This is a genomic window from Salana multivorans, assembly GCF_003751805.1.
Lineage (GTDB): Bacteria > Actinomycetota > Actinomycetes > Actinomycetales > Beutenbergiaceae > Salana > Salana multivorans.
This window is the reverse complement of the sequence record NZ_RKHQ01000001.1, coordinates 1-53,355: the sequence shown is the minus strand read 5'-3', so window position 1 is coordinate 53,355 and position 53,355 is coordinate 1. Positions and strand designations below refer to the sequence as shown.

78 protein-coding genes, 3 tRNA genes and 1 pseudogene (1 of these 82 only partly in view) are annotated in these 53,355 nt (G+C 68.3%); 34 read left to right on the top strand and 48 right to left on the bottom strand.

What is annotated here, in order from left to right; genetic code table 11:
* The 31 genes from EDD28_RS00410 to EDD28_RS00255 all read right to left on the bottom strand — a co-directional run.
* Positions 1-301: the 5' portion of a hypothetical protein gene (locus tag EDD28_RS00410; RefSeq protein ID WP_123737844.1), read on the bottom strand. Its footprint begins 245 nt before the window's first position; only the first 301 of its 546 coding nucleotides appear in the window; its start codon is at positions 299-301; its stop codon lies off the left edge, out of view.
* An 80-nt stretch (positions 302-381) separates the two neighbouring features.
* Positions 382-1,302 (bottom strand): PD-(D/E)XK nuclease family protein, encoded by a 921-nt coding sequence (locus EDD28_RS00405; protein WP_123737843.1) that lies wholly within the window; start codon positions 1,300-1,302, stop codon positions 382-384.
* Positions 1,286-1,513 (bottom strand): hypothetical protein, encoded by a 228-nt coding sequence (locus EDD28_RS17105; protein ID WP_148059497.1) that lies wholly within the window; start codon positions 1,511-1,513, stop codon positions 1,286-1,288. The genes EDD28_RS00405 and EDD28_RS17105 overlap by 17 nt, the downstream gene beginning before the upstream one ends.
* Before the next feature lie 205 nt (positions 1,514-1,718).
* A complete protein-coding gene (locus tag EDD28_RS00395) occupies positions 1,719-2,192 on the bottom strand; it encodes a hypothetical protein (protein WP_123737841.1) in 474 nt (157 codons plus the stop codon).
* Positions 2,193-2,483: 291 nt separating this feature from the next.
* Positions 2,484-2,774, bottom strand: coding sequence for a hypothetical protein (locus EDD28_RS00385; protein ID WP_123737839.1), 291 nt, complete (start codon positions 2,772-2,774; stop codon positions 2,484-2,486).
* Between the two features lie 212 nt (positions 2,775-2,986).
* Positions 2,987-3,274 (bottom strand): hypothetical protein, encoded by a 288-nt coding sequence (locus EDD28_RS00380; RefSeq protein ID WP_123737838.1) that lies wholly within the window; start codon positions 3,272-3,274, stop codon positions 2,987-2,989.
* Positions 3,271-4,170 carry a peptidoglycan recognition protein family protein gene (locus EDD28_RS00375; protein WP_123737837.1) on the bottom strand — a complete coding sequence of 300 codons (900 nt, stop codon included), beginning with the start codon at positions 4,168-4,170 and terminating at the stop codon, positions 3,271-3,273. The genes EDD28_RS00380 and EDD28_RS00375 overlap by 4 nt, the downstream gene beginning before the upstream one ends.
* A gap of 59 nt (positions 4,171-4,229) precedes the next feature.
* A complete protein-coding gene (locus EDD28_RS00370) occupies positions 4,230-4,685 on the bottom strand; it encodes a hypothetical protein (protein WP_123737836.1) in 456 nt (151 codons plus the stop codon).
* Positions 4,682-4,906, bottom strand: a complete 225-nt coding sequence (locus EDD28_RS00365; RefSeq protein WP_123737835.1) for a hypothetical protein — start codon at positions 4,904-4,906, stop codon at positions 4,682-4,684. Before EDD28_RS00365 ends, EDD28_RS00370 begins: the two co-directional genes overlap by 4 nt.
* A gap of 6 nt (positions 4,907-4,912) precedes the next feature.
* On the bottom strand, positions 4,913-5,704 hold the full coding sequence (locus tag EDD28_RS00360; protein ID WP_123737834.1) for a hypothetical protein: 792 nt from the start codon (positions 5,702-5,704) through the stop codon (positions 4,913-4,915).
* Positions 5,701-6,759 (bottom strand): hypothetical protein, encoded by a 1,059-nt coding sequence (locus EDD28_RS00355; protein ID WP_123737833.1) that lies wholly within the window; start codon positions 6,757-6,759, stop codon positions 5,701-5,703. Before EDD28_RS00355 ends, EDD28_RS00360 begins: the two co-directional genes overlap by 4 nt.
* Positions 6,756-9,368 carry a fibronectin type III domain-containing protein gene (locus EDD28_RS00350; RefSeq protein WP_123737832.1) on the bottom strand — a complete coding sequence of 871 codons (2,613 nt, stop codon included), beginning with the start codon at positions 9,366-9,368 and terminating at the stop codon, positions 6,756-6,758. Before EDD28_RS00350 ends, EDD28_RS00355 begins: the two co-directional genes overlap by 4 nt.
* An 81-nt stretch (positions 9,369-9,449) precedes the next feature.
* A complete protein-coding gene (locus EDD28_RS00345; RefSeq protein ID WP_148059496.1) occupies positions 9,450-13,538 on the bottom strand; it encodes a phage tail protein in 4,089 nt (1,362 codons plus the stop codon).
* 8 nt (positions 13,539-13,546) lie between these two features.
* On the bottom strand, positions 13,547-13,816 hold the full coding sequence (locus tag EDD28_RS00335) for a hypothetical protein (RefSeq protein ID WP_211339077.1): 270 nt from the start codon (positions 13,814-13,816) through the stop codon (positions 13,547-13,549).
* A gap of 149 nt (positions 13,817-13,965) precedes the next feature.
* Positions 13,966-14,349 carry a phage tail assembly protein gene (locus EDD28_RS00330; RefSeq protein WP_123737828.1) on the bottom strand — a complete coding sequence of 128 codons (384 nt, stop codon included), beginning with the start codon at positions 14,347-14,349 and terminating at the stop codon, positions 13,966-13,968.
* Positions 14,350-14,460: 111 nt separating this feature from the next.
* Positions 14,461-15,027 (bottom strand): phage tail tube protein, encoded by a 567-nt coding sequence (locus EDD28_RS00325; protein ID WP_148059495.1) that lies wholly within the window; start codon positions 15,025-15,027, stop codon positions 14,461-14,463.
* Between the two features lie 84 nt (positions 15,028-15,111).
* On the bottom strand, positions 15,112-15,603 hold the full coding sequence (locus tag EDD28_RS00320) for a hypothetical protein (RefSeq protein WP_123737826.1): 492 nt from the start codon (positions 15,601-15,603) through the stop codon (positions 15,112-15,114).
* Positions 15,576-16,025 (bottom strand): hypothetical protein, encoded by a 450-nt coding sequence (locus tag EDD28_RS00315; protein ID WP_123737825.1) that lies wholly within the window; start codon positions 16,023-16,025, stop codon positions 15,576-15,578. Before EDD28_RS00315 ends, EDD28_RS00320 begins: the two co-directional genes overlap by 28 nt.
* The gene (locus tag EDD28_RS17100) at positions 16,018-16,389 is read right to left on the bottom strand and encodes a phage head-tail adapter protein (RefSeq protein WP_148059494.1); all 372 of its coding nucleotides are present in this window, start codon (positions 16,387-16,389) and stop codon (positions 16,018-16,020) included. The genes EDD28_RS00315 and EDD28_RS17100 overlap by 8 nt, the downstream gene beginning before the upstream one ends.
* Positions 16,386-16,853 carry a hypothetical protein gene (locus EDD28_RS00305; protein ID WP_123737823.1) on the bottom strand — a complete coding sequence of 156 codons (468 nt, stop codon included), beginning with the start codon at positions 16,851-16,853 and terminating at the stop codon, positions 16,386-16,388. Before EDD28_RS00305 ends, EDD28_RS17100 begins: the two co-directional genes overlap by 4 nt.
* Positions 16,854-16,912: 59 nt before the next feature.
* The gene (locus EDD28_RS00300) at positions 16,913-17,986 is read right to left on the bottom strand and encodes a hypothetical protein (RefSeq protein WP_211339076.1); all 1,074 of its coding nucleotides are present in this window, start codon (positions 17,984-17,986) and stop codon (positions 16,913-16,915) included.
* 108 nt (positions 17,987-18,094) lie between these two features.
* A complete protein-coding gene (locus EDD28_RS00295) occupies positions 18,095-18,613 on the bottom strand; it encodes a hypothetical protein (protein ID WP_123737822.1) in 519 nt (172 codons plus the stop codon).
* An 84-nt stretch (positions 18,614-18,697) separates the two neighbouring features.
* A tRNA-Lys gene (locus EDD28_RS00290) sits at positions 18,698-18,772 on the bottom strand.
* A gap of 113 nt (positions 18,773-18,885) precedes the next feature.
* Positions 18,886-18,954, bottom strand: a tRNA-Ala gene (locus EDD28_RS00285).
* A gap of 51 nt (positions 18,955-19,005) precedes the next feature.
* A tRNA-Asn gene (locus EDD28_RS00280) sits at positions 19,006-19,077 on the bottom strand.
* 81 nt (positions 19,078-19,158) lie between these two features.
* On the bottom strand, positions 19,159-20,298 hold the full coding sequence (locus EDD28_RS00275) for a VG15 protein (protein ID WP_123737821.1): 1,140 nt from the start codon (positions 20,296-20,298) through the stop codon (positions 19,159-19,161).
* The gene (locus EDD28_RS00270) at positions 20,295-21,800 is read right to left on the bottom strand and encodes a phage portal protein (protein WP_211339075.1); all 1,506 of its coding nucleotides are present in this window, start codon (positions 21,798-21,800) and stop codon (positions 20,295-20,297) included. The genes EDD28_RS00275 and EDD28_RS00270 overlap by 4 nt, the downstream gene beginning before the upstream one ends.
* Before the next feature lie 15 nt (positions 21,801-21,815).
* Positions 21,816-23,519 carry a terminase gene (locus EDD28_RS00265; protein WP_211339074.1) on the bottom strand — a complete coding sequence of 568 codons (1,704 nt, stop codon included), beginning with the start codon at positions 23,517-23,519 and terminating at the stop codon, positions 21,816-21,818.
* Positions 23,520-23,529: 10 nt separating this feature from the next.
* A complete protein-coding gene (locus EDD28_RS00260; protein ID WP_123737820.1) occupies positions 23,530-24,063 on the bottom strand; it encodes a hypothetical protein in 534 nt (177 codons plus the stop codon).
* Positions 24,064-24,079: 16 nt separating this feature from the next.
* Positions 24,080-24,241, bottom strand: a complete 162-nt coding sequence (locus tag EDD28_RS17215) for a hypothetical protein (RefSeq protein ID WP_170169302.1) — start codon at positions 24,239-24,241, stop codon at positions 24,080-24,082.
* A complete protein-coding gene (locus tag EDD28_RS00255; protein WP_123737819.1) occupies positions 24,238-24,801 on the bottom strand; it encodes a phage terminase small subunit in 564 nt (187 codons plus the stop codon). The genes EDD28_RS17215 and EDD28_RS00255 overlap by 4 nt, the downstream gene beginning before the upstream one ends.
* Positions 24,802-25,986: 1,185 nt before the next feature.
* Between EDD28_RS00255 and EDD28_RS00245 the strand changes: the two genes are divergently transcribed.
* The 33 genes from EDD28_RS00245 (at position 25,987) to EDD28_RS00095 (ending at position 43,660) form a co-directional block, all read left to right on the top strand.
* Entirely contained in the window at positions 25,987-26,583 is a 597-nt protein-coding gene (locus EDD28_RS00245) for a hypothetical protein (protein ID WP_123737817.1), read from the top strand.
* A gap of 254 nt (positions 26,584-26,837) precedes the next feature.
* On the top strand, positions 26,838-27,221 hold the full coding sequence (locus tag EDD28_RS00240) for a hypothetical protein (RefSeq protein ID WP_123737816.1): 384 nt from the start codon (positions 26,838-26,840) through the stop codon (positions 27,219-27,221).
* Positions 27,221-27,808: a hypothetical protein gene (locus EDD28_RS00235; protein WP_148059493.1), complete on the top strand. Its 588-nt coding sequence runs from the start codon at positions 27,221-27,223 to the stop codon at positions 27,806-27,808. Before EDD28_RS00240 ends, EDD28_RS00235 begins: the two co-directional genes overlap by 1 nt.
* On the top strand, positions 27,808-28,062 hold the full coding sequence (locus EDD28_RS00230; RefSeq protein WP_123737814.1) for a hypothetical protein: 255 nt from the start codon (positions 27,808-27,810) through the stop codon (positions 28,060-28,062). The genes EDD28_RS00235 and EDD28_RS00230 overlap by 1 nt, the downstream gene beginning before the upstream one ends.
* Before the next feature lie 148 nt (positions 28,063-28,210).
* On the top strand, positions 28,211-28,369 hold the full coding sequence (locus EDD28_RS17210; RefSeq protein WP_170169301.1) for a hypothetical protein: 159 nt from the start codon (positions 28,211-28,213) through the stop codon (positions 28,367-28,369).
* 80 nt (positions 28,370-28,449) lie between these two features.
* On the top strand, positions 28,450-28,974 hold the full coding sequence (locus EDD28_RS00225; RefSeq protein WP_123737813.1) for a hypothetical protein: 525 nt from the start codon (positions 28,450-28,452) through the stop codon (positions 28,972-28,974).
* A gap of 278 nt (positions 28,975-29,252) precedes the next feature.
* Positions 29,253-29,591 (top strand): hypothetical protein, encoded by a 339-nt coding sequence (locus EDD28_RS00215; protein ID WP_123737811.1) that lies wholly within the window; start codon positions 29,253-29,255, stop codon positions 29,589-29,591.
* A 25-nt stretch (positions 29,592-29,616) separates the two neighbouring features.
* Positions 29,617-29,979, top strand: a complete 363-nt coding sequence (locus EDD28_RS00210; protein WP_123737810.1) for a hypothetical protein — start codon at positions 29,617-29,619, stop codon at positions 29,977-29,979.
* Entirely contained in the window at positions 29,976-31,094 is a 1,119-nt protein-coding gene (locus tag EDD28_RS17760; protein ID WP_245967849.1) for a DUF7666 domain-containing protein, read from the top strand. Before EDD28_RS00210 ends, EDD28_RS17760 begins: the two co-directional genes overlap by 4 nt.
* Entirely contained in the window at positions 31,091-31,477 is a 387-nt protein-coding gene (locus EDD28_RS00200; protein ID WP_123737809.1) for a hypothetical protein, read from the top strand. The genes EDD28_RS17760 and EDD28_RS00200 overlap by 4 nt, the downstream gene beginning before the upstream one ends.
* 13 nt (positions 31,478-31,490) lie before the next feature.
* Positions 31,491-31,883 carry a hypothetical protein gene (locus EDD28_RS00195; RefSeq protein ID WP_148059492.1) on the top strand — a complete coding sequence of 131 codons (393 nt, stop codon included), beginning with the start codon at positions 31,491-31,493 and terminating at the stop codon, positions 31,881-31,883.
* Complete coding sequence (locus tag EDD28_RS00190) at positions 31,883-32,410, top strand: hypothetical protein (protein ID WP_123737807.1); 528 nt, start codon at positions 31,883-31,885, stop codon at positions 32,408-32,410. The genes EDD28_RS00195 and EDD28_RS00190 overlap by 1 nt, the downstream gene beginning before the upstream one ends.
* 91 nt (positions 32,411-32,501) lie before the next feature.
* Positions 32,502-32,720, top strand: coding sequence for a hypothetical protein (locus tag EDD28_RS00185; protein ID WP_123737806.1), 219 nt, complete (start codon positions 32,502-32,504; stop codon positions 32,718-32,720).
* Positions 32,717-32,851 carry a hypothetical protein gene (locus tag EDD28_RS18020; RefSeq protein WP_281272539.1) on the top strand — a complete coding sequence of 45 codons (135 nt, stop codon included), beginning with the start codon at positions 32,717-32,719 and terminating at the stop codon, positions 32,849-32,851. Before EDD28_RS00185 ends, EDD28_RS18020 begins: the two co-directional genes overlap by 4 nt.
* Positions 32,844-33,164, top strand: coding sequence for a hypothetical protein (locus EDD28_RS00180; RefSeq protein WP_148059491.1), 321 nt, complete (start codon positions 32,844-32,846; stop codon positions 33,162-33,164). The genes EDD28_RS18020 and EDD28_RS00180 overlap by 8 nt, the downstream gene beginning before the upstream one ends.
* Positions 33,164-33,634 (top strand): MmcB family DNA repair protein, encoded by a 471-nt coding sequence (locus tag EDD28_RS00175; RefSeq protein WP_123737804.1) that lies wholly within the window; start codon positions 33,164-33,166, stop codon positions 33,632-33,634. Before EDD28_RS00180 ends, EDD28_RS00175 begins: the two co-directional genes overlap by 1 nt.
* A gap of 374 nt (positions 33,635-34,008) precedes the next feature.
* Positions 34,009-34,296, top strand: coding sequence for a hypothetical protein (locus EDD28_RS00165; protein WP_123737802.1), 288 nt, complete (start codon positions 34,009-34,011; stop codon positions 34,294-34,296).
* On the top strand, positions 34,289-34,822 hold the full coding sequence (locus EDD28_RS00160) for a hypothetical protein (RefSeq protein ID WP_123737801.1): 534 nt from the start codon (positions 34,289-34,291) through the stop codon (positions 34,820-34,822). The genes EDD28_RS00165 and EDD28_RS00160 overlap by 8 nt, the downstream gene beginning before the upstream one ends.
* Positions 34,823-35,025: 203 nt before the next feature.
* Positions 35,026-35,178 (top strand): hypothetical protein, encoded by a 153-nt coding sequence (locus EDD28_RS17205; RefSeq protein WP_170169300.1) that lies wholly within the window; start codon positions 35,026-35,028, stop codon positions 35,176-35,178.
* Between the two features lie 94 nt (positions 35,179-35,272).
* Entirely contained in the window at positions 35,273-35,890 is a 618-nt protein-coding gene (locus EDD28_RS00155) for a deoxynucleotide monophosphate kinase family protein (RefSeq protein WP_123737800.1), read from the top strand.
* Positions 35,887-36,375, top strand: a complete 489-nt coding sequence (locus tag EDD28_RS00150; protein ID WP_123737799.1) for a hypothetical protein — start codon at positions 35,887-35,889, stop codon at positions 36,373-36,375. The genes EDD28_RS00155 and EDD28_RS00150 overlap by 4 nt, the downstream gene beginning before the upstream one ends.
* Complete coding sequence (locus EDD28_RS00145; RefSeq protein ID WP_123737798.1) at positions 36,375-36,629, top strand: hypothetical protein; 255 nt, start codon at positions 36,375-36,377, stop codon at positions 36,627-36,629. The genes EDD28_RS00150 and EDD28_RS00145 overlap by 1 nt, the downstream gene beginning before the upstream one ends.
* Before the next feature lie 22 nt (positions 36,630-36,651).
* Positions 36,652-36,909 (top strand): hypothetical protein, encoded by a 258-nt coding sequence (locus tag EDD28_RS00140; RefSeq protein ID WP_211339073.1) that lies wholly within the window; start codon positions 36,652-36,654, stop codon positions 36,907-36,909.
* Positions 36,910-36,935: 26 nt separating this feature from the next.
* On the top strand, positions 36,936-37,148 hold the full coding sequence (locus EDD28_RS17595) for a hypothetical protein (protein WP_211339072.1): 213 nt from the start codon (positions 36,936-36,938) through the stop codon (positions 37,146-37,148).
* A complete protein-coding gene (locus EDD28_RS00135) occupies positions 37,145-38,245 on the top strand; it encodes an RNA ligase (RefSeq protein ID WP_170169299.1) in 1,101 nt (366 codons plus the stop codon). Before EDD28_RS17595 ends, EDD28_RS00135 begins: the two co-directional genes overlap by 4 nt.
* Positions 38,242-39,180: a phosphatase domain-containing protein gene (locus EDD28_RS00130; RefSeq protein ID WP_170169298.1), complete on the top strand. Its 939-nt coding sequence runs from the start codon at positions 38,242-38,244 to the stop codon at positions 39,178-39,180. The genes EDD28_RS00135 and EDD28_RS00130 overlap by 4 nt, the downstream gene beginning before the upstream one ends.
* Complete coding sequence (locus tag EDD28_RS00125) at positions 39,180-39,497, top strand: hypothetical protein (RefSeq protein ID WP_123737795.1); 318 nt, start codon at positions 39,180-39,182, stop codon at positions 39,495-39,497. The genes EDD28_RS00130 and EDD28_RS00125 overlap by 1 nt, the downstream gene beginning before the upstream one ends.
* On the top strand, positions 39,494-40,180 hold the full coding sequence (locus tag EDD28_RS00120; protein ID WP_123737794.1) for a hypothetical protein: 687 nt from the start codon (positions 39,494-39,496) through the stop codon (positions 40,178-40,180). Before EDD28_RS00125 ends, EDD28_RS00120 begins: the two co-directional genes overlap by 4 nt.
* Complete coding sequence (locus tag EDD28_RS17200) at positions 40,177-40,362, top strand: hypothetical protein (protein ID WP_170169297.1); 186 nt, start codon at positions 40,177-40,179, stop codon at positions 40,360-40,362. The genes EDD28_RS00120 and EDD28_RS17200 overlap by 4 nt, the downstream gene beginning before the upstream one ends.
* Positions 40,363-40,373: 11 nt before the next feature.
* A complete protein-coding gene (locus EDD28_RS00115; RefSeq protein ID WP_170169296.1) occupies positions 40,374-41,309 on the top strand; it encodes an SPFH domain-containing protein in 936 nt (311 codons plus the stop codon).
* Positions 41,306-41,509, top strand: a complete 204-nt coding sequence (locus EDD28_RS00110) for a hypothetical protein (protein ID WP_123737792.1) — start codon at positions 41,306-41,308, stop codon at positions 41,507-41,509. The genes EDD28_RS00115 and EDD28_RS00110 overlap by 4 nt, the downstream gene beginning before the upstream one ends.
* A 171-nt stretch (positions 41,510-41,680) precedes the next feature.
* On the top strand, positions 41,681-42,139 hold the full coding sequence (locus EDD28_RS00100; RefSeq protein WP_123737790.1) for a hypothetical protein: 459 nt from the start codon (positions 41,681-41,683) through the stop codon (positions 42,137-42,139).
* 111 nt (positions 42,140-42,250) lie between these two features.
* The gene (locus tag EDD28_RS00095; RefSeq protein ID WP_123737789.1) at positions 42,251-43,660 is read left to right on the top strand and encodes a recombinase family protein; all 1,410 of its coding nucleotides are present in this window, start codon (positions 42,251-42,253) and stop codon (positions 43,658-43,660) included.
* A gap of 39 nt (positions 43,661-43,699) precedes the next feature.
* Here EDD28_RS00095 and EDD28_RS00090 read toward each other — a convergent pair whose 3' ends face one another.
* The 17 genes and pseudogenes from EDD28_RS00090 to EDD28_RS00005 all read right to left on the bottom strand — a co-directional run bounded on the left by EDD28_RS00090 (position 43,700) and on the right by EDD28_RS00005 (position 52,911).
* Positions 43,700-43,978, bottom strand: a complete 279-nt coding sequence (locus EDD28_RS00090) for a hypothetical protein (RefSeq protein WP_123737788.1) — start codon at positions 43,976-43,978, stop codon at positions 43,700-43,702.
* On the bottom strand, positions 43,965-44,345 hold the full coding sequence (locus tag EDD28_RS00085) for a hypothetical protein (RefSeq protein WP_123737787.1): 381 nt from the start codon (positions 44,343-44,345) through the stop codon (positions 43,965-43,967). Before EDD28_RS00085 ends, EDD28_RS00090 begins: the two co-directional genes overlap by 14 nt.
* On the bottom strand, positions 44,345-44,647 hold the full coding sequence (locus tag EDD28_RS00080) for a hypothetical protein (protein WP_123737786.1): 303 nt from the start codon (positions 44,645-44,647) through the stop codon (positions 44,345-44,347). The genes EDD28_RS00085 and EDD28_RS00080 overlap by 1 nt, the downstream gene beginning before the upstream one ends.
* On the bottom strand, positions 44,644-44,988 hold the full coding sequence (locus EDD28_RS00075) for a DUF7574 domain-containing protein (RefSeq protein WP_123737785.1): 345 nt from the start codon (positions 44,986-44,988) through the stop codon (positions 44,644-44,646). Before EDD28_RS00075 ends, EDD28_RS00080 begins: the two co-directional genes overlap by 4 nt.
* Before the next feature lie 86 nt (positions 44,989-45,074).
* Positions 45,075-46,253 carry a metallophosphoesterase family protein gene (locus EDD28_RS00070; protein WP_148059490.1) on the bottom strand — a complete coding sequence of 393 codons (1,179 nt, stop codon included), beginning with the start codon at positions 46,251-46,253 and terminating at the stop codon, positions 45,075-45,077.
* 358 nt (positions 46,254-46,611) lie between these two features.
* Entirely contained in the window at positions 46,612-46,908 is a 297-nt protein-coding gene (locus EDD28_RS00060) for a hypothetical protein (protein WP_123737782.1), read from the bottom strand.
* The gene (locus EDD28_RS00055) at positions 46,895-47,158 is read right to left on the bottom strand and encodes a glutaredoxin family protein (protein WP_123737781.1); all 264 of its coding nucleotides are present in this window, start codon (positions 47,156-47,158) and stop codon (positions 46,895-46,897) included. The genes EDD28_RS00060 and EDD28_RS00055 overlap by 14 nt, the downstream gene beginning before the upstream one ends.
* Positions 47,155-47,475 (bottom strand): hypothetical protein, encoded by a 321-nt coding sequence (locus EDD28_RS00050; RefSeq protein WP_123737780.1) that lies wholly within the window; start codon positions 47,473-47,475, stop codon positions 47,155-47,157. The genes EDD28_RS00055 and EDD28_RS00050 overlap by 4 nt, the downstream gene beginning before the upstream one ends.
* A gap of 221 nt (positions 47,476-47,696) precedes the next feature.
* Entirely contained in the window at positions 47,697-47,903 is a 207-nt protein-coding gene (locus EDD28_RS17590) for a hypothetical protein (protein WP_211339071.1), read from the bottom strand.
* Positions 47,904-48,185: 282 nt separating this feature from the next.
* Entirely contained in the window at positions 48,186-48,884 is a 699-nt protein-coding gene (locus EDD28_RS18165) for a CHC2 zinc finger domain-containing protein (protein WP_425469972.1), read from the bottom strand.
* Between the two features lie 206 nt (positions 48,885-49,090).
* On the bottom strand, positions 49,091-49,486 hold the full coding sequence (locus tag EDD28_RS00035; RefSeq protein ID WP_123737849.1) for a hypothetical protein: 396 nt from the start codon (positions 49,484-49,486) through the stop codon (positions 49,091-49,093).
* A 173-nt stretch (positions 49,487-49,659) separates the two neighbouring features.
* Positions 49,660-50,106 (bottom strand): annotated as a pseudogene (locus EDD28_RS18160) (RNA ligase family protein); the annotation flags it as partial.
* Positions 50,103-50,303 carry a hypothetical protein gene (locus EDD28_RS00025; RefSeq protein WP_211339070.1) on the bottom strand — a complete coding sequence of 67 codons (201 nt, stop codon included), beginning with the start codon at positions 50,301-50,303 and terminating at the stop codon, positions 50,103-50,105. The pseudogene EDD28_RS18160 and the gene EDD28_RS00025, both read right to left, overlap by 4 nt.
* A 67-nt stretch (positions 50,304-50,370) precedes the next feature.
* Positions 50,371-50,655 (bottom strand): hypothetical protein, encoded by a 285-nt coding sequence (locus EDD28_RS00020; protein ID WP_148059489.1) that lies wholly within the window; start codon positions 50,653-50,655, stop codon positions 50,371-50,373.
* Between the two features lie 38 nt (positions 50,656-50,693).
* Positions 50,694-51,215, bottom strand: a complete 522-nt coding sequence (locus EDD28_RS00015) for a hypothetical protein (protein WP_211339069.1) — start codon at positions 51,213-51,215, stop codon at positions 50,694-50,696.
* A 650-nt stretch (positions 51,216-51,865) separates the two neighbouring features.
* On the bottom strand, positions 51,866-52,330 hold the full coding sequence (locus EDD28_RS00010; RefSeq protein WP_123737774.1) for a hypothetical protein: 465 nt from the start codon (positions 52,328-52,330) through the stop codon (positions 51,866-51,868).
* A 161-nt stretch (positions 52,331-52,491) separates the two neighbouring features.
* Complete coding sequence (locus tag EDD28_RS00005; RefSeq protein WP_123737773.1) at positions 52,492-52,911, bottom strand: hypothetical protein; 420 nt, start codon at positions 52,909-52,911, stop codon at positions 52,492-52,494.
* A 49-nt stretch (positions 52,912-52,960) separates the two neighbouring features.
* Here EDD28_RS00005 and EDD28_RS17585 point away from each other — a divergent pair.
* Positions 52,961-53,355, top strand: a 395-nt coding sequence (locus tag EDD28_RS17585) for a hypothetical protein (RefSeq protein WP_211339068.1), incomplete at its 3' end; no start/stop codon positions are given.

Below are 53,355 nucleotides of genomic sequence, written 5' to 3'. Positions count from 1 at the left end.
CGTCCGCAGCGGGCTTCGCGGGCTCGTCCCACGGCGCGACCGGGCCGTCGGCCGGCACGGCGCCCAGGACCACGTTCAGGTTGCGGGCGACCTGGAGAGCCTTGTTCGCGTAGATCACGAGTTCGTAGAGCTTGAGCTCCTTGTGCTGCTCCTCGGCCAGGCCGAACATGTCGGCGATCTTCTGTCGCACCTCGCTGGCGTCGTTGCCATGAATGACGATCCAGGTGTCCGAGAAGTCCTTGCCGCCCTTGAGCGTGACGACGATCTCGGACCCATCGGGGGTGATGTCCACGTCGGACACTAGCCCTCCTCTCCTGCCGCCCCTGGGGCGGCCCTCTATGAAGTTGTGATTGACACGCTACACGGTACGTTATCCAAACGTCAAGCGCAAGCGAGCACCATCTCGCGCTTGGGCTCCCGGTAGGGGACCTCCTCCGCGCGGGCGCCGCCCTGGAGGCGGCAGAAGTCGCGAACCGAGCACCCGCCGCAGAGGTTGCTCGGGTTGGCGAGGTAGACGCCGGCGTCGATACCGTCGCGCGCCATGCCGAAGCGGGCGTCGAAGTAGTCCGGCGTGTACCGGACCAGCGACTCCCACTGGATCTTCGGGGCGGGAGCCTCCGGGTCACGAGGGTCAGGAAGGAACTCCTGGGCCATCCAGTAGGCGCCCTGGGTCGCCTTGGCGTCGAACATCTGACGGATAGCCTCGCTGTAGACGCCGAGCTGCTCGGTCGTCATCGGCCGGTTGCCGCCCTTGAGGTCCACGATCCGGAGGAAGCCCCCCGCATACTCGCGCACCATGTCGATGTAGCCGCGGACGGGGACACCCGCGATCTCGATGTCGAACAGGAGCTCGATGGCGGGCTCGCCCGTCGGGGCGATCCACACCTTGCCCGGGTCCTCGTCGAGCCAGCGGGCAAGCCCGCTGACCATCTGCGGGCCGTAGTGCAGCCACCAGTCGCGGTTCTTCTTGTTGGGTCCGCCGCCGGGCGTGAGCCCGCCCTTCACGACTCGACCCGACGCGATGATCTGGTCCTCCGTGATGCCATTGCGCTGGAGAACCTTCTCCAGCTCGGCGCCGAAGGCGTCCTCGAACGACGGCTGCTCCACGTCGATCCCCAGACTGCGAAGCGCCATCGCCTCGCCGATCACGTGGAAGGCAGACCCTCCGATCGTGGACCAGTAGGTTCCGCCGCGGACGCCGTAGAGGCGCTCTAGGCGGAACTGCTCCCCGCAGTTCGCGTAGGTGCTCAGCGCGCTGTAGGACAGCCTTGTCGGGTGTCGGGCCTCAAGCAATGATGGCAAGGGCCACCTCCTCCTCTGCCGCCTCGATGGCGACCTCGTGGTTGATGTACTCGTAGAACAGCTCGTTGTCGACGGGGGCCAGGTGGATGCGCGTCAGTCCCGACTCCAGCATCCGGGGGAGCATCACGTCCTGGGGCACGGGGGCGAGGCCGATGAACTGCGCCTCAGTGAGTCGCGTCAGCATGTCGGCGAGGCCGCGGGGGTGGGACAAGTCCGCGTCGACGTGTCCGTAGCCCTCCCCGTCAAGCACAAGCTCCGCTTGCCATGCGAGTCCGATCGTCACAGCGCTGGACCCCCTCTCTGGCGACCCGTGTCGCCCTACCGGGTGCGGACCTCGCACCTCGCTGATGATTGAAGCATCGTCCCCCGACATCTTGGCTAACTCGAACATTCGTACGATCGTCAGCGGTGCCGCCTCACGGCGAGACGCCCTCCCGTCGCGCCGTTACGACCTTCGGCCATCGGACGATGTCGTCGTCCTCGGGGCGGCGGGGCACGTAGAAGAAGCCCTGCTCTGTCGCCGGCTCGTATCGCACGACGCGGTCTGCCTCGCGAAGTCGCGACTCCCACTCCCGCACCTGCTGAGCCAGCGCCTCCGGGACGCTCTCGTCGCCCGAGCGGACCCGGTCGAGGCCGCGGAGCATGTTGACGGGGGTGAGGTGGCGATGGCGGGGGTCCAGCTTCCAGGGGATGAGCGAGAGATGGCGGCCCACCCTGGTGGGCAGGCCCAGCTTGGAGCGCCACTTCGCCCACATCTGGATGGACGTCTCGATGTTGTACTTTGCGCGGTAGAGGTCCACCATGCCCTGGTAGGTTGCCCCTTCACGTAGGAGTCGCTCAACCTCCGCGACGTCCTGCACCTTCTCGCGCTTCTGCCTCTGGCGTCCCATGTCTCCCTCTCCACTCTCGACAGCGGCGACTATAGAGGTGTACTGTGTAATGTGTCAATGCTGAGAGAGGAAGAACATGAGCGCACCACCCGAGGTTGAGACGTGCAGTGTCCTGGGGTGTGAGGAGACCGAAGGTCTGGAGGTGCGCGCCACCCCAACTCCCTACGGGCGCATGGAGGCCCTGCTGTGCGCGCGGCACCGGCCAGCCCCCGCCGGGGCGCCGCGCCGCAGGTTCGAGGACTGGTTCGCCACCGATGAGGAAGTGGATCGCCTAGTCCAAGAGGCCGACAACTAGCCCCGCCCCGCTGGCCTCGATCCGGGCGGCATCGGGACGCGGGTACGGACGTCGTCGCGCGCGAGCCAGGTCCGCCTCTTGTGCTCGCGGTCGCCCCACTCGACGAGAATCGCCTCGCGAGCGACGGCAAGTACGAGCGCGGGGCGGACCTCGCCGCGGTGGGGCGTCCACCAGAGGCGGACGACGACGAGCCGGGGACGGCCGGGCAGCTCCTCGGTCACGCGCGTCTTGAGGGGCGGGCGGACGGCGTTGAGCGGCGAGCGCGGCAGGTGCGCCTCCCGTGGCATGGTGCCTCCTCGTCCAGAGCTGGTGCCGATGGGGTCGATGATGCATCTGAGGTCTGACGTTCTCGCCCACCCGCGGCACCCTCACGTGTGCGGGACGAGTCCGCGCAGATCACCGCGACGGGGCCCCTTGGCTCCACCCTGCGTACGCGCGGGATACGACGAAAGACCCCCACCCGAGCCGCAAAGGTCCAGGTGGGGGTCTTGTCGTTGGGTCAGGCGTCGCCGACCTCAAGGGCCGACGCCGGGGCGTCGGCGAGCCAGGGGGCGTACTTCCGAAGGAACACGTTGACCTGGGGGAGAGCCATCACCCGGGTGATGGCTGCGGTCACGGCGAGGAAGCCAGCGACGGCGGGGCCGGTGATGCCGGCGGCGCCGATGACGAGCGGAGCGATGACCGCCGCTGCGATGGCGACCTCGAACACCGTGCGGACCACGGCCCGCCAGGGGTACTTGCCCTGGGTCGAGGTCGCCGCGTGGCGAGGGGAGTTGGGGTTGGTCACAGGTACGTCCTCTGCTGGTTGAGGTAGGTCTGGAAGGCCTTCACCGTCAGGGGCCCGAGCCGGCCGTCGATACGGCCGGCGTAGAGACCCTTCCTGGCGAGGAAGCGCTGGAGCGCCTTCACGGTCATGGAGCCGACGACGCCATCGATGAGGCCGGTGTAGTAGCCGAGGTTCGTGAGCCACGACTGGAGGGCCTTGCGGGTGAGTACCCCGTTGTCGCCGTCGATCCAGCCCGAGTAGCGGTCGATCGAAGCCATGAGGATCTGGAACGCCTCGGTTGTGAGGGCACCCCAGTTGCCGTCGACACGGAGGACCGCGTAGGTCTTCTTCGCGACCTCACCCGCGCTCACCTTCTCCTCGACGGTGACCGTCGGAGGCGGCGTGGGAAGGGGCTTGGTGATGGGCTCGGTGGTTCCCGTGCGGCACAGGTCGAGGAACTGGGCCCAGGAGTACGGCGCACGGCCGTCGCGCATCAGGTCGGGGCAGTCCTTCCCGGACCAGCGGTTGTGCTGCACGACGGACGAGAGCGGGACGCCCTCCTCGGCCATGATCTTCCGCACCAGCTCGGCGGCGTTCCGCTGCGCCAGGCGCAGGTCGCCGTCGGCGTTGATGCAGATCTCCACCGCGATCGAGCTCTGGTTGCCGTGGCCGACGCCGTCACCCGCGTGCTGGCAGCGATCGGTGTGGAGGTAGGACTGCACCGCCTCGTCGGAGTCGACGGTCCAGTGCCAGGACGCCTGACGGCTGTTGCCGTTGGCCTGGAGGTTGCCATGAGCGGTGGCGTCGGCGCCCTTGTTGGTGTTGCCGGTCTCGTGGATGGTGATGTAGGTGCGAGGGTTGACGCCGCGGTTCACCTTGCGGTGCGCGGCGGGAACGAGCTGCTTGCGGATCAGCATTCGGTCTCCCGGAATGACGAAGAGCCCCAGTCATCACGACTGGGGCTCTTCTCTGTTGTTCAGAAGGTGGAGGCTGCGTGGCGCGCCGGCCGAGGCGGGGGCGGAGGAGGCTGACCCTCGTTGATCCAGACCTCCAGTAGGCCGACGTGACGCTCAAGGGTCTTGACGTACTCGTCGGCGATTCGGAGCGTGATGCGGAGCTCGGCGATCTGCGTCGTGGCTGCCAGGTGCTCGGTTCGCGCCTCGCGGAGCTGTTGCGTGGCCTCCGCGAGCTCCTTCCGGGCCGCCGCGAGCTCAGCGGACTGCGCCTCCGTGAGGGCCTTCCACTCGTCGAGATCGACCCTGCGCTCCTCGACGTCGACCTTCGACGCCTCGACGGTGACGCGCTCGCCCTCGACGCGGACCGTGTCGCGCGAGGTGCGTCGACCGACCCAGTAGCCGACGAGGCCGACGACGATCGCACCGAGGGCTGTGATGCCGTCGATCACGATGGCCCAGACGTTGGGGTCGGTCATGCGTCGGGTCCCTCGTGGTTCTCGGGCTCGGCGGCGCCGGCCTCGAAGACGGCCTCCAGGAGTCGTCCGCGGATGGGTGCGAGGGCGACTTCGGCCGCAGTCCTTTCGAGGTCGGCCGTCGCGACCTGCTGCCTGGCTGCCGTGAGGGCGGCCTCAGCCCGGATGGCGCGCCGCTCAGCAGCGATGACCTCTTCGAGGAGGTCGGTGAGGTTCTTGTTCATTGGTTCCTATCCGGTGCTGGCGGTCGGAGTCATCTGGACCGCGAGCCAGTGGAAGTTGGTCGTGACGGCGTTGCTACGGCGCATGTAGGCGGTGAAGCCGCCCGAGGTCTGGCCGGAATGCCCCCAGCCGGAGATGGCCTCGGGCGCGCCGGTGTGCGGCGTCATCGTGATGACCGGGACCTCCGTGAAGCGTCCGGCGGGGAAGGTCACCGCAGTGCTGGTGGTGGTCCCGGAGCCGCCCGCGATGGCGACCATGCCGGCGGCCATCGCGAAGGGGAGGGGCCGGGCCGCGGCCGGGGCGGAGGACCCGGCGTAGGTCTGCATCGTGACCTGCCCGCGACCGTCGATGTAGAGCCGGGACGTGATGACGCCATCGGCCCGGAGCTGGATGCCGACCTCGCCGAGCTTGTCGGCCGTCGCGGCGGACACGTACATGTGGGCTTCGCGGTCCTGGCCGGCGTATCGCCGGCGGAGGGCAAGGCTTGGCTCGCCCTCACTTCCGGCGCCCAGCGTGCCGATCGCGACCCGCCGCCCAGCCTCTCCGTCCACGAGCTCCCAGGGCACCATCGCGCCCTGGCCGCCGTGGACGATGATTCGGGCGCTGGTGATCTGCACCCACACCTTCTGCCCGACCGCCAGCGGGCCGGCAAGGTTCTGGGCCCTCGCGAGGAGGGGGGCGGTCTCGCCCTCCAGCCGGACGTGGAGGGGGTTGGTCGAGGTGACGTAGGCCCACCCCCAGTAGTCCGACGACGACTGGGGGTGGGCGGCCATGAGGTCGAGGAAGGGGTTCTGGCTCATATGCGGATCGCCTCCCTCCACTCAGCCTCGACGAGGTCGGTGCTGCCGCAGGTCATGACCTGGCGACGGATCGTTGCGGTGGTGTCGGTGCCCTGCGAGACGAAGCGGACGCGGGCGTGCGGCAGGCACTCGGGTCGGAACGCGTGCTGCACGAGCAGCGCGGCCGTCGGGCTGAGGAAGCCCTGGAGGCGGCGGGCCGCGATGGCGTCGATGGTCGTCTGGTCGGGTGCCTCGACGGCGGTGTCGCGTTCGGTGATCCACCGGTTCCCGCGCCCCTGGTAGGAGAAGGGGGAGTTGGGGTTCTCGTTCGTGGCGACGCCGACGAGGGCCGGCTCTTCGTCGGTCCCGGGGGAGACGGCGATGAACTTGTTCGGCACGGTGGAGAGGTCGGCCTCGCGCTGCCAGGTCGGCAGGTGGATGGAGGTCTCGCCCTCGCGGAACTCGTAGGCGATGGGCCGGTCGGCCGGTGCGATCCAGGGGGCGATGATGTAGCGCCCCTGCCGGTCGCAGTGGATCGACATGTAGTTGATGCTCTGGAGGAGGTCGTTGATGATCTCCCGCCTGGACGTGGCCGGCGGCCAGACCATCCCCTCGCGGAGCGTCTTCGGGGAGGGGGTGACGGCCATCGCGGTCTCGCCGGTCGAGGCGATGAGTGCCTTGACGGCGTCGACGACGTTGGCGCCGGCCGCCAGCGAGTAGGCGGTGTCGACCTTGTCCCGCTCCAGGACGGCGACCTTCCCGACCAGGCCGATGGTGACCTCGACCCCGGTGGGGCGCTGGTACTCGGTGGGCCAGGTGGTCATCAGGGTCCCGATGAGGAACTCCTGGTCCTCAACGGTCTTGTAGATGCGCACCCGGTCGTCGATCCAGTCGATCGGGAAACCGCTGTCGACGGCGCGGATCTTGAGCTGTCCGACGTGCTGGTTCTCGGCGTCGATGTTCTCCTCGACGCGGGCCGAGAGAAGCCCGCGCAGGTCACCGCGCAGCTCCTCTCGGCCGTTCAGAACCTCGACCCGGAAGTCGGCGATGTGGGACCGGTTCAGGGCGTCCGTCATGCGCTCACCTCCGTGGCGGTCAGGGTCATCGAGTACGTGCCGTCAGCGAGACGGCGACCGGTCAGGTCGCCCAGGGATGCGTAGAAGCGGCGCCCCTGGCAGTCGCGGACCAGGTGTGGGCCGGGCAGCTCGACCAGCCGCTCCCACTCCTCGCGGCTTGCGGAGCGTCCGCCGTCGGACTCCCACTCAGGCAGTACGCGCCAGGTCAGGGTGAGCGTGCGCTCCAGCCCCGGGCCGGCGTGCTCCACCGGCAGACTTCGCCCGGCAAACCAGTAGAGAGTCCGGTCGCGACGACCCCGACTGAACGACAGCTCGGGGTTGTAGAGGGCTCGGCAGGTGATGCCGTACCCGGGCCCGCCGGAGACGTAGGTGGCGCACTCGGCGTGGCCGCGGTGGTCGATGGCGGGCACGTCCAGGGGGACGGGCTCAGACTCGGACGAGGCGAGCAGGGCCGTGAGCGCGACGGCCCGGTAGCGGATCTCGCCGGCGGCCGGGGCCGTCGGGTCGGTCACCGCGCCCTGGGGTGGCAGGGTGTCGGCGATGAGAGTCCAGACCCCGCCGTCGATCGAGCGCCACAGCTCGTTGTGCGTCGGTGTCGCCTGGCCGGAGGTCGGCGTCGGGTTGTGGACCGACACCTGCGCGACGCCGTTGATGACGTCCCATAGCGCCTGGACCTGCGGCTCGGGCGGCGTCGGGTACTCGACCCAGAAGAGGGCCCCAGTCCAGTCGCTCCACTGGGCGGCCGAAGAGCGGACCCGCACGTCGACCGACCAGCTCGATCCGTTGGGCAGAATCGTCGGGAGCGTGACCGAGGAGGTCGCACCGGTCACCGGGGTCGTCACGTACTGGCCGGAGCTCATGTCGTACAGGCGCACCTCGGCGCCCGCCTGCGCGAGCCCGTTGGCCTGGTAGTAGGCCCACGCGACCGTGAGCCTCGCCCCGGGCCAGGCTCCGAGGGGTGGGGAGGAGATCGTGGCCGTCGGCGGCGCCGAGAGGGCGACGACGAACGTGTCGGACCAGTCCGAACCGGTCGCGCTCGCGCCCCAGGTGCAGACCTGGAACTCGACCGACGTGCCGTTGGAGAACAGGCCCGCCGTCAGCGTCCGCGAGCTCGTGGATGACGTGGTCTTCGCGAGCGTGGTCCAGGTCGAGGTCCCGACGGCGCGGTAGCGCATCTGGTACGCCGACTGTGGGGTCGTGTCGATCGAGTTGTGGACCCACTCGATCGTGAGCGCCTTCGTCGCATCCTGCGCTGCCTGTGGGCCGACGATCATCGGCTGGCCCGGCTTGGTGATGAGCTGGACGACGTTCGACTGCACCCAGGCCGAGGGCAGGTCCGCGCCGCCGACACCGCCGCTCGCGGTCGTCGCGCGAGCGCGGACCCGGTAGAGGTGGGGCAGGCTCGCGTTGGGCGAGGCGTGCGTCCACTGGCGCTCCGTCAGAGCCAGGCCGGTAGCGAGCGAGGCCCAGGTCGTGCCACCGTTGGTGGACTCCTGGACGTCCAGGACGCACCAGCCGGCCGGGTAGGCGGTGCCCCAGGCGCCGGACCAGGACACGACGATGCTCCCGGCACCGTCCTTCGCCGCCGCGACAGCGGTCGGCGCCAGCGGAGTGGTCGAGACATCCGAGGCGCCGGTCGAGGCTCGCGCGTAGTCGGAGCCATCGGTCGGCGCTGCGGAGTTCCGGCCGCGGACGCGGTAGTCGTAGCGGGTGCCAGCACTGAGTGTCTTGTCCGACCAAGATGTCGTCGTGCCGGCGAGCCCCAGTGCAACCGTGACCCACGAGCCCCCGTACGCGCGGCGCTGGACGTCGATCGCGGAGTAGGGACGCTCGGCGGTTGGGTTGTTCGTCCACGAGAGGTTCGCCTGCGTGTCCGAGACGTAGGTGGCGATCAGGTTCGTTGGCTTGTTCGCTGGCAGTGGAGGGGTGGTGAACTTGGTGCCGCTCGACCAGCCAGACCAGAGGCCGGCCGAGTTGCGGACCCGGCCCCTGACCCAGTAGTCACGGTTCCCGCTCCAGTCGGCGATGGTCTGCGTGCCCGAGGTGTACTCGGAGGAGCTCCACAGGCCGGTGCTGAACGACGAGTCCCACGCGGTCTGGAACTGCCACCGGTCGATGCCAGCCCCACCGTTGTTCGACGTGGCACCCGAAGTGATCTTGACGCTCGCCGTCGACACGTTCGAGACCGACGGTGCGGCAGGCGCAGCCGGGGTCTCGTACGGCCTAGGCGAGTCGCCCCAGGTGCCCGACACGGAGAACGTCGTCGAGCCCCACGGGGCGAGGCCGGTGATCGAGAAGCTGAAGTTGCCCGACGGGCCAGTCCCGAAACCGCGCGAGAAGTCGCGCGTCTCGTCATAGATCGCCGTCGTGCCACCCGAGCCGCCGTGGGACACGTTCCGCGACCCGCCCGCCCCCGGGAACCCGTCGGCCCAGCCGGAGACCGAGTTCGAGGAGTCCGAGACGGAGTAGTTCGAGGTGAAGTAGGTGTAGATCCGAACCCTGGACGTCCAGGGGTTCGGGTTCGTGATGTTGACGTACGTGTGGAGGCGGCCGACGTTGCCGCCGCTGCTCGTAGCGGTGTTACCGGACCATGTGCCTTCGCCGGCCATTACCCCTCCTTTGGGGAAAGTCAGAAACGCCGAAAGGCCCCCTCGATCCGTGAAGATCAAGGGGGCCTTTCGTGCTAGTGGTTAGGCGCGGACGCCCTGGGCTCGCCAGACGTTTGCCATCTGGACCCACTCCTCAAGAGAGCGAATTCCCGCGAGGTCATCCACGTCGACCTGGACGGTGATGTGGGTTGCCCCTGCGGCGCCACTCGCAGCTTCGACGTCAGGGCTCTCTGCCGTCAGGTCGACCGCCCGCATCATTCGATCCGAAGCGGCGGCGACGTTCGGCGTGCGACGCACCATCCCCGCGACCAGCTCGTCGGCGATCGACTCACCCCAGCCGCCATAGCCAGAGCCGCTGAACGGCCCGACCCGGGCAGGGCTGCGGGGCAGGTAGTCGCGAGCCGAGGCGACGAGCGCGTTGGCCGCGCTGCGTACCGCAGCGATCTGCGAGCGGATGCCCGAAGCGAAGGTCGCTCCGATAGCCGCCCCGGACGAGTAGGCGGAGTAGCCCGCAGTGGCCGACATCGCAGAACTGGCGACAGCCGCTCCCGCGGAGCGAGCCGCACCAGATCCGCCCGCAACACCAGAGGCGAAAGCCCGGGCGAGCGAGCCTCCGGCGGAGGACATCGCCCCCGCGCCGCCCGCGGCCCCGGCAGCGAGGTACGAAGACATCGCCTCGCCGGCCTGGCGCGACAGGTGGACCAGGCCCGTGAGGGCCGCAACCCACCGCTGAACGAGGATCGTGGCCGCGCCGGCCATGTTGGCCGTGAGCGTCCCGTCGACCACCTTCCTGCCCAGCGTCACGCCAGCGCTGTTGGCCGGCTGGCCGCTCGACAGGAGCCCGTCGACCATCCGCCCGGAGGACTGCGCCCCGGGGGTGAAGAAGTCGACGCCAGCGGCGCCCTTCACGTACCGCCTGGCGAACTCTGCACCAGAGGACTCCCCATCGCCGGAGCGCGAGAGGATGCCCGAGAGCAGGTTCCCGACGATTCCCTGGCCGGCGGGGAACAGGAGCGAACCGGCGCCCGTGGCGCCGCTGAGGATCGCGTCGACGACGCCGGCCATCGCCTCAGCGATGCCGGTCGGCGTTAGGCCCTGGATCAGCCCCGCGATCACGTCGCGACCGATCTGGATGAACACGGTCGAGGGAGAGTGAATCCCAAGGAGTTCCTTGGCCTTGTCGACGAGCCATCCGACGGCGGTGCCGATCGCGTTCCAGACCATCGCTGGGCCCTGGGTGATGCCCCGGGCCAGGCCGGCCATGATCTGTCGACCGACGTCCATCATCGAAGGGAGCCCCGCGGCGATGAACTTGTTCGCGATGCCGTTGACGATGGCAATGGGGCTCCACGCGGCAACGTTCCGGGCGATCTGCGCGAACAGGTTGTCGCCGTTCAGGAAGCTCGTGACGTTGGCCCAAGCGGAGCTCCAGTCGCCGCGAAGGACGGCCGAGAGGGTGTCGAGTGACGCCGTGACGGCGTCGAGACCGTCGGCGAACCCGATCGCGGCGGCGACGTCCATGCCCTTCCAGAGGCGCCCCCAGTCGAGGTTGGAGAAGTCGACGCCAGTGATGTCCTCCAGGATCTCCAGGAGGCCATTCAGGATCTTGACCGTGTAGTCGTGCTCCCTCGCTGCCGCCGCGAAGTTGCCCCACGAGGCGGTCATCCCGTCGAACGCCTCCTGAACGAACGGGTACTCGTCGTAGAGGTGCTTCATGTAGAGCGCCAGGACGGCGATCCCCGCGGCTGCGCCGCCGAGTGCCCCGATCGTGCCGGGGGACAGGAGCGCTAGCGCTCGACTCACCCCGGTGAGGCCGGTGGCCGTCTGGCCGAGGCCGGCGCCACCGCCACTGAGCGTCTTGAGGCCGGCCGACAGCTTGCTCAGCACGCCAGCCACCGAGCCGAGCGCGCCGAAGAGCTTGAAGGCCCCCCACAGCCCGATGAGGGTTCCCGTGATTCGCCCGAGCGAGCCCTCCTGGGCGGAGAGATCTTCAACCCAGTCGACGAAGGTCCCGATCCACTCCTTCACGGTCGGGCCGTACTTGTCGATCATCTGGCTGAACTGTGTCGAGAAGTTCGTGATGATCGCTTCGATCTTCGGCCCGTTCTCCTCCAGGACGCCGCTGAGCCACTCGAATGCCTGACCGAGGACGGGGAGGAACTGACGCGACAGCGTGCCGAGGATCGACATGAGCGCACCGAGGCCGCCCTCCATCCCTGGGAGGTGGTCCGAGAAGCCCGAGAGCCCGTCAGCCAGGCCGCTGAGTAGGTCGGACCAGCCCTGGTCGACGGCCGGGGACGAGAGCAGGTCGAAGAACTGGCCGAGGAAGCTGCCGATGGCGGGGGAGAGGGTGGTGCTCATCTCCATCAGCCCCGTGCGCAGCTTCTCCAGCCACCTCGTGAACGCTGGACCCGTCCGGTGCCCGACGACATCGAGGCCCCAGTGGAACGCCTTGAAGAAGCCGGTCATCTTGGACTGGAACTCGTCGGACTTGACGATCTCCTTCCACCGCTCCAGGGCGTCCGCAGCACCTTCGAGCGTTGCGGCTCCACCCTCTTCGGCGGCGTGGCCGAGCCAGTAGAAGATCGAGCCGGTGTCCCGGACGATGCTGCCGAGCGATGAGAGCTTGGCGATCGCCCGGTCGACCCAGAGGTCGATGTTGCCGTTCGCCTCGTTGATGTTCAGCCACTCGGCGAAGGAGTCGGCGATCTCGCCGCCCCAGGCCGCGAGGCGTGGAAGTTGACGGGCCCCGATGCGACCGAGGTCCCAGATGATGTCGACGAGTGACTGCGCGTGCCCGCTGGAGATCTCGATGGACTCCGAGAGGCTGCCGAACATGTCCTCGATCGAGCCGTCCCCGAGTCGCGACTCGAACGCCTTGCTGAGCTCGGCGAACCAACCCCCGATGCTGGTGGCGGTTCGGTCGAACCCGTCGCGGAGTCGGGGCAGGATCGAGTTGGCAAGCGACTCCATCGGCGCCTTCGCTCGGTCCCAGAACTTGGCTGAGATCGAGTCCTGCATCTCGCCCATCGCGCGCTTGACCAGGGGGAGTTCAGTGTTGAAATCGCGAAGGGCCGCGACCATGACGCCGACCCCGATCGCAAAGCCGGCAGCGATGCCCGGCAGGGTGAGGGCCAGCGGAGCGACCTGCGCGAGCGAGGTGACGAGCGACAGGATGTTGGAGACGGACGTCGTCGCGACCTGGCCCAGGAGGGCGATCGCGGACGACGCGGCCGAGATGAGCGGGATCGACTTGTCGAGGTTCTTCGCCCAGTCCCACATTCGCTCGAAGGTGTTCGACACCATGCGGGCGCCCGACAGGGCGGCGAGTGTGGTCGACGCCGCGCGAAGCGACTTCTCCGACACTCGTGCGTGGAGCGTGACGAACCGGTCGCGCGCAAGGACGGCGAGCTGAGCGCGCGCGGAGAGCACCTGCGCCTCGGCCTCGATCTTCGCCTTGCGGTGCTTCTCCGTGATGTCGTCGAGCTGCTCCTTGATCCGATGGGCCGACTCGCGATGGAGCTCGGCTCGGACCTCGATCGCCTGCGTCGCCTCGTCGTGACGACGCCGGAGCTCGCTGAGCTGACGCTCAAGGTGGTCTGGGTCGACCCACAGGTCCATCCGGATCGGCCGGCCCGCCTGGACGTCCTCAAGGCGCTTCTGGATCGACCGGATCTGGCGCCCGAGGCGGTCGGCCGCGTCTCCGTCGAAGTCGACGCCGACGCGAATGGTCTCGCCTCGCGCCATCGCCTCGTCAGCCGCGCGCTTGATCTTGGGGTAGATCGGCGCGACGTCGACATCGAGATCCTTGCCCCCGATGTTGCGCCAGTGGACTGAGCGGGCGAAGCGCTCGAACCGGTCACGCAGCGCGTCCGTGTCCGCGTCGACGTCGAGAGTGACGTGACGTCGGGCGGCGAGGTCGCCGAGGTTGCGCTCAAGGTTCTTGAGGCCGCGGCGGTCGAGATCCACGCCGACCTCGATGTCCTGAACGCGCTCCTGTGCGGCCTGGACTGCGCGACGCGCGTCGCGCGTCAGGCCGTGCTCGTCGAGCTCAAGGTTGATCTTGAGCTCGTGCCGGCCCTCTTCCTTTTCCAGGAAGATCTTGAGCTTCTTGTGAAAGCCCTTGGTGTTGGGAAGTACCCGGACGCCAACGCGACCAACCTCATGCATTGACTACCTCAATCCTGCTGGCTGGTGATCTCCTCGCGTCGCCTGTTGAAGGCGGAGTAGAGATCCTCAAGGCCCATCGGCTTCGTCGGCGCCTTGGCGAGCGTTCGCTTCTTGGCGCGCCTCTTCCTGCCCGCGTCCTTCGGACGGGGGAGTGGCTTGAACTTGGGGGGCTTCTTGTACGTGCCCGTTGCGATCGTGTTGATCTGGATGGCGTCAACGATCGTCGCCAGAAGGTGACGATTTCCGCCCCAGCCGTAGTGCTCGGGTCCGCCGCTCATGAGTGCCACCGTGAGCGATTCGTCGGGGAGCCCCGCGATGAGCGAAATGACAAAACGGGGAGGGACTCCCCCCTCCCGCGCCCACGCCCTCAGATCGAAGGAGTAGTAGCGCAGGAGGTCTGGGTAGAGTCCCTCCCCGTACTTGTCAATCAGCTCTGCGAGGCCGAGGCTTCCCCCGGGTTCACCGTCTCGACGTAGAAGTTCACGATCGCAGCGAGGACGGTGGTCCGGCGGCCCACGAGCGAGCGAAGGTGATCGACCTGCGCCTCGTCCTCGGTCGCTGCCTTGATGAAGGCGTAGAAGAGCTCGACCTCGTCCTGGTCGGCGGCGTCCCCCTCCGCCTCGTCGCTGTCGTCGTCGGCGGCCTCGCCCGGGAGGAGCGCGGAGAGCGCGGCCGACAGGGTCGCCCGACCCTCGTCGTCGAGGGCAAGCGGGTGCTCAAGGCGCAGCGCGCCGAGCCCCTCCAGCTCGATCTCCAGCGGCGGGAATGCCTCGTCGGCCTTCTTCGTCAGGTCGTCAAAGGTGATCTTCACGGCGGACCTCCATGTTGGTGTGAAGTTGGGGCGGCGGACTCGGAGGTAGAGCGCCACCCCCTGGGCGAGGTCCGCCAGGAAGCCCAGGGGGTGGCCGAAGGGTGAGGGGGATCAGGGGCCCTCGGGGTCCTCGACCGACTCGATCGGGGTGATCGCGTACGCCCAGGTGTTCGAGCCGTGCTGGAGCGGCGTCACGCTGATCGGCAGGATCGCGAGGTTCTCCGTGTCGGAGATGTCGAGGTCATCGCCTCGGCCGATGGAGACCTTCGGCGCGTAGATGGCGAAGACGCGACCCTCGTCCGTGAAGACCGCGAGGAAGGCGACGGTCGTCGGCGTCGGCGATGCCGGCACGCCAAGGAACTTGCCGCCCTCCACCGGGATCATGTTCTGGCCGAAGTGGAGCTTGAGGGCGTCGCTGTTGAACTGGTGCAGGTTCAGAGCGAAGGACTCCGTGCGCGGCGAGGTCACCGTCCGCAGAGCCTTGTTCTGGAGCGAGCCGAGCGTGGTCTTCTCGCCCCCCTCCGAGGAGATCGAGAGGATGTCCTCCTGCGAGGAGTGGCCGAGGTTCACCCAGTCGCCGGCGATGGCACTGAGGTCCGCGGGGACCGCCGTGCCAACGGGGGCGGTGAAGTAGTTGCCGGCACCAACAACAAGGGTGCTGTCGTCATTGAGAGTCAAGAGAGCCTCCGAAGGAATGCGAAGAGCCCCGCGGCGTCCTGCCAGCGGGGCTCTGATTGATGGGGCGCCGAGCGCCTAGGCGACCTACTCGGAGGTCGGCTTCTTGCGGAATGTGATCCGGTAGATCGACTCGTACCGCCAGGCGGCGACTGGCAGGTCGGCGAACTGCACAGGCCCGGTGGCGGTCGCCCAGTCGGGCACGCGCTTGGGCCGCGAGACCAGCGTCACCTTCACGACGGAGACGTCATCGTTGATCCGGTAGTGCTGGGCGCTCAGTCGCCGAAGGGCTCGGCGGATGGCGAGCTGAACAAGGGCGCCGTCCTGGTCGCCGTCGTCGCCAGTCGTGAACGACTGCACGCTGACGAGCCCTGAGTCCAGATACCTGTCGTCGTCGAGCCCGTACTCGCGGGAGTAGCCCTGGACGAGCACGAACGGGAACAGATCGTCCACCTCCTTCATCGGAATGAAGGTGTGGACGCTGATGTCGGGGACGGCAGCCTGGAGGAGCGGCTTTGCCACGTCCTCCAGCGGCAGAGAGTCGATCTCGTCTAGGACCGACTGGGGGAGGGTGCCCACGGGACTCCCTTCGATCGACCACTTCGGCGAGACCGAAGGTTGCGTCGACGCAGTCGAACCTTGGCGCGGTCCTTGATGTTGACGGGCTTGTCGCCGACCGCCCGCCGCAGCGGGGCGTTGGACTTCGCGCCGGCATAGAGGAACTCGCCATCGTCGCCGCGACCAAACCCGTACTCGATCGAGTAGGCCGCGGGGTCGACGAGGAGCACCCAGGCGTCCTGAGTAAAGTCCCTGCCGGGGGTGAGGTCCGGTGAGTCCCACTGAACCTTGATCTCGGAGTTGCCCTCGCTGTACGGGCCGGAGCGCAGGTACGCCTCAGCCTTGACGCCCAGAGCCGTCGCCGCCTCCCAGACTTCGGACTTGACGCCCGGAAGTGTGGAGACGAGATGGTTGAGGCGGTGGGGGGAGACGACGCTAGCCACTGCCGACCTCCCGAGGGCGCTGCCGGATCTCGGCACTCCAGTGCCTCACGTGACGCGTGGCACCGTGGTGATAGAGCGGTGGCGCAGCGACGTCGTAGTCGACGTCGCGCCAGCGCACCCTCGACCAGGTGTCCAGCCCCAGCGCGCGGAGGTCTTCATCGCAGATGAGGGAGTAGGTGGCAATCTCGATCTGCCCCTTCACCTCTCCTCGGCTGGATCGGACCGGGACTACCGCAGCCCGTATGGGGATCGGGTTGTCGAGATCGGGCCCGTGGATCGTCTCCCCGCGGCGATTGGTCCGGGTGACCGTCGGATACAGCGTGACCGGCTGACGCAGCCGTCCGTATCGACGCTGAACGCTCACCAGGGACCATCCCCGCGGTAGTACCGGAAGATGCCACCGCCCGCCGTCGGCACATAACCGACCGGAAGGCCGTTTCGCTGTGCCACCTCTCGGGAGGTGGGCGCCCAGGCAACCAGGTCGACGGGCGTCAGTCCGTTGGGTCGCACCAGCTTGGTGAGGATGCGCTCCTCGGCGGTCGTGAGGTAGACGCCGCCAGCCTTGTCGCCGATCCCATCCCACATGACCGTCTCGTCGCCGGCGCGTGACGTGGTCACCCCGTCGGGGTTGCGAAGGTAGCGGACCACCGCGCCCAGCGCGATCTTGCGCACGACGGCGGGGCACGCCCCAGGCTGCCAGTCGCGTCGGCCCGCTCGGACCAGGTCCGAGATGTCCTCAAGGGCGGCGGCTGCGATCCGCTCCTCGTCCTCGGACAGTTCCCACTCGACCCGCTCCTTGAGCTCGTCGAGGGTTGCGAGTGCAGTCACTCATGCCTCCCGGGGCGAGGGGTGGCGCCCCGAGCCGAAGCCCGGGGCGCCACGTCCGATCAGACCGCGTTGTAGGCAGCGCGCGTGTCGAGGCCGGTGGCCTTCGCCAGCTCGCGCTCCTTCTTGATCGCGTCGGTCGAGCCCGTCTTGTCGGCATCCGGGTAGGACGAGCCGGAGACGGCCAGGGCCTCGGTGGTGAACAGCTTGACCTTGAGGCCGCGCACGAAGTGGTTGTACTCCGACGCCTTCCAGGTCGGGTTGCCACCCACGGTGCCGTTCTCGTAGATGAGCGGGTCGTCGACGTACTGGAAGCCGCGGTACAGGTTGAAGACGCTCTGGTCCTGGAACTTCCGGACGTCGTACTGGCGGAGCCAGCGAACGGCCCAGTCGCCAGCGCTGGCGGTCGCGCCGAACTCGATCGAGGCCGGGACGACGGGCGCCGCGGTCGCGATGGCGACGGCGTTGCTCGTGATGAGGTACGCCTCGTCGGTGGCCAGCTCCGGCGTCTTGACGATGTCCATGTTGAACAGCGTCCCCACCGTCGCGCGCTCCAGGGCCGCGACCGCGCGACGCTCGCCGGCCTCGGAGGCCGAAGAGATCAGCTTGTCGCGCAGGAGGGCCGCGTAGATGCCGGCACCCACGAGGAGCTGCGGGCGCTGCGCCTGACCGAAGTTCAGCGCCGACGCCACGCGGTCGATCTCGATGAGACCGTTGCGCAGCGAGTCGCTGTTCTCCGCCGAGATGCCGACCGTGACCGACCACGGGACGGACGCCTGGAGGTAGTTCGCCGCCTCTCGGTTGAGGCGACGGGCGATGGCGTCGGTCTGGGCCACGGCCAGCTTGCCGCCGGGCGTGAGGCCGTCCATCTCGACCTGCTCGTCGATGAGCTTGACCGCGGAGTAGACGTCGCCACCGAACTTGACGGCGACCTTCCGCTCGGCGTACTCGTCGAAGAGGATCTCGGTCGAGCGGTCGTTGCGCCACCCGTAGGACCGGGCCGTCTCGACGATGCCGGGAACCGTGATGTTGACGGTGTCGTCGTCCGACCCACGGAACTCGTCGATGCCCTTGTGGGCGAAGAGCTTGGGAAGCGTGAGCTGCTTCTCCAGGTTGGTCGCAGCGATGGCAGCCATCTTCTGCGGCTTAATGACGGTGTGCGCCATGTTGGCTTGCCTCCAAAGGGCATAGAGAAAGCCGCCAGCGGATAGCTGACGGCTCGGACGTTGGGGCGGGGAGTCTTCCTAGAAGACGCCTCCGCTGGCGCGGATCTTCTCCACCTCGGCGGCGGGGTCGAAGCGGACCGCATCGCTGCCCGGGCTGATGCCCCCTCGGGGCTCCAGGGGGGTCCGCGCGGACGGGACGTACCGGGCGAGGGCCTTGGCGGCAGCCTCGACCTGGGCCTTGTCCGCGCCCTTGGGGAGCAGGTCGGCGAGGTCGGCCGGAAGGCCATGCTCGTCCGCCACCGACCGGCGGAGGATCGCGTCCTCCAGATCGGCGATCTGGGCAGCGAGCTCGCTCGTGGCGGCCTCGAACTCCTCGGGAGTCTTGGCCTTCGAGAGCGCCTCCTGCGCCTCGCGCAGCTTGGTGCGACGACTCGCAGCCTCAGTCCGGAGATCCTTGATCTCCTTCTGCGCCCACTCGGGGAGCTCGCTGAGGGGGTCGGGCTCCTGTCCGCCCTGCGGGTCCGTCTCGGTCTTCTCCGGCGGGAGCTCCTGGCCCTCGTCGTCGACCTGCTGCTGCTGTTCCTGCTCGACAGTCACCTATGCCTCCTGGGCATCAAGTTGTGGCGGTTGACCTGACGACATCAGGTCTTGCCGGTTGATCCAGCCGCCTGGGCTGGCGAGTCCCCCGAGCAGGATTTGAACCTGCGACTCGCGGATTAAGAGTCCGCTACTCTGACCAGACTGAGTTATCGGGGGGTGCCGGCTGTGACCCACAACTACCGGCGGAGTCTGACCTCCATGCCGCCGGCGTCCCGGCGAGGAATTGTCAATCCGTGTACGGCTAGCAGCCGAATGGATGTGGCAACATGTGTGGTGAACCGGACTCGAACCGGCAACCTCCCAAGCTATGGGTGCTCTGCCATTTGAGCTACCACCGCCGTCGCCGGGTGCGCACCCCGACCGCTGAGCTAGTGGGGACCGGCGACTTGCTCTGGGCGCAGGGCTCGAACCTGCATACACGGATTAACAGTCCGCCGCTCTGCCTATTGAGCTAGCCCAGAATGTGCCTATCGCGGCGGGGGAGAGGAGGAGAGGCCCACCCATAGGCGCTGTCGGTCACCGACAGCCATCCGCGGCAGTCCCTAAGCGGCACGAGACGCGGGAGTCTTCGCACTCTGCTGCGATCGAATATGTGCCCGCCAAACGCTCAGCGCTTCCTTACCGTAGAAGCCCTTCGTAATGCGCGGCCACTCCATCGCGTAGCGGCGATTGAGGTCGAAGATGTTGGACGTGAAGTATTGCTCGCGCGAGTAGACGGGCTCCGCCACGCACTGACAGTGATCGTGATACCTCTCGCCGTCGCCGCGCGAACCGCGGCGGCCAGAGGCCCGGGAGGCTGCCCTCTTCGAGGTGTAGAAGATCAGCCCGCGCGAGATGAGCATTGCGCACCACCCGCAGGGCGTCCCGGTCAGCGACCGGCGAACCCAGCCGATGGCACGCGGGTCGCGCTCGGCGATCCTTGCGACCGCCTGTCGCGCGCCGTTCTTGGCGAGGCGCTCGGCTTGGCCCGCCGTGCCGGCCGCCACAGCGTCCTCGTCTTCCTTCGCCATCTTCCGAAGCTGCTGGGGCGTGTAGTGCTTGCCCTTGCGCGACTCCGCAGACTGGCTCTGCTCGCGCTCCTTGCGCTTCTTCTCCAGGCGATCTGGTCCGACGACCTTGAGGATCTCCTCCGTCTCGCGGTCGACCTCTCGGTCCAGTCCCGCGAGCACCTCGTCGAGGTCGGGGAGCTCCTCGACCTCGATCAGGCCGGGACTGACGTCGAGGTCGGGGTCGTCCCGTCCGAGCGATGACTTCGGCTCGGTCGTGGACGGCTCCACCTCGCGGCCCGCCTTACCCCGAGCGGCGATGACCTCATCGCCGTCGAGTGCGGCCCCGGGGGAGCCCGCGACCGCCCGCTCGAACTCCCTACGGAGCTGCGCGAGGGTGACGACCTTCCCGACGGGGCCGGGCGCGAACGGGTCCCCGATCGTTCGCCCCGTGCGAAGCGCACGGGACAGCCGGTAGTAGGCGATGGCAAGACGCTGGCCCTGCACTCGATCACGACGGATGAGCGCCGTGACCTCCTTGAGCCACCCGGCCTTGGTGGCCGCCACCTGCGAGGGGTTCAGACGCGAGAAGGCCCTGATGGCGCCGAGCATCGTCGAGGCCCCGAGCTTGGCAAGCGCCACCTGGTAGGCGACGGCAGCCTGGTCGGCTTCCTCGACCAGCTCCCGCGTGCTCACGCCGCCTCCGGAACCGGCTCCGCGTCATCCTCGGCCCCGGGCATCACACCGCGCAGCGCCCGAATGACAGCCTCGGTGTCGGAGTCTTCCTCGAAGAGGATGTCCCACTCTCGGAGCTCCTCCTGGGTGACTCCCGGCACTCGCGCCCAGAGGCCGCGAGCCGGGACGCCCAGATCCTTGAGCTTGGAGAGGCCGTCAGCGGTCTGGGAGAAGGCAGTCGCCTCCATGTCCCGCCAGAGCACCTCGGCGTGATAGTCCGCGGCGCCCTTGGCGTCGCCCTCGACCTCGGCGGCGAGCCGGAAGACGCGCTCCCAAGACTCGCCGAATGACTTGCGGAACTCCTCAACCTTGCGGGAGAGCGAAGTCTCCGCTGCGTTCAGCGCCTCGGCGGAGAGGTTGGCGATCTGTCCAAGGAGGTGGTGCGGCGGGATCTGCGCGAGCGCCGACAGGTGACGGATGCTCATGTCGATCGAGTCGATGTAGCCGTTGAGCGGCGTCTCGTCGAGCGTGCCGAACTTCGAGTCGGGGTCGTCGGCGAACAGCATCTTCTTCTGGTTGAGGTTCACCGGCAGGGGGATGTACTGGCCGTTCTCGTCCAGGACGGGGTCGCCCGTCTCAGGGTCGATCTTGACCGGTGGTGCCATGCCGGCAACCCAGCGGACCTTGAACGAGGAAGAGGTCTGGGTGATGAGGAGGTCGAAGATCGACTGGTTGATGCGGTCCTGGAGGGTGATCGCCGGCTCGATCACCCCGAGCGTTCGCCCCTCCAGGTCGACGTGCGGCGCGAACCGGACCACGGGCGGCGCAGCGGCGCCGTGCCGGCCGATGAGACGGACGCGAAGCTCGACGTCGCTGCCGTCACCGCTGGCGCCCTCCTCAACCTCGTACTCGTTCACGCCGAACCAGAGTCGCCACAGGGCTCGCCGCTTCGGCGTGGCCGGACGCTCCAGGGTGATGGCCGCGTACGGGTCCTCATCGTTGACGGGGTCGATATACGTCGCCGCGGTGCGAAGCGGGCTCAGGAGACGTGCGATCGCCTTGCCCTCAGAGTTGCGCTCCACGGCGACGAACGAGTGTCCGTACCCGATCGAGCCCCGGTAGACCGAGCCCTGCCTCGCGTCGAGACGAGAGCGCTGCCAGAAGTCCCACTGGGGTGTCTCTGTCGAGCCGCCGCGGAAGAACGTCACGTCAGCACCGCCGGGCCGGTGGCCGTCGACGTACATCGCCTGCGCCGGCGTCCCAATGAGGAGCGGTCCCCAGTTCGTGGTCGACCGATCCGCCAGAAGGCGATACTCGGCGTCGGCCTGCGGGGGGAGGTACGGGCCACGATGGCGGCCGTGAATGTAGTCGTCGATCAGTAGAAGCCCGACCCGGCCGTCGGCCCCATCGAGGTCGCGGCGGAGGATGTTGATGAGTTGCTCGGCGACCTCACCAGCCCGTGTGAGGAGGTCGACATCTCGGGCGACGGTGGCGTCCGAGGTGATCGGAGTGATGACGGTCAAGGCTGCCCTCCGGGGCTAGATGAAGACGCCTCGACCGGTGCGCTTTCGTTCCTCGCGACCACGCTGGTGGTACTGATGGAACGCCTCGTGCGCGAGCATCGCTGCTGCGTAGGCGTCCACCTTGCGCTGGGACTCGCGCGACTCCTTGCCGAAGCTGACGCCAAAGTTGTTCTCGCGACGCCTGGCGTTCATGGCGTGGCGTCGGAGGATGGGATCACCGTCGTGGGTGACCTTTCGCTCGGTGATGGCCGAGAGGAAGCGCTCGTGCGCGTGCGTGAGCGCCTTGAGCGACTCACGCATGTCCCAGCCGATCGGCTCAGCGCCACGCGCCTTGACCGCCAGCTTGTGACCGTAGAGCCGACCCCACTCGGCGATGTTGGACTCCCAGAGCGCCACGTCGGCGAAGAACGCCTTGACGTTGTAGACGCGGAAGCACTCGTGAACAGCGGACTCGACGAGCTCGCGGTTGATCTTCCAGCCGTCACCCTTCGGCCCGTCGGGCTTCTCCCACACCTCGATCGGCTGGATGAAGCCGTCGGATAGCCGGATCGCCACGAGCGCCGTGGCGTCGTCGCTCTTCCCGCCGTCGAACCCGAGGGCGATCGCCTCGCCGGCCTGGAGCATGTCGTCCGGCCGGCGGAGAACGTCCCACATCTGCGGGGAGATCAGTGCGTCGTCGTCGGCGAGGATCTGGTTGAGCCACTTCCGTCGAGAGTTCGACGGCGGGTTCATCGGGTTGACGATCGACGCGATGATGTTGTCGATGTTCAGCCAGATCGAGTCGCCCCGCAGCCGCTCCAGAATGCGCCGGAGGAACCTGGGGTCGAGCGGTGCTCGCTCGTTGGCCTCGACGGAGTCGTAGAGGGTGTCGTTCCAGGCGCGCGCACCCTTGGCGACCTGCTCCTCGACGAGCTCCCAGGCGCGGCGCACCTGCTCCGCGATGGAGTCCTCGCCAGCCTCGGGGGCGTTGGTGATCGCGAGGTACCGCGCACCGTCGACCTTCGTGATGTTGTCGTCCACCTGCTGGTGCATCTCGTGGCCGGAGTTGCTCTTGACCCAGTGCTGGGTCTCGTTCTCCAGGACGAAGGTCGGGCGCTTGCCCTCGAAGGGGCGCGGGTTGCTCGTGAGCGGCTCAAGGATCGCCTGCGTGCCATTGGGCAGCGTGGCGTAGAGGATCTCCTTCCCGAGCTTCCTCGGGATCTGGTAGGTCTTCCTGAACAGATCCGTCATGAGGTTCGGGATCAGGAGCGTGGTGTTGCGGGTCTGCGAGATCGATGTCGCCGTCAGCAGGACCCAAGGGTCGTCGGCCGGCCCCCCGACCGGGCCGTGTTCGGCCCAGCCGACAACGCGACTCGGGCCGACCCACTCGACGATCGAGATGACGGCAAGGAGGGGGTCCTTGCCCCACCCCTTGAGGCGCTGGAGAACGCCTCGGTTGTAGAGCCAGTTCCCGTACTCGTCGACCGCGTACCACCAGAGGACGAAGCGGAGCTGCTCGTCAGAGAAGTTCCAGGGCTTGCCGCCCTTGCCCTTGAGGTACTTTGCGCACCAGCCGGCGATCTGCCAGCCGAGCGTGAACTCGGGCAGGTGCCATGACCCGTCGGGGTTCTTCTTCCAGCTCGGGCCGAGGTAGTTCGGCTCCAGGATCTCTGGATAGATGTCGCCCGTCTCGGGGTCGACATAGTCGGGGAGGTTGTCCGCCTCGGCGATGACGAACACCCCCTCGGGACTACCTCAATCCGAGGTCGATCAGGCTGAGGCGTTGCGCCTCAGAGGCGACGCCAGCGGTTGTGGTTCCTGCGATCTCGGTGATGCTGCGGGCCTGCGCCGGCGTGAGCGTCGGGTCGAAGCGGCCGCACGTCAGCACCTCGTTGAGGTTCAGCACCAGACGCAGGGCGTGGCGGTTGCGCTTGAAGTCGGCCCTGCTACCGATGGGGTAGCGATCGCTGAGGATGAAGTTCCTGATCGTGCGGCGATAGCGGTCTGCCGTCGCACCGATGGCGGCCCTGTAGCCCGAGCGGTACGGGTCGAGGGGGGACGGATCGGCCTGACGCGAGAACATGGCCTCAAGGGCCTGGTGCGCTCCGATGTCGCACAGATGAAGCCAGCGGCTCAGCGGGATCACGGTGGCGTCGAGGCCATCGCAGATCGACTGACTACCGCGGTGCCCGTCGGCGATGACGGTGTAGGTGTCGAGATCAGACTCGGCGTCCGCGAGGCCGTACAGGTGCGACCCATGCGGGGTGCGAAGAAGCGCTTCCATCGCACCCCCTTTGCGGCTAGCGCAGGGGCGCCAGTCGGTCGTAGGTGTAGGCCAGGCGTCGTCCGCCGTGATCGACGAGCCAAGCGCTCAGATGCTTGTGATGGGAGATCACCCGGCCCCAGCCGCGCTTTCCCTTGATGCGGACCTTGTCGCCCGCCACTACCTCGATGTCGCTCACGCGGCCTCCTCCACCATGTCCAGTCGTGCCCTGTAGTCCGCGATCGAGATGACCTCGACGTCCTGCGCCTCCGGCCCCTCTGGGGCGTGCAGCTCGATCGCGAGACGCCGGCGATCGGCCTCCGTTGCCATGAGGCGCGCCAGACCGTCGTAGGCGGTCTGGAGCTTCACCGCCGAGCCGCCGCGCGGCACGCTCGGGCGCGGGTGGTTCTGCGCGTACTCCTTGCGCTCGTCCGCCGGCACCCCTGCGTAGGTCGCGTCCCAGGCGCGGAGCTTCTCGATCTGCTCGGCGCGGTAGTCCTCGTCGCGCTTGTAGGCGCTGAGGTCGTCGCACAGGAGGTAGGCGAAGTTCCAGTCCGAGTTCTGGTAAAAGTCGCTCTGACCAGACTCCTTGAGCGAGCGGTAGAGGTTCTGCACCACTGGGTGCCACGCCTGGTTCACTCGCGGGACGGTGACCTTCTTGTGGGTCCCGCGAGTCGTCAGCGTGACGTCGCTTCCCTTGCGGGAGCGGTCGCGCTGGAGCTCGGAGTCCCGGCTGCGGAGCGGGCCTCGTGTGCCCATGTGAGCCTCCCTGGCTACATCAGGCCAGGGTGGATCTCCTGGCGGCGGAACCTCGCACCGATCTCTCGGCGCAGCCTCGCCTTCGCTCGGTTGCCCTCCAGCGCGCTCTTCTTGGCGTGGTGCCAAGAGCAGAGGGCTCGAAGATTCTCGGCGGAGTGATCGTCTCCGGGGCGAATGTGGTCGACTTCCGTGGCAGGCTCTCCGCAAGGCTGACCGTTCTGGTCGAGCCAGACGCATCTGTGGTTGTCACGGCGGAGAATGGTTCGCCTGAGCGAATCCCACCCAGCGGGCAGGCGGGATCGACGGTCGGAAGTGGACCAAGGCACAGCATCACCCCGGAGAGAGAATCCGCGGAGGGAACGCGGAGGAATGACTCCCACGCCATTGTGGGAGAAGTTGACCCTCCGCCATGTACTAAGCACTGAGCTTAGGGCCGTAGGCTCGATGGACCGGAGGGGAGATCTTGAAGGAGTAGATCAGAAGGCCCGTAAGGGCCTCCACGCTAGAGCGTTATGATGAAGGGGATAAGACTAGGAAGTAAGGTCTTTGCCGTAAAGCCCCTTACGGGGCTACCGATACGGTAGAGCGTTTCGGTAAAGCGAAAGCGTTGAGCTTTAGCGTAGAGCTTTACTCCTCACCCCCTACCCCCTCTCCTCAGCGCCCCTCTACTATACTTAGGGACCGGGTTGGCCCCCGGCGTCTCACGTGAGGTCGTCCGCTTTCGATCGGCTGGCGGTGTCGACCCCCGCTTTTCGTTGGTACCACAGGCATCTCTCTCTGATTGTGACGTCCCACACATTAGGACGTTAGGCGTCGTTTGTCGTGAGACCTCTGGCGGCCGGCGGCAGTTCTGCATGGGGTCGAAACTGATGCTTCGCGGCACATTCTGAGATCTCGAAAGTTCCCCAACCGTGGCGGATGTCTGATTGCTATACCCCGCGGTCAGGAGGTTCCAGCGGCGGGGGGTCATCCCCCCTTCCCCCTTTCTGGCATTGACGGCTCGCTTGGGCCGTGCTATTCGCGCGCCGGCGATCGTCTCTATGCCCGGCGCCTTTCTCGCGCCGTTATCAAACCGTTACATTCTCTGGCCGCTTCCGGTGGCACGTGGGTAACGTGTGGTGTAACGTGTGTTGCGTGAGGTCGTCGGCCCGGCGATCGTCGCGACAACCCGAAGGGGATGGATCAATGGTCAAGGTCAATGCGGGGGCCGTGGTGCTGGCCGGTGCCGCCGGCGCGGCCCGCGTCGCGCGGGAGGGCGAGCGGTGGGGCGTCGGGGGTGACAACATCAGCGACGACGTGGCGCGTACGGTCGCCGCTTGGTGGCAGTCGTCCGGAAGTGTCGGCAGTGCGCTCGCGGCGCTCGCGTCTGGCGCTGACGTGAGCGTCGACGACGTTGCCGCCGACTGTGCGGCACTGTTGCGCGGAACGGTCACGGTGGCTGAGGCGAACACGCTTAGCGCTCTGCGCGCTTGGGCGATCGCTCGCGACGCTGAGTGTGTGCTGTGGGTATGTGTCGACTGCATGCTGGCGCACCACTACCCGGGCGAGGGCGAGGCGTCGGGCGAGTGCGAGCCGTGGGCCCTGCTCGACGAGGGCGTCGTCACCGCCGGGCTGGACTGCGGCACCCCGGACCACCACGCCGCGGACCCGAACGCTCACTATGAGGGGTGCGATCGTCGTGACTTCGACGCGGGTGACTGCGAGGGGTGCGGCAGTGCCCTCGCGGGCGAGCGCTACGCCTTTACGTGGTGGCCGGACACCTCCCCCGCCGGTATGGGATGACACTCGGTCATCAGTGGAACGTGCCGCGTAGCGTGCGCTGCACCGTCCCGGCCCTGGTGGGTTTGGTGAGGTTCGATCCCTCGCCCGGGAGCTCCGGTCACCCAATGGGGGTGACCACGACCGGCGGGAGTCGGGATCATGGGACGGAACACGCGAGTGAGCACGCGGGGCAAGCGGACGGACGCGGCGCGGGCGGAGACGTTGCGTCGCCGCGAGGCGCGTCGGGTCAAGTACATGGGCGGGACGGCGCTGTGATGGGTACACGCGCCACCGTCGAGGAGCGGGCACTCTCGACCGCCTGCTACTACTGCCGCGCCGCCACCGACGCGCCGTGCGAGACGCCGTCGGGCCGGGTGACGACGCCGCACAAGCCGCGTCGAGAGGCCGCCTGCGTCGTCGAGTGCTGGGCTGACGGTCGTGACCGCTGGCGCGTCACCGTCGAAAGCATCGGCGATGACCGGCGCGATCGCCGGGTGGCGATCGCGCGCCTGCTCGACGAGCTGACGGTGCGCGAGCAGAAGGCGGGTGAGTCGCGCGACGGTGCGCGACGGCGCATCGGCTCCCACCTGCACCGGAACGTCGAGTTGCTGGATCGGCCCCGCTCGGGGCTCGCGACCTACGGGGAGGTGGGGTGGTGATGGGTGCGACCGATCGGGAGCGGGCTGTTGAGTACCTTCGCGGGCTCTATCCGCTCGGTGCCACCGTCACCACCGCGCTGCATCACGTCAGCCGTTCGGGCATGACGCGCAGCATCGCCGTGATCGCCGTGGTCGACGGAGGGCCGGTCGACGTGTCATGGGCGGTCGCACACGCCGTCGGTCGCCGACTCGACCCCGAGCACGGCGGCGTCAAGGTCGGCGGCATCGGGATGGATATGGGCTTCCACCTCGCATATTCGCTCGCCCGCGCCCTGTACCCCGATGGGCACCACTGCACCGGCCATGAGGTGAGCGAGGTGCGAAGGAACGGGCGCACGGTGACGCGCTGCCCGTCGAACGACCACGTCAACGACTGGACCATGCTCGCAGCCCAGTACGGACACGATCACCCCGACGAGCGCGACGCTGAGTGGGACCCTGGCCTCACCGCCCCGGAGGCGCGCGCGGCGCGCCTGGCGTTCTGCGCCGCGCGCGCTGAGTGGATCGCCGCTCAGCGGCCGCGACTGTGGTCCCGCCGACGGCACCACAGCGACGGCGGATACGCGCTCAAGCATCGGTGGCTGTGATGGGCGCGCTGGACTCGCGAGACGGGCTGCTTCAGGTGGTTGACGTGATGCCGCAGGGCGATGGAAGCGCCCGCGTGACGGTGGTCGAGATGATCGGGGAGCGCGGGTACATCAAACGCCGGGTGGAGACCGTGCGGCGGCTGGCGCGGCGCGCAACCCGCCTCAACGGGCGCACGCGCGCTGACGGTGAGCACTTCTGCTCTGGTCAGGGTCGGATGACGGTCCAGGTGTGGCCGACCGGGGAGGGGGAGTGATGGGGGCGACGACCTTCTGCACCAATCATGAGGAGTGGTGCCCGCTGCCTTGCTCCGGATGCGAGCACGACTGTCCGGAGGGCTTCAAGAGGGAGCTACACGACGGCGAGATGGTGACGGCGGACGGGCGCGCGATGGGCGAAGGGCGATGACGCGAGCTGGGATCGGCGACAGGCGGCCCGGGCGCGAGAGGTTCGCGCGCGAGGTCCAGCTCACGGTCCAGGCGTTCGTCGCGGGCGCCCTGCTGGCGATCTACCTGCTGATCCTGTGGGCCCTGTTCGCCGCGCTCGACCGGCTGATCGGATAACGTGCGGTGTAGTGCTTGCTACGGGATAACGTGTCATGTAACGTGGTGCCACCAGGCGCCGAGGGAGAGGAGAGGGAGAGATGGATGGAACGATCAGGGCTCACGAGATGGGGCGCCGGCGCTTGTTGGCGTTGCCCCGGCGGGCCGGGGTGGTGGTCGGTGCGATCGTCGGTGCGACGCTGACGCTCACGCTCGCCATGTCGGCGCCGAGCGGAGACGAGTCGGGCGTGGACGGGCCCGCCGGGGCGCCCGTCGAGGCATCGGAGGCGATGCCCGTCCCGGACGCGCCGACAGGCGTTGTCGACGCCCGTGATGCTGGCGCCGCGCCCCATGCGGGCGAGGGTGGCGAGGTCGAGCCGGAGGAAGGGGCGGCCCCTTCGCCCCAGGTGGCTGACGCTCCCGCAGGGCAGGGCGAGACGCCGACGGTCGATCCCGCGCCATCCGCGCCGGTCGTCGTCGAGTGCTTCGAGGAGGAGCCGTGCTGGAACTGGCGGACGATGGGCAACGGCACTGCCGGTGGGACGCTCCTGCTGCCCGACGGCGAGGTGCTTGACGTCCTGGTGACGGCGAACGGCGATGGTACGTACTTCGTGCGGGAGCGCTGACCGGTGAGCGAGGCAACCGCGAGTGCGCTTCTCGGCGCCCGCCCCGTCCGCTTCGTGCCCTTCGCGTCGATGACGAGGGCCGAGATGGTGGAGCACCTGACGGCCGTCCACCTCCTTGAGGGGGACCTATTCCTGGGAACGCCGACCGGGGGTCTGATCCGCGAGCACGCGTTGGACCACCACGAGTGGGACGGGACGCCCGAGCAGGTCTACGAGCACCGCCACGACAAGGCGGCTCGCCCGGGGCGAGAGGTGCGGCCAGGCGTGGGGCGAGGGCTATGACCAGGGTCTATGAGCTGACGATCATCACCGACAACCCGGACGTGGTGGAGCGCATCAAACTCGCCTTCGAGCAGACGGGGATCGACCTCGACAACGACGGCAGGCCGCGCGACCTTGAGGCATCGCTGTTCGAGGTCGACGCCGACGGACGGGCCGGCGATCTGCTCTGGGGAACGGTCTACGAACCCGACCCCGACGGGGATGCGCCCGACCCGCGCGAGCGACCCGTCTCCTCGCTGTGGTGCGCGGAGTGCGGCGCGCCTGCCGGTCCGTTCGTTGTCGGCGACGAGACAGAGGTGTGCCTGTCGTGCTATCGGGTGTTGACCGACGGCTAGATCGCGAGCGAAAGGATAACGTACCGTGGAATGTGATCTGCGCACGCGCCTCGAATGGGCATCAACGCTGACCGTGGGGGATCGGGTGCGCATCGCCCCTGACGTGGAGGGGCTCGACGCCTTCGTCGGCGCGGAGGGTCGCGTGGTTGAGCTCGGGGACGCCTCGGGGAGCGGCCATGACGCCTGGGTAGAGGTGCCCGAGAGCGAAGTCAACGAGGTGCCGGGGCTCGTCCGAATGGGCAAGCCGTGGGTACTCCCGGTCACCTGGCGCGAGATGGAACCGATCGACGACGGGGGCGCAACGCAGGGGGAGGCGCCCCCGTCGAACAGCAGCACCGCAGGCGGTTTGCCTGGCGGACCAACGAGTCACAGGAGGAACAACACGTGAACCAGATCATCGTCACCAACCAGGCCGAGTGGGATGCCGCCATCGAGCGGCACCGCAACGACTACGTGAGCATCTACGTCGACGCGCCGGCTGGCGTGGTGCTCCGCATCGACGAAACGGGCTCGTCCCGCGCCGTGCTGCGGGGCTCGTCCCGCGCCGTGCTGTGGGGCTCGTCCAGCGCCGAGCTGCGGGACTCGTCCCGCGCCGTGCTGCGGGGCTCGTCCCGCGCCGTGCTGTGGGGCTCGTCCAGCGCCGAGCTGCGGGACTCGTCCAGCGCCGAGCTGTGGGGCTCGTCCCGCGCCGTGCTGTGGGGCTCGTCCAGCGCCGTGCTGCGGGGCTCGTCCCGCGCCGTGCTGCGGGGCTCGTCCCGCGCCGTGCTGTGGGGCTCGTCCAGCGCCGAGCTGCGGGACTCGTCCAGCGCCGAGCTGTGGGGCTCGTCCAGCGCCGTGCTGCGGGGCTCGTCCCGCGCCGTGCTGTGGGGCTCGTCCAGCGCCGTGCTGCGGGGCTCGTCCAGCGCCGAGCTGCGGGACTCGTCCAGCGCCGAGCTGTGGGGCTCGTCCAGCGCCGTGCTGCGGGGCTCGTCCAGCGCCGAGCTGTGGGGCTCGTCCAGCGCCGAGCTGTGGGGCTTCTCGACCGCGCACGCCCACGACCGCTCGACCGTGAAGGGCGGCACCTACACCGCCGTCTTCATCCACTGCGCGCGCGTCACGGTCGACGGCGGCGTCATCATCGATCTGACGTCCATCAACCAGCTCGACCCCGCGACCTGGGTGGAGCTCCACGCGGACGTCGACGACGACGGCATGGTCCACCCGTTCAAGGCGGTCGACGGGGACCTCTACGCCGGCCACGCGTACTACCTGACGCAGTACCCGATCGGTGAGACGATCACCGACCCGCGGTGGCGTGACGACAACGCCTGCGGTGGTGGGCTGCACGTCTCCCCGACGCCGCGTCACGCTCGGGACCACTACTGGGAGGCGGAGCGCTTCCTGGAGGTCGTGGTGCCCCTCGCCGACATCCGGCCGATCGACGAGACCAAGATCAAGGCCGAGTCGCTCACGATCCTGCGCGAGGTCGACATCGACGGCAACCCGATCGAGGTGGCGAAGTGAGCGCCACGACGAAGTTTCGCGTCGGCGACAAGATCCGCGTCACCTACGGCGGGGTCACCTCGGAGGGCGTCGTCGGCAGCGTCGACGCGGATGGCGACCCGCGCAGCGTCGACGGGGAGCCGATCGGCCCCTACTTCCTGCGAGCGAAGGAGGTCGAAGGGTCGGCCATGGTCGAGCGCCTCGACCGTCCGCTGCCGACCGAGCCGGGGGTCTACATCAGCGCGGCCATGAGGGAGACGCCCTGGCTCGCTCGCGTACTCCAGCTCTCGCCGACCGGCGGCTGGCGCGGCGAGTCGGGTGGCCCAGGCGACGTCTCCTCCACGGCGAAGCTGCTGCACGACGAGGACGGTCTCGTCCGCCTCGCGCCGCTCGGCGCGAGCTGAGGGGGTGGTAGTCGTGGTGGTTCCGCAGATCACCACCCCCGCCGAGCTGGACGCACTGCCCTACGGGGCCATCGTCGTCTGCTCGGACGGTGTCGCCGGACAGATCGGGGTGGACCAGTCGTCGATCGCCAGCGTCCGGAGAGTGCTGCGTCGGGCGAACGGCAACATGCAGGACCTCTCGTACTCGGGCATGTTCCTCCCCGCGACCCTGGTCTACCACCCGACCCGGGACCTGGTCGCCGAGGCGTACGCGGAGGGTGATGCTCAGGCTCAACAGCGCTTCACAGACGTGATCGACGCGTCGCTGGTGCGTGTAGCGGACGGGACGTGGGACGCGGCACGTTTCGTCGAAGCCATGTCGGACCTGGTGTCAACGGCTCGATCTATGCGCGGGGAGGTGTCGTGATGGAGGTCTGGCGCGAGCACCCCAACTACTCGACCGGGGCGGGGGGTCCGTACTGCCAGGGCTGTGAGGCTCCGATCAAAGCGTTCGAGGGGAACTACTCGCTCGGCTGGGTGAAGCATGTGGCGGAAGTCGCGGCCTCGGCTGAGCGGGAGCGGATCGCGCGGGAGATCGAGGCGGACCTGCTCTACGACGACGCCGGCCGGCTGAACGCCTTCAACGCGGGTCAGGAGTACGCCGCCCGACTCGTGCGCGGGGAGGTGCGGTCCGCCGCTCTGGTGTCAGTGAAGCGCGAGCAGCACGGCAACACGGACGACGAGGCCGAGCGCTGCGAGGACTGCCTGGGATGTGCGGCGGACCGGCTGATCGCGGCCGGATACACGGTCACCCGCGAGCCCCACCGTGCCCGCGCTGACCGGCCGCACCTCCGCTCCGAGGCGGCCAGCAAGAGGATCGCGGAACTGGAGGCCGAGGTCGCGCACCTCCGCCGCGAGAACAAGTACCTCGTGACGGGAGAGGAGGAGGACTGATGTGGTGGATCTGGCTCCTGTTGGGGCTTGTAGTCGGCGGGACCCTCGGCTTCGTCGCGTTCGCGCTGTGGCTGCTGAGGGAGTGGGACTGGTGAGCGTCAACCTGGTCTCGCCGAACCGGATCGAGTGCAACGGTGACGGCCGCTGGCCGTGTCGGGCGTTCTTCGAGGCGCCGGCGGGGTCGTACGCCCACGAGGCTCGGCGGGACGCGCGGCGGGAGGGGTGGACGGTCAACATGCCGAACCCGTACGGCGGGCGACGGCGCCTCGACTACTGCCCCGAGCACGGCTGGAAGATGGTGGAGCGATGAGCGCGCAGATCCGTCGCTGCGACATGTGGATCGCAGAGTGCCGCAAGTGCGGATGGACCAGCCGGGTCACCAACCGGCGCGGTGCCGAAGACCTGGCCGACGAACACGACGAGGAGGGCTGTGATGGCTGAGGACATGGTCGAGCAGGCTGCGCGGGTCATGCACGAGGAGGTCTGCTGCCCGCTCGATCCGGATGGGTGCGACGAGCCGACCGGGCGGCAGCGTACGTACGCTCGGGCCCTCTACGACGCCGGGCGTCTGCGCCCCGAGGTCACCGACGAGATGGTCGAGCGAGCGGCCCGCGCTGCTTTCGATCGTCCCGGCGCGTTTCGGGGGTGCCTGTGGTCCGATCCCCGAGGGCGAGACCAGACGACGGAGGCGACTCGGGTTGAGTACCGCGAGAACGCGCGCGCCACCCTCGAAGCCGTGCTGGGGGTGAAGTGATGGACGCGGCGTTCATCCTGGGCGCGATCCGGCGCGCGCACTCGGGGGCGGCGATCGTTCCGGAGCTGTCGATCGAGGACTTCGACCTGCCCGACTCCGGGCGCGAGGTGGAGTACGCGTACATCCCCGGTGATGCGCCGCCCGCGGGGCACGCGCCCATGCGCCGGATCGACGCCCTGATGTTCGAGTCGCTCGTGCGGACGGCGATCGAGGTCAAGGTGACCGTGGCGGACTTCCGGCGCGACACGTACTGGAAGCGGCGCATGTGGCAGCGGCACGTCCACCGGTTCGTCTACGCCGTGCCGGCCGACCTGGACGTGATGAGCCCGCACGGCTGCGGCCTGTGGCGAGTCCACGAGGACGGGCGTATCGAGGTCGCCAAGAAAGCCATCGTCAGCAAGACCCCCGACCCGCTACCGCAGACCGTCGTCCAGCGCATCGCCTACCGCGCCGCGGGGGTGACCTCGTGACTCGGGTCAAGCCTTGCGCGGTGTGTCACCACCCCAAGAGTCGTCACCGCGCCCACGAGTGCCGCCACACCGGGCAGGCGTTCGGGGTGATGTTCATGGGCGTCAACACCATCACGACGTGGTGCCCGTGCGCCGGGTACGTAGAAGAAGGAGGGGATCGTGGCTGACCCACGAGAGAAGGGCCTCACCCCGGCCCAGCGACAGCTCCTGTCGGAGTTCCGCGAGTCGAGTACAGGCGGCCTGTGGATTCGCTCCTACTCCCGATGGTCTCGCACGACCCGCGTCCTCGTGGAGCGCGGCCTGATACGTCGAACCGATTGCGCCCGCGACTCCGCGTTCTACGAGCCCGTCACACGGCAGGAGGAGGACACACCATGACCGACCGCATCAACCACGCCACCGAGGCGCGGCATCTGCTACAGAGCGCGGCGAAATACCGCCGGGACGGCTTTCAACACATTGCGAGCACACTCGCGCAGGAGGCCCAGACCGAGGCGACCCTGGCCCTCGTGGAGCAGCAGCGCATCGCCAACCTGATCCGCCTGCACGCGGAGTGCGGTCACACCGGAATGGCCTTGTTTGTTCCGGTCGGGTCGGTGTCAGAGGCCATCCACCCCGACGTCGCCGCAGCGCTCGGGATCGAGGTGACTCCCGATGACTGAGCCGATGGCGCCGGAGCGGCTGGCCGCTATCCGGGAGAGCCTCGACGGGGCCACCCTGTCCAGCTTCCGCGTTGGAGGTCAGGCGCGGGAAGACATGCTCGCGCTCCTGGATCACATCGAGAAGCTGACCGGCAGGCTGGACCACGCCGAGTTCCGTGCAACGGAGGCCGAGTGGCAGTTGGCGGCCGAGAGTACGCACCAGGATGACGGACCGTGCGCCGTCTGTGACCACCTCGCGAACGTGGATATCGCGAAGATCTACGACGAGAACGAAATCCTGCGGCGCGACCTGCACACCGCCAAGGCTGAGCGCGAGCACGCCCTCGGTATTGCTCGGCTCCTGCGTCAGGAGCGGAACGTGCTGCGGCGCGAGGTGGACGACGCCGGACGGGCTCGTGCCGCCCTCGACCGGGTGCGAGCGGAGCACGGTGCGACGCCCTGGCCGGACGGCTCGCTGGTCTGCTCGGGGTGCGGCAGATTGTGGCCGTGCCCGACGCTCCGCGCGCTGGAGGGGGACGCGTCATGACGAGGGCCGCGATGATGGCGACGACGCGCTACGGTCGGGCCATGAGCCAGTACCCGCCGCAGCGTCGCGCCGTCCCGCCCATGCCAGCTCAGCACCAACCCCAACCTCACGCGTGGGCGCCCCCGGCGCCGCTACCCGGCGGAGGCGTTTCGCGACCGTCGCGTCGACGCAGTCTCGGATGGGTGTGGGGTGTGGTTGCGGGAGTGGGTGCGATCGTCCTGGTGGCGGTCATCACCCAGGGCAATCCGGAGGTCGCTCGCGCGACGGCCGACCTTCGCGCGAGCTGGTCCGGGCTGGTTGATGCCTTCCTGGCCTCGCCACTCACGGGGCTCATCCCGAGCCTGGCCCGCGCCTAGTCGTAACCCAACTCTGCCTCGCACATGCGAGAGCAATAGGATAACGTGTCGTGTAGTGTGTTGAGCACGGCAGGCGAGAGAACTGGAGAGAGAAGTGACCATCATCATCGGACTGGCTGGGGCGAAGCGCTCGGGCAAGACCAGCGCGGCGAACTACCTCGCTGCGCGCCACGGGTTCCGCATCATGTGCTTCGCGGACCCCCTGCGCGACATCCTCGGAGGGCTCGACCCGATCATCCCGGGCGGCGCGACCCAGGGCGGCTACCAGCGCCTCAGCGAGGCGTTGAGGGAGGCGGGGGGCTGGGAGGGCATCAAGGGCAGCCCCTTCTACTGGGAGGTCCGCGGCCTGTTGCAGCGCCTCGGCACCGAGGCCGGCCGCATGGTTCTCGGCCAGGACATCTGGGTCGACGCCCTGGAGTCTCGGATCGCCGGCGCGGTCGAGATGGGCGAGGACCGCTTCGTCATCCCGGACGTCCGCTTCCCGAACGAGATGGACCGACTCCTCGACATGGGTGGCTCCGTGTACCGACTCGTCGGCCGAGGGGTCGGCAACGATCCCCACCCCTCGGAGCGGGCGCTCGACGGCATCGCCCTCACGGAGATCGAGAACGACATGGAGGTCATCGACCTGCATCGCCACCTCGACTCGATCGTCGAGATGGAGCGCGACTACGAGGACATGCGGGCCGACCTCGCGGGGGTGACCGCATGAAGCTGCCCACCGCGGACGACATCTCGGGATGGTGGACCGGCCTAGCGGGTCGCCCCGAGGCCCCCGCCGATCGCACGGTGCCGAGCGCCCCCGCGCGCCTGGAGGCCGAAGTCGCGTGCACTGAGGATCGGCCGGCTTCGGCGGCCGACGCCCCGCTGCCCCCCTCGGGCTACCGATGGGCTGCGGACGTTGCGGAGGTGTCGTCCGTCTATCGCGGTTCGCCCTCTCGCGGAGGGCCGCTCCTGGGGTTGCAGCTTCTGTTGCTCCGGGAGTCGGACGGGAAGGCCGTTGGTCGGCGTCGCGTCTTCGGGGACCATGGCGAGATCCCGTCGATGGACGATGTCATCGAGGCGATGGAGAGCATCCTTAAGGATCGCCATGCCCTGGAAGCGGAGGCGGCTGCGCGGCAGGCTCGGTGGGACGAGCGCGTGGCGAGACTAGCGCGCCTTGAGCGCCTCGCCGAGAGCCTCGGGGGTGGTCGCTGATGGGGGCCGGCTACGCGGAGGTGTCCTACAACCTCGACGAGAAGTACGTGACCGGCGACCGGATCTGCCGTGCCGCCGGGGGAGGCGTCGCGGTTCTCATCGACCTGGCGACCGCAGACTATGCCCGCCCGCTTGCGTGCATCGACGTGCGGGCGATGATCGTCCTCGCGTCCGTCTGGCCGGAGCTGAGCGAGCCCGACACGATCCCCGAGCCGTACCTCGTCCAGCTCATCCACCCGGGGGTCATGCCATGACCGAGCGAAAGGGGCAGGGGTCGTGACCAAGCACTGTGTCGTCGCTCATCGCATCTGCCGAACGACCGGCAAGCGCAGCTTCTTCTCGGACCGCGACGCCCGGAAGGCCCTGGGCCGCGCCCAGGCGAAGCGCGAGAAGTGGCAGCGGACCGAGACGCGGTACTACCACTGTCGCGACTGCGATGGCTACCACCTGACCTCGCAGTCGCGACAGGAGCACGACGCCGCCGCAGTGCTCTGGCAGGAGTTGCGCAAGATCGCCGAGGAGAGTGTTGCCTGATGCAATGGTGTAACGTGGGGTTGAACGTGCCTGACGATGGTGCCGTCGTAGAGGGGCGGCACTCGACCAACTGCGCGGTGAGCGTCGGGCGCGATGGCTGCGTTGTCCTCACCACCTGGCGCGGGTACCCGGCAGACCGCCAGATGACCACCTTCCTCGACCGACAGGCGTTCCTCGACGCCGTCTCCGACGCCCTTGGCGTCGACATCACCGACCACAACGAAGGGAGCACACTGTGAAGCTCAGCGAGATCCTCGACCCGACCCTGCTGGCGGCCGATGTCGACGCCGGCTACATCACCTCGCGCCACCACCCCGACGACCAGTCGCTCGTCATCTACAACTACACCCCGGCGGCGCAGTATGACCGGCACTGGACGGACGCGACGCGCCTCTGTCGCGGTCTGATCGTGCGGCTCGACGGCAGCGGCGACGCCGACATCGTCGCTCGTCCGTTCGCCAAGTTCTTCAACTATGGCGAGCACCCGGACGGGAGCCTCAACCTCAGCCAGTGGGCCGTCGCCTACGACAAGCTCGACGGCTCTCTCGGGGTCATCTACCCCGCGCCGGACGGACGCCCCGCCGTCGCGACGAGGGGGTCGTTCACCAGCGACCAGGCGGTCCACGCGACGACCGTCCTGCGCGAGCGGTACTCCAAGGTCGACACCCAGGCCGGGTGGACGGATCTCGTGGAGATCATCTACCCCTCGAACCGGATCGTCGTCGACTACGGCGATATGGACGACCTGGTCCAGATCGGGATGGTTAACCACGCGACGGGGCATTCCACCCCGTCTGCCTGGTGGTCCAAGTACGGGATGCCCGCCGCCTCGCGAGTGGCCGAGGGCTCCCTCGCTGAGGTGCTTGCGCTGCCCCCGCGAGAGGGCAAGGAGGGGGTCGTGGTCCACCTCGCCGACGGGACGATGGTGAAGATCAAGCAGGACGACTACGTGCGCCTGCACCGCATCGTCACCGGCCTCAACGAGACCACCGTGTGGGAGGCGCTGCGCACCGGCACCTACTGGCGGCTGGAGCGGGAGATGCCCGAGGAGTTCCGCGACTGGGCCTGGAGGATCGCGAGGCCGCTCCTCGCAGACCACGGGCTGCTCGTTCAGGGGGCGCGACAGGCGCACGCCTCCGCCGCGCTCGCGGCGCCCAGCAAGCACTACACCGAGCGCCGTACGTGGCGGAAGGAGTTCGCCCGACTGGCGAACCGCAGCGCCTACGCGCCCTACATCTTCGCGATCGAGGACGGGCGGGACTTCTACGACATGGCCTGGAAGGCGGTTCGCCCCAAGGGTCCCAAGCCGACCGGGCGAACGGAGTGTGCGGCGTGACCGGTCAGGAGCTCGTGATCTTGCGGGGCTACCCCGGCAGCGGCAAGACGACATGGGCGACCGAGTGGGTCGCCGAGGACCCGGAGGGTCGTGCGCGCCTGTCGCGAGATGATCTTCGCGACGCCTTCTATGACCGGCGTTCAGGCCTCTCGTCCTCGCAGGAGGGCGCGATCACCAAGGCGCATCGCGCCGCGGTGAAGGCTCTTCTCGCGGGCGGCAAGAGCGTCGCCGTCGACGACACCAACCTCCGCCTCCGGACGGCCCGTGAGTGGGTCGACCTCGCCATCTCCGGGGGAGCCTCCTGGCGCGTCGTGAACGTCGAGACGCCCGTCGGGGAGTGTCACGAGCGAAACGTCGCCCGAGCTCTGCATGGCGAGGCGGCGGTTCCTGGGGGAGTCATCAACAGCTTCGCCCAGCGCTACCCGATGCCGTGGCCCGAGGTGAAGCCGAGCGAGCGCAAGAGGGCGAGCGACCCGATGCCCTACACGCGCGAGGACGGAGCCGGCTTGCCGCTCGCGATCATCGTCGACATCGACGGCACCCTGGCCCACATGAACGGGCGAGGGCCCTACGACCTTGATCGCGTCCATGAGGACACCGTCGATCCGGTGGTCGACATGCTGATCGAGAAGATGTGGCTCGACGAGGTCTCCGTCATCTTCCTGAGCGGTCGCGAGGACTCCTGCGCTGCCGTGACCAACTCGTGGCTCGCCGACGCCGGCTGGGACTCGCGCGAGACGGAGGGCGTGGTGGGTCCGCTCATGCGCAAGACCGGCGACCGTCGTCCCGACTTCGAGGTGAAGTACGACCTGTTCAACGAGCACGTGCGCGGTCGTTACGACGTCATCTTCGCGCTCGACGACCGGAATCAGGTGGTTCGCCTCTGGCGTGACATGGGCATCAAGTGCCTCCAGGTTCAGGACGGCGACTTCTGATGGCGACCACGAGTCAGCGCGAGGCGACCATCGAGCGATGGTGCCGCTGTGGGACCGAGTGGGGCGCGAAGGCGGATGTCCGCTGGTGCCCGCACTGCGACGGGGGCGAGGGGTGCACCGCCTACCCGATGATCCCCGCCACGGCCAAGGACGGCCAGGGGGAGACGGTGCTCACGGGGCTCGGGGGTATCGGCGGGGCGTGCACGAAGTGCGAGGTCTCGCGGCGCATCTGCTGCACCTGCGGGCAGCCCGCAGGGAGCTACGTGGCTGCGCTCGAATGCACGAAGAAGGACATCGAGGAGAGGGGTTACGAGTGAGTGAGAGCAAGTTCAAGGTCGGGGACCGCGTGGTCCGAACCGGCGCGCACCACTACCGCCTGGGGGGCGCCGGGGTGGTCGCTGTCGACCCCAACGAGTGGGAGCTCGGGACCGCTGGAACCGTGCGGTGGGTCTACGGCGATGGTGACCTCGGCGTCAAGGTCGATGGAGCGCCCGTGACTGCGATCGTCCCGGAGTCGGTGACCCTGGAGTCGGAGTACCTCAAGCGCCTCCCGCGCGTCATCTCGTTCGGCGAGATCCAGGTCGGCGACACGATCCGCGTGGAGCTGGTGCGGGACGACGGCATGAGCGACACGCGCCAGGGGTTGGTCACCGAGGTCTCGCTCGCCGGCTACGCCCAGTCGAACGGGTACATCCTCGCCTTCGTGGACCGAGTTTCAGGGATGGCCCAGACGATCACGCTCCTGGACCGGCCCAAGCCCGAGCAGGAGCTCCCGTCCACCATCGGCGCGACCATCGTCAACGTCCGGGTCTCGATCCCGCGGGGCTGGTCATCGGACCCCTTCGAGCGCGTCTACGCATTCGGCGTTCGTCGGCTCTTCGGCGCCGACGAACGGCCGTGGCTGCTGTTCAACCCCGACCAGGGGTGGCAGGACGCCGCCGACGAGCACATCGTCGACTGGGCCCCCGGCGAGGTCGTCGCGGCGGCGGGCGCCCCGTGATCGTTCTGCTCCTGCTCGCGACCTTCCTCGCCGGAGTGGTGTGCGGCCTCGCACTCGCCTCCACCACGGGGCGCCGGAGTCGCGCCTCCAGCCCGACAGCACACCCGGCGGGGCCGACCGGCCTCGAAGCCATCACCAGCGATGCCGTCTACGGCACGCCGATCAACAAGACCACCTACTGAGAGGAGCAACAGTGTTCATCGTTGCCATCATCCTTGCCGTCATCGCGCTCATCGCGACGGCCGTGTTCTTCATCGTCAAGCCCAGGGGGAACAACTACGACTTCCCGACGAAGCGGGCGGCCGGCATTGCCGCCGCTGTCGCGCTCGTGGGATCGCTCCTGTTCGTCGGGTTCAGCACCATCTACTCGCAGTCGGTTGGTCAGGCGTCGGTCCTCGTGAACGCTGGTGGGACCGTCGCCGGCCAGAACAGCGAGCCCGGCTTCGCAACCAAGGCGCCCTGGCAGACCCGCAGCGAGTGGGATCTGTTCTCCCAGTCCGTGACCTACGCCGGCGACGACAAGGGTGCGCCGTCCTACACGGGTGGGCAGGTCTCGGGCCAGCAGGTCACCGCCAGCGTCTCTGGCGGCGCCCAGAGCAACTTCGACTTCTCCGCCGTCTATTCGCTCGACGGGGACCACGTCGAGGAGCTCTACGAGTCCTACCGCTCGCAGGAGCGCTTCACGAAGCAGGTCATCGAGCCGACCATCCTCGCCGTCGTGCGCGACGTCCCCTCCGCGTACTCGCCGGTCCAGTTCCGGGGCGAGAAGCGCGGCGAGGCCCAGGACACCATGCTGGAGCGGCTCAACAGCCGGCTGTCGCAGTACGGCGTGACCGTCTCCCTGGTGAACCTCCAGAACATCACCTTCTCCGACGACGTCGAGGCGTCGATCAAGAGCGTCGAGGTCGCCCAGCAGAAGGAGGCCGAGGCTGAGGCCAACCTCCGCGCGACCGAGGTGTCCGCCCAGGCTCAGGTGGTCGAGGCCGAGGCGCAGGCCGAGGCCAACCGCGTTCTGACCGAGTCGCTCACCCCCGAGCTGCTCCGACTTCGCGAGATCGAAGCGTACGGGTCGGGCACGGTGTTCGTGGTGCCGGAGGGCTCGACTCCGTTCGTCCAGGTCGCGCCGTGAAGCGTCGGATCGCAGCGGTTGCCGTCGCGGCCGGCCTCGCGCTCGGCCTCTCGGCGTGCGGGGTCGAGGCTGAGAGCTCCACCCAGACACGAGCGGGAACGGTGAACGTGTTCACCGTCGACCTGCCGGACGGTGGTCGGATGCTCTGCGCAACGCTCACCCGCGGTGAGGACGGCGTCGCGCTCGACTGCTCATGGTGAGCGTCGCCCCGCGCTGGCGGCGGTACCGCGCGTACTGCGACGACTGTCGCTGGGTCGGTCCCGGATACTGGCGGACGGGCCACGGCGCGCAGAGCGATCTTCGGGAGCATCTCGCGAAGAACCACGAGCGGTCCGCCCACGGGGTGGAGTTGGTGCCGTTCGGTGATCTCGATGGCGACTGAGTACCAGCGGAAGCTGTGGGACCAGTTCTACGAAGCGGGGCGGAACCACAGGGTGATGCAGGCGCTAGAGCGCGAGCTCGACGCCCCTCTTCCCCCGCCGCCGCCGCTGCGGAGCGAGTTCGTGCCGGAGGATGCCTGGCCCTCGCTCCCCGCCTCGCCAAAGCTGTTCATCAAGAAGGCGACGGCGAACGGCTGGGCCGTCAGGGTGCTGGACTCGGTTGGTCCTCGACTCGGCGGACTCGGGCTCCGCAACGTTCTGGAGCCCGAGTGCCACACGCTTGGCGTCTCGGCCCGCAGGGGGCCGGTCGCCATGTGCGCCTGGTGGCGCGAGACCGACAGCGTCAACAAGGACGGCAGCTACAAGTGGGTGGCCGACTCCGCGATCGGGTTCCAGCCCACGCTCAAGGTCATCTCCCACACGGACGCCACGAAGTACCTGCAAGCCTGAACATCGAAGGGCCCCAGCTCAAGGATCACACCCTAGGCTGGGGCCCTTCGGCGTGCCAGGTGCATCCTAGGCGGATGACCAGGTCCATGCTGATTCGCCTACGATGCACCCGTGGACGTGGCCCTGTACGTGAGAATCTCGCTCGACCGTTACGGCAACCAGGAGGGCGTCGAGAACCAGCGCGAGGCGCTCGTTGAGTGGTGTTCTCGGCAGGGGTGGCGGATCGTAGGGATCTACGAGGACAACGACATCTCGGCAACGACCGGAGCCCGCCGACCGGGGTTCGAGGCCCTACTGCGCTCGGGCGCCGAGGCGATCGCGGTCTGGCACACCGATCGCCTCGTGCGCACCAACCGTGACCTGGAGCGCGTCATCGAGCTCGGCATCAACGTGTACGCCAAGGAGGCCGGACACCTCGACCTGTCGACACCAGCGGGGCGTGCAGTGGCGCGCACGGTTACCGCCTGGGCCCAGTACGAGGGGGAGCAGAAGGCGATCCGCCAGCGGCTCAGCAACGCGGCGCGGGCACGAAAGGGCAAGCGCTGGTGGGCAACCCGTCCCTACGGCAACGAAATGGATGGCAGCCTGAACCAGGCCGAGGCGGCCGTGATCCAGCGCGCCGCGGGAGAGCTCATCGGCGGGGCCAGCCTCTACGGAATCGCGAAGCGGCTCAACGAAGAGGGGCACCCGACTGCGCGCGGCGGGAAGTGGACCGGCGCGCTCTTGCGTCAGGTGCTACAGAACCCGCGGATCGCCGGCGTTCGTGTGTACGACGGGGTGGAGGTGGGCACGGGCGACTGGGAAGCCCCGCTCGACATGACGACCTGGCGCACCATGAAAGCCATCCTCGACCGGCCCGAACGGAACACGAACCCCGTGCGCAAGGTGCGTAAGCACCTGCTCGTGTCGCTCGCGACCTGCGGAGTCTGTGGGAGCACCCTCAAGTCAGGCCGGCGCCGTTCGACACCGCCTCGGCGAGCGATAGGGGCGGAGCGCGTCACGCCCCTGGGGTACTACCTCACCTGCTCCTCGGGCTACCACGTCATGATTCCCGAGCCTCTCGTCGACGACACGGTAGAAGGGTTCATCTTCACCCTCGTCGACATGGCTGAGATTGAAGACCCAGACACCTCCACCCCGGAGCATGGCGCGACCCTGGTGGGCGAGGCCGCCGCGCTGCGGGAGCGGCTCACCGAAGCCGCAGCGAGCTTTGCTGAGGGCGTGCTCACCATCGAGCAACTTGGCACCATCACGACTGGTCTTAGGGGGAGGCTTGAGGAGATCGAGCGTTCGATAGCCGAAACAGAAAAAGCCCCCACCCTCGCTCGCTTCCTCGCGGCGGAGGATGCGAAGCGGGAGTGGGGGCGGATGTCTCTGGATGAGAAGCGTCAGATCATCGACAGGCTGGTGCAGGTCTCCGTGCACCCTGCGGGGAAGGGGCGTCGGTACGGCCGCGAGCACGTGATCGTGACCCTGCGAAGGTCTGAACCAGGAAGTCGCGTTGCCACGGCAGGAGTTTGAAGTCGGGCCCGAGGGCTCGGGCCGTCCACTCCTCGACGGTCACTCCGCCACCGTCACGCGGGCGCGGGGGTCAACCTGGACCACCACGTCGCCCGCGAACCAGAGCTCGATGGCGGGCTGGGCCGTGGGGTTGTGGGCCAAGCCGGGGAAGTCGGACGGAGCCACGAGCTGGGCGTCGATCCGCTGGAGCACGCCTCGCAGCTTGACGCCGGCGCGTGAGTTCACCTCGATCACCGCACCAAGGTCGGTTGCGGACAGGTCGGCGGCGCGCAGAGCGGCGTCAACGAGGGGGATGGGGTCGATGTCAGTCGCAGTCAAGGTGGCTGTTCTCCTCTCGCGGGGCGCCGTTCAGGTCGTCCCTCATGTGTTCGATGGCGGCCATGTAGCGCCGCTGTGCTGTGTCCTTGGAGCACCCCTCCAGGGCGCCGATCGTTCGGAAGTCGAGGTCTTGGGCGTGCCGTCGGAACACCGCGCGCCGCCAGTCGTCGAGCGGGAGTCGTCGCCACGCGCTCGACATGTCTGCCCACACCGCCCAGGCCGTGCCGGACCTCGTCGGGTCAGAGCTCGGGTTACGGGGCATGTCGGGATCGGGCGACCCCTCCCGCTCCTGGGACTGCTGGAAGCGGCTCTCGTCCCACAGGGTCGACAGGGCCTCCTCGATCGTCTTCGTGTCGTACTGCCCCACTAGCCCTCCTCAGCCTCGGCCATCTCGTCGTAGGCGTCGGACAGCGGTCGGCGGTGCCACGACGCCCAGGGGCTCTTTCGGACCCGGTCCCGAAACGTCTGCGAGACCAGCTTGCGGACGTTGTCGCTACCGCCCCGACGGGCGAGCGCGGCGAGGACGCGAGACTCGTTCTCCAGGAGGAACAGGTACGCCTCCTGGGTGGCGTCGTCGGGTTCCAGGTCGTTCGGGTAGCGCCTCGCCGCCTGCCTGGCGCCGCGCACCGCCGCCGCGACGGTCTTCTCGTCGGGGTAGCTCCGGCTCACTCGCCGCCTCGCAGCGCCTGCTCGACGGACGCACGGAAGTGCTGGTGGCGATCGACGCGACCCGCCTGGCCGGGGTGAGCCCGCGACCACTCGATCTCCATGCGGTCGGCGACGTGGGCGTCGAGATCCTTGAGGTGGGCGATCTTGGTCGTGTCGTTGAGCCGGGTGTCCTCGAACGGCGTCGGGCACGAGCACCCTGAGTCGTCCGCGACGAGCACGTCGCCCGTCTCCGTGTCGAGCCAGGCGTCCGTCATGTTGAACTGGTACGACTCTTCGTCCCAGTCGATGCTGTCGATCCAGCGAAAGCGATCGCTTCGGATGTGGGGATTCTCTTCGGTCACGGTCGACCTCCTCTCCGGCCCCACCGCAGTGGGGCTCCTCTATTCAGTTGTCAAGGCGCAGTACACGCCACGTTATACAGTCGGCCCTAGCACACCGCGAGGTCGCGCCAGCCATCCTCGTCGACCACGAAGGTCAGGACACCAGGAGCCGAGTCCGCCCCGGACAGGTTGCGGAACCAGTCAGAGCCGTTGTCCGACGTCGGCGCCACGAACAGCCATCGGTCGTCGCCGACGGTCTGGATGCGCAGGTTGTGGAAGTGCCCGAACACCGCGATGTCTGCTCGCCCGACCGGCGTGCGGCCGAGCGCCTGCCCCGCGAGCCACTTGGCGAGCCCGTCGGCAGTGCCGGCCTGGTGGCCGTGCGCGACCCCGAGAACCTTGCCCCCAGCGAGCTCGATGGCGACCGACTCCTCGTGCGTCCCCGGCGTGAAGAACTCGACGTGACCGTAGAGGTCGTTGTTGACCGCCGCCATGTCTGCGACCTGGGCGATGACCTCGATCCCGTAGTCGTCGGACGCGGGCCCCATCTTCGCCTTGCCGCGCCTGACGGCGCCGTGGTTCGACGGAACGCCGATGACCTTCACGCTCGCGGACAGCCGAGCGGCCGTGGCAACCCAAGTCCAGAGGACTCGACGCCACACCCGGATCTGCTCGGTGAGCTGGAGGTCGTTCGTCCGGTCCTGCTGGGGTGCGGACTCGAAGTTCTCCACGGCATCGCCTGCGTCGACGAGGATGATCTCCGAAGCCGCGACCGTCCGAGCGCGATGCTCGAACCGCTCGCGCGAAGCCTCCAGGCGGCCGAGCACCTCCTCGGCGCCGCCCCGGCTCCCGACCTTGCCGATCTGCGGGTCTGCGATGATCGTGACCAGCGACGCTCGCCCACCCAGCGGGACCACCTGCGGGGTCAGCTCGGCACGAGCGCGCTCGATGGCTGCGTGCAGGTCGTCGAGGTCTGGAAGGGTCGAGCCGGCCGCGCCACCCGCACGGCGAACGAAGCTGAACCTCTTCGACTCGCCGACGGCGCCGTTGGGCATGGTCCACTCCGACGAGCGGAACCCGCTGGCCTCCCACTCGTGTGGATCGAGCCCCTTCGTCGTGAGGAACTCCGCGACGGTCTCGTCCGTGATCGTGCCCTCGGGGGCGTTGATCTCGGCCTCGGCCCGGTCGCCACTCACCTCAAGCTTGCGCGTGAACGCTCGCTCTGCGGTCCGCGCGCTCTGCGGCGGTGCTGGCGGTGGCGCCAGCAGGTCGTCCTTGAGACTCAAGCGAGTCCTCCTTGATGTTGAAGTTGACGAACCAGTCGTCGTAGTCGAAGGGGTCGCGGCCGCTCGCGCAGCCCATCACCTGGCCCGCCGTCGTCGTCGGGCGTTGTACTTCGTGTGGAGCTGGCGCCGACGAGCCCGGCTGAGCGGGTCGAGCCATCGGAGGAGGTGCATGCGCTTGAGCAGTTCATCCGCGGAGATCGTGAATGACATGCTCACGTCACCGAGGTGGCGGAATGACTCGGCCACATCGTCGAGTGGCCGAGTCGGCGATGTGAGCGGGCCGGTGATCTTGCCGACCTCGGTCCACTCCCCGCCGTCGGTGTCGGCGATCCACACCCCAGAGGCCGGCGCCAGTGAGTCAGCCGGCCCCATTGCGGGCCTCCCTGGCGATGCGCAGTCGCTCAACCGCAGCCTCGCGCTGGTCATCCGTCAGCGGCTTGCGCCTGCGCTTGATCCCGTGAACCGGGCTCCACTCCGCCGCCGGGAGGATGGCCTCGACCCAGGGCGTGCCGTCGTGGACCCCCTCAGAAACGATGGTAACGCGTGAGTGATTCCTGAGCTTGGTGATGTCACGCCTGCGGTTGGACCAGACGCGCACGTGCGCATCGGAGTCACACACTGTGACAGTGGTTTCTCGCTCGTCAGCCGTCGCCACGGTCCACCTCCTGGGCCAGCTCGTCGACGCGACCGGGCCAGAACCCGGACCAGTGTCGGTCCTCGTTCACGTACACGACCGGGGCCGCGTTGTGGCCAAGCCCCTTGGCGAAGCGCAGCGCCTCGGCGTCGAGGTCGAGGTACCGGACGTCGTAGTGCTGACCCTCGCGAAGGCCGTGCCGATCGAGCACTCGCTGAGTCGCGACGCACGGCTGGCAGCCCTGGGACTTCTTGAAGAGGGTGAACCTCATTCGCAGTCACGCTCCCGGAGCATTCGGTGTGAAGCCGTCTTCACACCGCGCAGCGCCCGGTGGGCGTCGACAATCTGACGGAGCCGGTCCAGCGCGACGATCTCCTCATGAAGCGGCGTCGGCTCGCCCAGGTCGTGAACGATCGTGCGGTCGAGCGGGAGCCAGTTCCGGATGCGGTCTCCCGCGTCGGTGATCCACTCCACGTCCAGCCCGTCCGGGCAGTCGACCTCCCAGTGGAGGCCGGAGAGGCGCCCGCCCGGAATGCCATGCAGCGTGAGCAGGTCGATCAGGTCATCCCGAAGGGTGCGCAGCCTCACGGTCGCAGCCCCTCTCGTCGGGCCCAGCGGCGCACGGCCGCCTCTCCGACCTGGTGGCCATGCTTCGTCAGGATCAAGGCCACGTGCGCGGCCGGCTGCCCCTCCCGCAACGCCGACCTCACAGCGTCACCCTCGGCCTCGGTCAGGCTCCCCAGTACGGCGTCCATCAGCATCGGCCGCGGTCGTGCGGCGGGTGCCCTCAGCTCGTCTTCAAGTCCCACTCATTCCTCCATCAGGTCGTAGATCGCCTCAGCGCCTTCGGCGAGGTACAGGTCCGTCACGTCCATCTCGGACGGCATCCGGACCCGCTTCGCCGTCGACAGCGAGGCGGTGATCTTGTTCGCGAGCTTGGCGCCCGCCTCGTCGCCATCCGCCCATACCCACACCCGGGAGTAGCCCGCGAACAGGTGACGATGACGCCGCCCCACATCGCGGCACCGGGAAGGGCGACCGCGGGGAGTTCGAGCTGGTTCAGCACCAGGGCGTCCAGCTCCCCCTCGCAGACGTGTACGACGTCCGCTGCGTCATGCAGCGCCTTCACGTTGAACGTGCGGGCAGCCTCGCCCGCCACCGTCGCGTACTTGCCGTGGCCCGCCTCGCGATGGTCGTGGTCGTCCATGCACCGGAACCGCACCTGGAGCACCCCGCCGTCGTGACGGAGATACGGGATCGCTAGCCAGCCCTCGAAGCGAGCGTGCTCGGGGAGAGGGTCAGTGACGCAACCAAGGCGGAAGCGCTGTGCGGTCTCGCGGCTTACGCCCCGCTCCCGGAGATACTGAGCGACCTCGCGTGTAACCCCCGCCTGATACTTGGCGACGGCCTCCCCGAGGATCGCCCGCTGCTCCGACGAGCTGGGCCTCAACACTTCTTGCTCGTCCGTAATCCCCAGCCTCCATTCGTAGAACCATCTGCCACGCGTTCCCGCCCTCGCCACACGAGTGGCAGTTCCAGACGTCCTTGTTCAGGTCGACGGACAGCGAGGGTGTGGAATCGCCGTGGAACGGGCAGCGCACCATCTGGCTAGAGCGCCCGCTGTGGATCGGGATGGAGTAGTGCTCGAACACCGTGACGATGTCCAGGCCCTCCCCATCCCGATCCCGCCTCGCGCTAAGCCGCGCGAGCACCGCTCGTCCTTCGGGCGCGACGTCGCAGCGCTCCAGTGACGCTCTCGCGCTGAGACCGTGACCCAACGAGCCATCGCTCGCGCCGGCGAACGTCGTCTGACCAGCCCAGCCCTGGGCGCGAGCCCGAGAGTGAGACCTGCTGCCCACCTGCGCCCGCCACCTCGACGCCGCCGCCCCCACTCGCGGACTCGATCCGACGCCTCTCGTAGTCGGTGAGCGCCTGGAGCGCAGGATTCGCGGCAGGGGAGGCCCCTCCCACGACCCGTCCCACCCGTCGAGCGACATCCCGCGCGAACCACGCCACTGGGACGCACCCGGCGGGAGACCCCAGTTCTGGTCGCCACGCTCCGACAGGGGGTCGCCCATCTGCGCGAGGCGGTCGATGAAGACGGCGAACTCTCGTCGCGTGAGGCGCTCGATGACGGGCCAGTCGAAGTCGAGCGCACGGGCGATCGCGACGAGATCGATGATCCCGTCGCTCCGTGGGCGGGTCACGTCGCCGCCTCGACGGCGGGGAGCGTGAGGTACTCACTGAGGCGCATCACGACGATCGCTCGCTCGATCGGCTCCTCGCGGTCCTTCACGATCACCACCGCCTGGACGTCCTCGCGCCGGACGCCGGGACGGACTGCGACGTAGTTCGCCGCCTCCTCCTCGGCTTCCGCGAGCCACGAGCGCAGGCTCATCGCCTTCGCGTCCTTGGCCTCGATCAGGATGGTCCCGTAGGTGTCCTGGACGGCGATGTCGCCCTGGTCGAGGCGGCCCATCTTCGGCAGCCGCTCGGCGGCGTGCCCTCGGTTCCGGAAGAAGTCGGTGAGCGAGATCTCCCAGGTCGCCCCACGCCGCTTGTTGGCGCGGTTGCGACGCTGAATCGTCGGGTCAGCCAACGGGCGCCTCCCCTTGGGCTGGGCGTCGTTCTCCAGGAGCACCTTGAAGGTGGAGCGCGACGCCGCATGAAAGACGACCACGCCCTCGGGCCGGTCGAAGCCGGGGCGGCGGACGAACCAGAGAGGGTCAGGCTCGTCAGCGCGCCGTTCACGAGCCCGTCACCGAACGTGCCGACCTCCAGGATGGGCACCGTGAACAGCTCGCCCCGCAGAGGGTTGTGCTCGTTGAGCTTCGACTCGTAGCGGGCGGTGTTGAAGAGCGAGAACCGGCGGTGGTCGAGACCGTAGTTGCGCGCGATGCCCTTACCCCACCACTCGCCAAAGTGCCGACCGGGCCCAAGGGTGAGGGCTAGCGCCTCGGCGTTCTCGGCGACCCACCCCGCGAACCCGTAGTTGTCCGTACTCTTCCCGGGCGTGATGATCCGGTTGCGCGACTGGGCGCCCACCTTGTAGAAGGTGTCGCTGACATGCACGCCGGCCACGTAGCCCTGCTGGTCCTCGGACGGGTCACCGAGGTCGATGATGACGGCGGAGTTGGTGCCGTCGATCTTCTCGGTCACGACCGCGTCGCGGTAGAGGCGCGGAGTCTTCGGCCACGCCTCGAAGGTCACGGCGCTCATCGAGCGCCCGCCCGCGTCGAGAACTTCTTCGCCGTGCGGCGGATCGTCGCCTCCCGAACGGCCCCCACCACAAGGGCGAGGGCGACCAGGAGCGCCGCCCAGATGAGGGCGAGCGCGACGGGCGCAAGGAGCGGGAACAGGATCACCAGCCACCACGGCCAGGCGATGACGCCGCCGAACTTGAGGGCGACGAACACGATGAGTAGGGCGCCCCAGAACCCGAGCCCCCGCGCACGTTCCTCGTGGGAACGTCGGCGGTGGCGGTCACGCTGCACCCCCGGCCGTCGAGGCCACCACCGACGGCTTGACCGGCTCGACCGGGTGGATCAGAGTCCAGCCCTCGTACCGGTCAAGCTCGGCGACGGTCTTGAGTCGGTCGATCGCAGCGGAGGCCCCGATGACGATGAGCGCCATGCCGAGCGCGGCAAGAGCCGCCGCCCACCCGTAGGTGGTGCCCAGCATGACCGTCCCCATGACGAGCGTGAACATCACCGCCACTCGCAGGGGCCAGGGCGTCTGATCCGCCCACGTCTTGAATCGCTGATACACGACGATTCCTCCTTCTCCATATTCAGTTGTGACGCGCTCTACAGCGCGTGAAAGCGGGACAGCTCCGGCTCCGTGCCGATCTCGATGAAGTGTCGAGCGGTCGGGTCCGAGCGTCCGTTGCGGTTCTTGATGACCGCCACGTTGGCCGTACCCCGCCGCGGGTCCAGGGCGATGCTGAGGGAGATCTCCGGCTTCTCGGAGAGGCCCCCTTCACGTCTGCCCGGTTCGGCGGGTCGTACGGAGCGTTCTTCGCGTCCATCGTCTTGTCGCTCGCGTGGTGGCAGGATGAACACCGTCGCCCCCGTCTCCCGTGCGAGCTCGGTCACGATCGACATGGCCTCCATCTGCACCGAGTAGTCCGACTCGGCGCCGTCGAGGTCCATGAGGTTGTCGATCACGAGCACCTCGGGGTAGGCGTCCCAGAGCTCTACGTACGCCTCAAGGGCATCCGTGACGCGCTGCCAGGTGATCGGTGCCCCAAAGACGAACGTCACCTTCGACTCGGCGAGCGCGTCGACGTACTCGGTCTGGGTCCCGGCGTCGAAAGCGGCCTCGATCATCGGTACTCGTCTCGCCGGACACCATCGACGCGAGTCGCGTCGATGCGTCGAACGCCGACATGTCGCCCGAGAAGTACAGGGTGGGGAGGCCCATGTCCTGGACCCAGGCCATCGTGAGGGCCGACTTGCCAGAGCCGGACCTCCCCACCACCATCACTACCTGGCCGTGTCGTGGCGTACAGCCGTAGCGGTACAGGTCCCGAAGCCAGGGACGCGAGGAAGCTCCTTGCCGTCGCTGATGTTGCGACTGAGCGCCTCATGCGTGAACACTAGTCGCCGGCGCCGATCTGGGTGACCGGAGTGGAGCGTAGACGCCCGCAGTCCGTCATCCATCGGTCTCGTATCGGAGGCGGCACGCCTCTCGGTCGTCGGCTCGCTACGCCACCGAACGAGGGTGATGCCAGCCCCGTCGAACTCGTACTGTCGCCCTGGCGGTCCGCTACGCGACTTCCCGCCGGCAGCGCCCGGAACTCGTCAACGGTGACGACGTCCCCACCTCGGACCGCACCTCAGCCGCGGGCGGGCGGTTGATAAGTACCGAACCTGATCCAGCGGCGCGAGGAACAGCACGAGACCTTGGGGTCCTTGACGGTGACTACGCCAGTCCCGTCGCCGTAGTCGACCCTCTTCGCCCTTCCAGGCGGATGCACTCACCGTTGTCGAGGACGACCTCGGTCACCTGGGTCACTCGTCTCTCCGAAGAGGTCGTCCTCCACGCCGGCGGAGGCCGCCTCGCGCGACTCGTAGTAGGCGAGGACCGCCTGCTGCGCGTCCGGCTCGGGGTCCAGCCAGTCGTAGTAGTTCTTGCCGCGGGGCTTGCCGACGGTCTGGATCACGGCGTCGCCGGTGCCCACCAGGTGCTCGATCGTCGAGACGAGCACCTTCGAGGCGATCACCATGTTCTGGTACACCTCGGGCTTGCCGTTCGGCTTGAGGGACGAGTTCGGGAACACCGTCACGTCCGCAGTCAGCTCGTCGCGGTAGGTGATCTGGCCGTTGTACTCGTTCTTCTGGTCGCGCTTGATCGACTTCGGCTCGACCAGGATCGCCAGGTCGTTCGTGTGATCCGCGGGCTTGAAGAACCCTCCGCCGCCCTGCTTCTTACCAATCGCCACTGTTGGGGCCTCCTCTGTTCAGTTGTGTTGTGGGGTACTACTTGCCGGCGATGACCGCGCGGCGGTCCTTCACGCGCTTCTGGAGCGCGGGGTGGCCGTGATCTCGGCCTTGTGCTCGGCGAAGATCGCCTTGAGGCTGTCCACCGACTCGGCCACGTCGATCAGCGCGCCGACGTCGACCTTGGGCTCCGGCTCCGGCTCCTTGGCGGGGGCCTTGCGCGTCCGGGTGGTCGGCTTCTTCGCGGCGGGGTCCTCCTGGGGTTCGTCGCCCCACGGGTCGCCGTCCGCAGCGGGCTTCGCGGGCTCGTCCCACGGCGCGACGGGCCGTCGGCCGGCACGGCGCCCAGGACCACGTTCAGGTTGCGGGCGACCTGGAGAGCCTTGTTCGCGTAGATCACGAGTTCGTAGAGCTTGAGCTCCTTGTGCTGCTCCTCGGCCAGGCCGAACATGTCGGCGATCTTCTGTCGCACCTCGCTGGCGTCGTTGCCATGAATGACGATCCAGGTGTCCGAGAAGTCCTTGCCGCCCTTGAGCGTGACGACGATCTCGGACCCATCGGGGGTGATGTCCACGTCGGACACTAGCCCTCCTCTCCTGCCGCCCCTGGGGCGGCCCTCTATGAAGTTGTGATTGACACGCTACACGGTACGTTATCCAAACGTCAAGCGCAAGCGAGCACCATCTCGCGCTTGGGCTCCCGGTAGGGACCTCCTCCGCGCGGGCGCCGCCCTGGAGGCGGCAGAAGTCGCGAACCGAGCACCCGCCGCAGAGGTTGCTCGGGTTGGCGAGGTAGACGCCGGCGTCGATACCGTCGCGCGCCATGCCGAAGCGGGCGTCGAAGTAGTCCGGCGTGTACCGGACCAGCGACTCCCACTGGATCTTCGGGGGGAGCCTCCGGTCACGAGGGTCAGGAAGGAACTCCTGGGCCATCCAGTAGGCGCCCTGGGTCGCCTTGGCGTCGAACATCTGACGGATAGCCTCGCTGTAGACGCCGAGCTGCTCGTCGTCATCGGCCGGTTGCCGCC

Excerpts from the sequence above, each read along its gene's own strand:
- EDD28_RS00395 (WP_123737841.1), bottom strand. The coding sequence starts at position 2,192 with ATGGGACGCCAGAGGCAGAAGCGCGAGAAGGTGCAGGACGTCGCGGAG.
- EDD28_RS00385 (WP_123737839.1), bottom strand. The coding sequence starts at position 2,774 with ATGCCACGGGAGGCGCACCTGCCGCGCTCGCCGCTCAACGCCGTCCGC.
- EDD28_RS00375 (WP_123737837.1), bottom strand. The coding sequence starts at position 4,170 with ATGCTGATCCGCAAGCAGCTCGTTCCCGCCGCGCACCGCAAGGTGAAC.
- EDD28_RS00370 (WP_123737836.1), bottom strand. The coding sequence starts at position 4,685 with ATGACCGACCCCAACGTCTGGGCCATCGTGATCGACGGCATCACAGCC.
- EDD28_RS00365 (WP_123737835.1), bottom strand. The coding sequence starts at position 4,906 with ATGAACAAGAACCTCACCGACCTCCTCGAAGAGGTCATCGCTGCTGAG.
- EDD28_RS00360 (WP_123737834.1), bottom strand. The coding sequence starts at position 5,704 with ATGAGCCAGAACCCCTTCCTCGACCTCATGGCCGCCCACCCCCAGTCG.
- EDD28_RS00355 (WP_123737833.1), bottom strand. The coding sequence starts at position 6,759 with ATGACGGACGCCCTGAACCGGTCCCACATCGCCGACTTCCGGGTCGAG.
- EDD28_RS00350 (WP_123737832.1), bottom strand. The coding sequence starts at position 9,368 with ATGGCCGGCGAAGGCACATGGTCCGGTAACACCGCTACGAGCAGCGGC.
- EDD28_RS00345 (WP_148059496.1), bottom strand. The coding sequence starts at position 13,538 with ATGCATGAGGTTGGTCGCGTTGGCGTCCGGGTACTTCCCAACACCAAG.
- EDD28_RS00335 (WP_211339077.1), bottom strand. The coding sequence starts at position 13,816 with ATGAGCGGCGGACCCGAGCACTACGGCTGGGGCGGAAATCGTCACCTT.
- EDD28_RS00300 (WP_211339076.1), bottom strand. The coding sequence starts at position 17,986 with ATGGCTGCCATCGCTGCGACCAACCTGGAGAAGCAGCTCACGCTTCCC.
- EDD28_RS00260 (WP_123737820.1), bottom strand. The coding sequence starts at position 24,063 with ATGGAAGCGCTTCTTCGCACCCCGCATGGGTCGCACCTGTACGGCCTC.
- EDD28_RS00255 (WP_123737819.1), bottom strand. The coding sequence starts at position 24,801 with ATGGGCACACGAGGCCCGCTCCGCAGCCGGGACTCCGAGCTCCAGCGC.
- EDD28_RS00245 (WP_123737817.1), top strand. The coding sequence starts at position 25,987 with ATGGTCAAGGTCAATGCGGGGGCCGTGGTGCTGGCCGGTGCCGCCGGC.
- EDD28_RS00240 (WP_123737816.1), top strand. The coding sequence starts at position 26,838 with ATGGGTACACGCGCCACCGTCGAGGAGCGGGCACTCTCGACCGCCTGC.
- EDD28_RS00235 (WP_148059493.1), top strand. The coding sequence starts at position 27,221 with ATGGGTGCGACCGATCGGGAGCGGGCTGTTGAGTACCTTCGCGGGCTC.
- EDD28_RS00230 (WP_123737814.1), top strand. The coding sequence starts at position 27,808 with ATGGGCGCGCTGGACTCGCGAGACGGGCTGCTTCAGGTGGTTGACGTG.
- EDD28_RS17210 (WP_170169301.1), top strand. The coding sequence starts at position 28,211 with ATGACGCGAGCTGGGATCGGCGACAGGCGGCCCGGGCGCGAGAGGTTC.
- EDD28_RS00225 (WP_123737813.1), top strand. The coding sequence starts at position 28,450 with ATGGATGGAACGATCAGGGCTCACGAGATGGGGCGCCGGCGCTTGTTG.
- EDD28_RS00215 (WP_123737811.1), top strand. The coding sequence starts at position 29,253 with ATGACCAGGGTCTATGAGCTGACGATCATCACCGACAACCCGGACGTG.
- EDD28_RS00190 (WP_123737807.1), top strand. The coding sequence starts at position 31,883 with ATGGAGGTCTGGCGCGAGCACCCCAACTACTCGACCGGGGCGGGGGGT.
- EDD28_RS18020 (WP_281272539.1), top strand. The coding sequence starts at position 32,717 with ATGAGCGCGCAGATCCGTCGCTGCGACATGTGGATCGCAGAGTGCCGC.
- EDD28_RS00180 (WP_148059491.1), top strand. The coding sequence starts at position 32,844 with ATGGCTGAGGACATGGTCGAGCAGGCTGCGCGGGTCATGCACGAGGAG.
- EDD28_RS00175 (WP_123737804.1), top strand. The coding sequence starts at position 33,164 with ATGGACGCGGCGTTCATCCTGGGCGCGATCCGGCGCGCGCACTCGGGG.
- EDD28_RS00165 (WP_123737802.1), top strand. The coding sequence starts at position 34,009 with ATGACCGACCGCATCAACCACGCCACCGAGGCGCGGCATCTGCTACAG.
- EDD28_RS00160 (WP_123737801.1), top strand. The coding sequence starts at position 34,289 with ATGACTGAGCCGATGGCGCCGGAGCGGCTGGCCGCTATCCGGGAGAGC.
- EDD28_RS00150 (WP_123737799.1), top strand. The coding sequence starts at position 35,887 with ATGAAGCTGCCCACCGCGGACGACATCTCGGGATGGTGGACCGGCCTA.
- EDD28_RS00145 (WP_123737798.1), top strand. The coding sequence starts at position 36,375 with ATGGGGGCCGGCTACGCGGAGGTGTCCTACAACCTCGACGAGAAGTAC.
- EDD28_RS00125 (WP_123737795.1), top strand. The coding sequence starts at position 39,180 with ATGGCGACCACGAGTCAGCGCGAGGCGACCATCGAGCGATGGTGCCGC.
- EDD28_RS00100 (WP_123737790.1), top strand. The coding sequence starts at position 41,681 with ATGGCGACTGAGTACCAGCGGAAGCTGTGGGACCAGTTCTACGAAGCG.
- EDD28_RS00055 (WP_123737781.1), bottom strand. The coding sequence starts at position 47,158 with ATGAGGTTCACCCTCTTCAAGAAGTCCCAGGGCTGCCAGCCGTGCGTC.
- EDD28_RS18165 (WP_425469972.1), bottom strand. The coding sequence starts at position 48,884 with ATGTCGCTCGACGGGTGGGACGGGTCGTGGGAGGGGCCTCCCCTGCCG.
- EDD28_RS00015 (WP_211339069.1), bottom strand. The coding sequence starts at position 51,215 with ATGATCGAGGCCGCTTTCGACGCCGGGACCCAGACCGAGTACGTCGAC.